This is a genomic window from Methylobacterium sp. A49B, from assembly GCF_053346215.1.
In genome coordinates, this window is the sequence record NZ_JBKFBO010000118.1 from 1 (window position 1) to 57,671 (window position 57,671).

Genomic DNA, 57,671 nt, shown 5'->3' on the forward strand with positions numbered 1-57,671 from the left:
CCGCCTGCGCGCCCTTCACAGCGCTGTAGCAGGCGGGATCTCTCGCGGGGTGGTCATCGGCGGTTGCCGGGTAGGGTCGGGTTGCGAGCACCAACCTCGAACCCGAGAGACCCCCGATGACCGACGAGATGATGGCCCTGCGCGGGCTGATGGAGAAGAGCGCCGACGCCGATCTGCTGCGCGAGATGATCGGCTTTGCGGCCGAGCGGCTAATGGAGCTGGAGGTCGGTGGCCTGACCGGCGCGGCGCACGGCGAGAAGAGCGCCGAGCGGCTGGTCCAGCGCAACGGCTACCGTGACCGGGATTGGCAGACGCGGGCCGGCACGGTCGAGCTGCGCATTCCGAAGCTGCGCAAGGGCAGCTACTTTCCGGGCTTCCTGGAGCCGCGACGCATGGCCGAGAAGGCGCTCACGGCTGTGATCCAGGAGGCCTACATCCAGGGCATCTCGACCCGATCGGTTGATGACCTCGTCCAAGCGATGGGCGGCACAGGCGTGTCGAAGAGCCAGGTCAGCCGGCTCTGCCAGGAAATCGACGAGCGCGTGGGCGCGTTCCTCGCCCGGCCCATCGAGGGCGAGTGGCCCTACCTCTGGATCGATGCGACCTACGTGAAGGTGCGCCAGGACGGCCGTATCGTCTCTGTCGCCGTAATCGTGGCGGTGGGCGTCAACGGTGACGGCCGTCGCGAGGTGCTCGGCATGGATGTCGGCCCGTCCGAGGCCGAGACGTTCTGGACGGACTTTCTCCGCAAGCTGGCGCGCCGCGGCCTGCGCGGGGTCAAGCTGGTCATCTCGGACGCCCACGAGGGCATCAAGGCGTCAGTGGCCAAGGTGATGAACGCGACCTGGCAGCGTTGCCGCGTCCACTTCATGCGCAACGTGCTCGCCCATGCCGGACGCAGCGGGCGGCGTGTCGTCTCCGCCTTCATCGCCACGGCATTTGCCCAGGACGATGCCGAGGCGGCCCGTCAGCAGTGGCGGCGCGTGGCTGATCAGCTCCGGCCGAAGGTCCCCAAGCTCGCCGCCCTGATGGACGAGGCTGAGCCGGACGTGCTGGCCTACATGGGCTTCCCCACCCAGCATCGGGTCAAGCTGCACTCCACGAACCCGCTTGAACGCCTCAACGGCGAGATCAAGCGCCGGACCGAGGTGGTCGGCATCTTCCCCAACGAGGCGGCCATCACACGCCTCGTCGGCGCGATCCTGCTGGAACAGAACGACGAGTGGGCCGTCCAGCGCTCCCGCTACATCACCCTGGAAAGCATCGCCCCGATCGGCGATGATCCCCTCGTCAGCCTGCCGACCCTGGCAGCCTGATCAATCCGGCCCCGGCCGGTGATCGTGGTGGCCACGCCGAAGCTACACCACGCCAGGGGACACAGCCCCTCCGCGCTGATCGCGGGGGGCACCGTCGACCTCTACCACGTGCAGGACCTTCTGCGCGGAACGGACGACGTCGAAGAGGTCGGCCAGAGGCGGCTGCGGACTGCGATCGGTGACGCAGTCTTGTCGACGACGTTCTCGTTCAGCCGATTCATGAGCGAGCGGCGCGCCCGGCTCGACCCAAGCTACGTGCCGGTGTGGCGACGGGCCCTCGAAGACAACCACCAGGTAAAGCCGGACTGACGTGCCTGACACTCGCTGCGCAGCTCGGTAGCAGATCCGCCTACGCCCAGTGTCTCGGAGACCGCTATGTTTCTCCGAAACGTGTACAGACCAGACAGGACGGAATGAGCCCCTGTCCACGCCACCCGCCGGCGCGCCGCTACACCTCCTCCACCCCCCGCCGCATACCAACCGGCCCACACTCTACAGGCCTCGTCCGTCCTACCAGGGTAAGCCGATGGCCGGCCTCCGCTAGGTACCAGACAAGGCAGCCTCCCGACTGGATGCCGGCCGTGTTCAACCTTTTCGTAGTTATTCCATCCCGCGGCACCCTCACCCCCACAACGGCGTTTTGCGGCACTCCGCGGCCCCGCCAAGTGTTTGAAACTTGAGAGGTCAGAATGACCCAGTTCAGCCGACAAGCGGACTACACGACGACCAGCGAGCTGTAGCTCGCCTGAGCTACAACAGTCGCCCTTCTTACAGAGCCTAAGCGTCCGGACTTGACCCTTCTCGGACTCATGGGAGGTCTGCTTGTCGGCAGTCCAAGCAGCCTCAAGCGAATTCCTTGGATAGCATTGCGCCGGGTCCACCCATGATCCACGCGAATACTAGCGTCACGCCCGACGATCCGCCGGCCACCTGACTGCCGTAATGCTGATTGCAGTTAGCCTGCGCCGCCTGAGGTTCGCTCCTTGAACAGTTCGTCAAAGAGACGATCGGCGCCCCAGCTCTGGGCGGCGGTGAATGCCATCCTGCGCTTCTCGTCGGCGGATAGCGGAACGGCACCGGGTTTGTAGCCGAGGTCATGGTTGGCCTCTGACCAGGCGTGCTGAAAGAGTGTTTTGATCTGCAACTCGAAAAAATCTGGGACGTCGGCCCGGTCCATGTTGGCCTCAATGACATCCGTTGGCATGAGCAGTATGTAGTGCTTGCCGAAGTAGCCGAACTCCCACTCCGATTCGGGGATCAGCAGGCGCGACTCTACCGGCCTAAAGTACCGCTCGATTATGCTGGACACGGCGATGACGTCCGAAAGGTAGAAGGTAATTATCCTGGCGCCCACTTGATCCTGGATCTGGCTAAGGGGATCGGAGTACTTCGCCTTCCCATCCTCGATCTTCTCACTCTTTGCAACGAACCGATCGACGGATTTTGCGCGAGCCCCAATACGGTCGATGCGCGGGACGCTTTGCAGGTGTTCGCGGATGTGCGCCTCGATGCCGTCCGCGAGGCGCGTCAGCAGCCCATCATGACGTCTCCGGTAGTCGTCCCTAACTGTCATCGAAGCGCCTTTGTCAGCTTTTGGCTCACGATCTTGCCTTGGGTCGAGTAACGGACGGTCCCTTCGGCTTGGTTGATGACCTCGCTCGCGAAGACCTGGTCAAAGTCAGTAATCTCAGCGGTGAGCATGCCACCATTGTCTAGCTCAACACTGCGGTATGCCACCTGCCGGCCGAACTCCTCCGCGCTGAACTGGAAGCCCTCGTCGAGCAAGTGGGGCTTCATCTCGGAGAAGATGGCCGTCCTCGCAGCTTCCGAAAGCCTGAGGCTGTTCGCGAAACCTCGGGCGCTGAGGCGCTGTCCGTCCTGGCCAACTGCGAGCGTCACGGCGGCGGCGATCTCGCCCTTAACTGCCAAATCCACGGCGTTCTTGGCCGCGGTGCGGCACGCAACGGCCAACCGTCTAGTGCCGGCTTCGGCTGTGGTCCGGAAGTCCGAGCGGAGGAAGTCGTTGATCCAATAGCCAGATACATTTACATCCGAGTCGTTCATCTGCTTGTCGATGGCGCTCCCCTCCCAAAAGCCTGTCACCAGGGAACGGTGGCGATACAGCACCGCCTTGTAGGATTTGGCGTTCTTCATAAAGACGCGCTCTAAAAATGCGACGTTCAGTCCCTCGCCATCCTCCTCAGCCGAGATGGCGCTGTCGGCCGGGAAGCGAGAGATGATCACCTTGTGTTCCTGGCCCTCCCGTCCCGCTATGAGGAAAAGGAGCCCCAACCGGGGCCTATGGTCGGTACACTCGGCCAGGCGCACGGCGATCGTCCTGCCCGCCTCTACGGTCGGTGCATTCGCGTATGCGACAATGAGGTCACGGCGGTCGTTTCGCTGCGCACCCGTCGGGTCCCGATTAAACGAGATAGCAACATCGCACTCCCTATCCGATCTTTCGTAGACGTCCCGTAGTATCCGGAACATCTCGCCGGTCAGCGGTAGGGCGGAGCCCCTGATCGGTAGCGGTTCTGCCTCTCCCTTGGAGGGATGGACGAGGTAGGTATGAATGTGAGTAATCGGCAACGCCGCAATCCTGTCGACGTGTTCGCAAGGAGATTATTCTCCTCGACTGGGAACCCACGATAGTTGGCGCAGCGTTCCCCAAGCAATCCAGAAAGCATCGTTGATGGCTCATTTTCAACTAAAGCAATTGCGCGTTCGCTTCGGGTCATTGCCTCGCCAGCCCGAGATCCACATGGTTGACTCGCCATCCATGGCTGACCCGGAAACCGTTGACGTAGCGATACCGTTTCGGCCGGCCGGGGCTGTGCCAGCCGAACTTGCGCCCTAAGCTCCTTGACAGTCACGAGCGCGACGGTGGCGGGCGTGGGGAAACCAAACGCAATGCTGGCCTCCTGGACTTCGGGAGCGAATGCGGGGTTCGTCCGCCGCAGATTAACCCGTCTGGCGCACCAGAACAAGACGTGAACAACCTCGACAGTGGGCCAACGATCGAGCTACGATAGAAGGTGCCGACGCTCCAAGGCTTCGAGCCACCGTACCAAGTGTCTAGTAGCGTCTGCGCAGTAGCAGTCGCTCCGAAGGGCAGCTCGGGGTCGACACCAAACGGCCAGCTACCTGAAGCTGAATGTCTGCTACCGGGCGTTGACCTGATGTCTGCTCTTGGCGCGGAGCGGGATTGTTGGCCCCGGCTACCGTCGATGTCTAACCAGCCCTGATAGTGCACCACCAGCCCAACCAGCGGTAAGGCGATGGAAACGTCGAAGCGAAACAGTCCCGCCTCATCCCACTCGCGGGCTAAGACGCGAGGCGCGAAGGCCAGCGGCAACGGCAGCCGCGCAACAGACCAGCTGTGCAGTACCATGCGCAGGCCATCGCCCTCGTTCACGAGCTTGAACCGAAACCGAAACGGGCCGAACCGCTCCACCACGCAGCCATCCTCCTCAGAGAACTCGCTCGTGAACCGCCGCCCGGAAAACGCGCGCGTCCAGCGTTCCACCCCATGCCGCTCGCTAAAGCCGACGTGCAGGACGTGCTCGCCCGCGGCCGGCAGTCCGAGGAGCGCGGCGAGGGCTCGCGCAACCGGATGACGACCACGCCTCACGACGGCGCGGCCTTGGACACCTGCATCGCCTAGCACACCGTGCAGGCCCGCCACGCTTGGGGCGAGCTTAGTAAAACAACTACCCATGATCCGCGCGTAGAGCGCATCGCCTTCGACCGCCTCTCGTACTTCGTGGCGGATCGACAGGCCCGCGAAGCTCGGCTCGAAGTCGGTGAGATCGAGCCCAGTCCCGGCGTCGCGGGCGCCGGGTGCGGTTGAACCGGATAGGATCCGCTCGGCCAGAATTGCCGCCGGCAGCACCGGGATTTCCGGGCCGTGACCGTCGGCCGCGACGAGGGTCCAGCACCGTTCGACGCGGCGCCCCTCGGACAAGCCGAACAGCCGGACGGTCATACCCGACCGATCCGACCCCCAGCGCGCGGTCAGCCGCTGTACCAGGAGAAGCCAGCGCGCGAGCCCCTGCAGCGAGGACAGCCAGCCCCAGCGCACCGGCCAGCTCACGCACCAGAGGCCGATCGTCTGCACCGCTAGCTCGGTGCCGGCCCGGAAGCTGACCGCCGGGCGGCCAGGGAGCCGAGCGGGCAGGAGATCGAGGTCCGGGACGTCTGCCAGGGCCAGCCAGCGGCGGCCAAGCGAGGAACCGTCAGACATGGCAAAGCGCTCATGCCGCAGCTCCTGCCAACCAATGCCCTCCGACCAGCGCTGCCCGCGCCATAGCCGGATCGGCTTGCCCACGTAGCTCAGAATGGCCGAGGCGACCGACGTACCGGCCGTCGCACGGTTCGAGGCGCTGATCGCGATCTCGACGGCGGTCACTGCGTCCATCCCCTGTGCCAAGCGCCGGACGACGGCACCGGACAGGGCCGGGACGCTCGAGGCACCAGCCAGGATCGTGACGCCGGCCGCGCGCGCGAAAGCGTCGAGCTCGCCGATGCCGGTCACGAACGCTCGGCCATCCGCGAGATCGAGGTAAGGGATGGCCGCGGCGATACAGGCTCGGGGCAGATCGTAGCCGCTCCCTTGGAAGGGGCCGGCGGCATCGATCACGAGGTCGGGGCGGACGCGTTCCAGCATCGACGCGACAGCTACATTGCGGTCGGCCTGGAGGGGACGGCACGGGGGATAGGCCGCGCAGAACGCCTCGGCGCTGGCGCAGCGACGGCCGGCGACGACCACGTCGTGACCGGCGGCCGCGAGCCGGCGTGACAGGCGGGCACCGAAGCCGCCGTACCCGCCGAGCACCAGGATCGTGCTCACGTCGCCCCGTCCTGCGCGGCCGGTTCGGCATCCTGGAAGATCGCTTCCTGCCGGATCAGCCGCCCGAACCAGGGGTGCTCGATGTCGAGGATGAAGCGGAAGGCGCCCGCCGTCGCGTCCGCACCAGCATCGGCGTGGGTGACTGTGAGCGCACCGGGTGTGAGCCAGCCCGGCAGGTGCAGGCGGCGCCCGAGGCAGTCGACGAAGTAGCGGTGGCTGCGGAACACCAGCGCCCCGTCGGCGACCGTGACCGTCAGGGTCATGCCGACGCCGGCACCGACATGCTCCTCCAGACCAGTAGGACCGGCGAAACGCTTGGCCGAATGGATCACCTGCGGGAAGCCGGAGGCGCGGGCGTACAGCCGCGTCCAGATCTGACCACCGCCATCCGGGTCCTCGGTGACGGTGACTACGCCGGCACGGCCGGTCTGGCGTTCCAGAGGCAGCGGGCTGCCGACGAGGCGCGTCGCCTGCGCCACGAGCCAGCCGAGTCGGCTGACCTGCATCCCGACGATGTGGCCGACATAGACCGCGCTCGCCCCCTGCGCGAGCCGCTTGCCGAATCGACAGCGTACGGCCGGCGACAGACTCGCCCAGTCGCGGTCCGGGATCAGCGCCCGGAAGCGCAGGTCGAGGAGGTCGCCCGCGACATCCAGCGGTCGCGCCGTGTGGAGGTCGCAGGATAACCCCGCATCGGCTCGACGGACGCATCCCCTCGCGGTCACCTGGGCCTCCCCAATCGATACGGCGTTTCGGACACGATCTTCGGATCGTCACTCGGTCTTGGTTGGCAGGAACTTCACGATCCGGCCGCCTAGCCGGATCAGCTTGGCCAGGGTGCCCCGGGGCACGTTGAGCATCTGGCCGTACCAGCGATCCATCGTCTCCGTGAAATCGAGCATCGCGCTCAGGCGCCGCTTGGCGACCGCCCCGAGAGCCGGGTCTGCGTCCGCCTCGGCGACGCAGGCGCGCAGCGCCGCGATGGCGGGATCGATCTCGCGTTCCTTGCGGCCGGCGGCGATGCGCGTGACCATCTCCCAGAGGTCGGTCTCGGCGACATAGTGGTCGCGGCGCTCACCCATCACCGGCACGCGGCGAATCAGGTTCCAGCCGAGCAGCTCCCGAAGCGAGGTCGAGACGTTCGAGCGTGCGATGCCGAGCGTTCCGGCGATATCCTCGGCGGTGAGCGGGCGCTCGGAGAGGTACAGGAGCGCGTGGATCTGCGCGACCGAGCGGTTGACGCCCCACTGACCGCCCAGGTCGCCCCAGTGAAGCACGAAGCGCTCGACCGCGGCGGGAAGCATATTCAATCTATCTGTAATTTCTGTCATGACAGAAATTACAGTCTGCTTTGAAGGCGCTGTCAAGTGGGATTTCTATGCGTTGCCCGGTCGATGAGATCCGAGCTGAGTCGAGACGGTCGGTTATAGCCGAGGTGACGCTTCGGGCTTCCGACCGGCATCGGCTGGACTCATGGAACGCCGTGCCTCCACGCCGCCCATGGCGATCAACTTCGGTGACGTGGCCGCACTGATACGACGTGCGTCGAGTTCATCATCCGCTCTTCGGCGCCGAGCCGGTCCACGCGCATCGCGTACAACCAAAGGTGCATGGCACGTCTATTCAGCCCCGCCTTGTTGACGCCGACATGGTTAGCGCCAAGCTGGTGAGGAATACGGTTATGGGATGCTCGATGCGCGTTTCGATCGCCACGCTACTGGCTCTCGCGACCCTGACGCCTGCTGCACGGGCCGGATCGCCACTTCCGGGTCGCATAGAGATCCACGCCGTCAAGAGCCGAACCCTCACCGGCGAGGAGTTCCTACGTGCTGACGCGCCTGCGTGCTGACGCGCCTGGGCGCGAAGTCGTCCTCGGTGGCGAACTCCGGCTTCCGGTCGGCGCCCCGCAGAAGGTGCCCGTCGTGATCCTCGTCCACGGCTCAGGCGGAATCAGCGCCGGTCCGGACGCCTGGGCGCGCACCCTCAACGAAGCTGAGGTGGGCGCGTTCATCCTCGACACGTTCACGGGTCGGGGCATCGTCAGCACCATCGAGAATCAGGAGCAGCTCAACTCTTTGGCCATGATGGTCGATGCCTACCGGGCACTCGACGTACTCGCAGCGCACCCGTGGGTCAGGGCCGATCGCATTGCGATTATGGGCTTCTCAAAAGGGGCAGTCGCGGCCGTGTACTCGGCGATGGAGCGCTTCCGCGCGACGTACGGAGGCGCGAACCGCTTCGCCGCCCATATCGGCTTCTACCCCCCCTGCAACGTGACCTATCGCGACGACACCAAGGTTGGTCCGGCACCGATCCGTCTATTCCACGGCATCAGCGACGACTACGTGAGCGTGGTGCCGTGCCGGGACTACGTGGCCCGGCTGAAGGCGGCCGGGGCGGATATCGAGCTGACGGAGTACCCGGATGCGCAGCACAGCTTCGACACGCCGACCAGCCCGCCGCTTGTCGAGGTGCCGAAGGCGCAGAGCACCCGCAATTGCAGGCTGACGGAGGGCGCCGATGGCACGATCGACAATGCCGTGACAGGCAAACCCTACAAGCTCGATGCGGATGCTTGCGTGGCGACGGGAGCCCATGTCGGGCACAACCCAACCGCGACGGCTGCGGCACGGGATGCGGTCGTCGAGTTCGTGCGTACGGTGCTGCAACCTTGAGCGGTTATTCGACACCAACGAACTGCCAGCAAGCACATTTAGAGAGCCAGAGGAAGGCCGATACGAAGCTATCAATTCCTCGACGACGAAGGTCCGCTTTCAGGCTATGAGCCGAGGTCTGGTTGTGGCGCACAGCAATTGGGAGGAATGGCCAGATCTGGTTCCGAAGGTGGCGGTCCGCTCGCAGTTTGGCGGGCAGGGGCAACGGCCTCTCGCCTCGAAGGTTTTAGAACGGGAGGAGCCGCCGAAAGCGGGCAATGTTCACGAGCGCCATGAGGGACGAGGCCACGTAGGTGAGGGCCGCGGCGCGCAATACGGTGCGTGCGCCGGGCATGTCGCCTGCGTCGAGGAAGCGACCCGTCTCCAGGATGGGCAGGGCTCGGCGGAAGCTCGCGTCGAGTTCGACGGGCAGTGTCAGGAGGTGGAACACGAGGCGAACGCCGAGGAGCGCGATGCCGACACCGACCTGTAGGGCAAGCAGCACCGGCGAATGAACGACGGCGAGCACCACGGGCGCAGTCATCATCACCACGGCCGCGGCAAACTCAAAGCCTTGCACGACCGGGGCGAACCTCACCCGCGCCGCGAAAAGCCGGTCCCCCGCCGCGTGCTGGAGCGCGTGGGAGACCTCGTGTGCCGCGACTGCGACCGCCGTGATCGAGCGGCCGTCACGGTTACCGGGCGACAGCCGCACGACGTTCGCGACCGGGTCGTAGTGATCGGCTTGCGCAATCTCGACGGGAACGTGCTCCAGCCCCGCCAAGTCGAGCAGATGGCGGGCGAGTTCACCTCCGGTCCCTGGCAGATCCGGCCGCTCGGTCGCGTGTTGCCGCATCGCCCGGCGCACCCACCACTGGGGGCCGAACACGAGGCCGAGCAGGAGGGCGCCGAGCGCTAGGAGGATGGGCACGTCAGATATGTAGCCGTGCCGCCGTATTCGTGAAAGCGCGGTGCATGCTTCTGCCTCCTACACGTCTCGGGCTACCCGCCGACGTCAGGATCGGGCAACCGGGACGCGGGCTGATCGCGGCCGGGGTGAGATGTTGATAGCTCTACAGACGGAGCTCCATCATGCACTCGACGAACGAGACCACCCGCCGCCCCTGGAACGTAGGCCGCCTCATCGGGCCCAAGCCGCCGTTCAAGCCCAAGCACATCTGGGCGATCCGTACGCGCCTACAGCATGAAGGCCGTACCCGCGATCTCGCCCTGTTCAACACGGCCATCGACAGCAAGCTGCGGGGCTGCGACCTCGTCCGCTTGCGCGTGGCCGACGTCCACCTCGGCGATGGCATTCGCCTGCGCACCACCATCATCCAGCAAAAGACCGGCCGGCCCGTCCCATTCGAGCTGACCGAGACGACCCGAGAGGCGCTGGCGGCTTGGCTGAAGCTGCGGGGGCTACGGGCAAGTGACTGGCTGTTCCCCAGCCGCAGCCGTCCCGGCGAACATCTAACGACGCGACAGTACGGGCGGCTCGTCGACGAGTGGGTGACGCTGATCGGCCTCGACCCAGCGGGCTACGGCACGCACAGCCTGCGCCGGACGAAGGTCGCGCTGATCTACCGGCGCACCGGCAACCTGCGCGCCTGCCAGCTGCTGCTCGGGCACACGCAGTTAGAGAGCACAGTGCGCTACCTCGGCATCGAGGCGGACGACGCGCTGGTGATGTCCGAGCAGACCGATATCTAACCATCACCGCGGCGGCCTCCACAGGTCGCCGCACCCAGTCTCTTCGTCTGGGAAGGGTGGTGAGCCGTCATTGGGTTGCCGCCCGAAAGCCGACATTCTGCTTGGCGCCCATTCCAGTCACCTGACGCCCCTCGTGCGCGTCTCCGAAGCGGACATCGGTCAAGCCGGCGGCCACAGTATTCTAATGTCGGGGCCGATTGTCATGGTAAGCCGCGGTTCCGGTCAGCCGCCCCGGCACGAAGCCGCACGGTGGTTTCCGGGGACAGCCCGGCCTCGGTCCCTGGCGCGCGCCATGCCGCCGGCGATCACGAGGTGTCAGGCAACAGGAGGCATTCACGCGATGATAGCGACCGCGCCGCATCCTCCTCGCTGAACCAGGAGCGCCGCGTCGAACGAAGGGCCTCCGCACGTCCGGACCGCCCATGCTCAGGTGCTACTCCTACATCCGGTTCTTGCGTCCCGAACAGATGCGCGGCGACAGCCTGCGGCGGCAGACCGAGGCCGCCGAGAAGTGGGCCGCCGACAACGGCATGGTCATCGACGAGAGCCTGACGGACCTCGGCGTCAGCGCCTACCGAGGCCTCAACAGACTGAAGGGCGCGCTCGGCAAGTTCCTCGAACTCGTCGCGAAGGGCCAGGTGCCGAAGGGCTCATTCCTGATCATCGAGAGCCTGGACCGATTCAGCCGCGAGGACGCCCTCGACGTCATCGGGGAGTTCTCCACGGTCCTGAAGGCCGGCATCACCATCGTCACGCTGCTCGATGCGGGTCCGAGGGAGCTAGGACGCGCCAGTCGGTACGGATGCGCCGGCCCTCCGCGATCCGTACCGTGAAGCCGCTTTCGTCGAAGAACTCAAGCAGTGGCATGGTGATGTTGCGGCCGATGCCGGCGGTCTCGCGGAAGCGTCCGACGGTGAGAAGGCCCTCAGGATGCTCGCGCGCCACCGCGTCCGCGATCCTCGCCAGTTCGGTGACCGCCCGCGGCAGGGCGTAGTAGTTCTTCGAGACACGCAGGAGCCAACCGAGGCGGCCGACCTTGTCGAGGAGGTGACGCAAATTATCCGGCTCGCGGCCCAGGCGCTCGGCGAGGACGGTGAGGCGGGGCTGGTCCAAGCCCGCCTCCTCCAGCACGGCGCGCACCGCATCGTAGACGACGGCGTCGGCCGGACGCAGGCGCGCCACGTGGCCGGGGAGGTGCAACAGCGGGCCGTGCCGCACCAGTCGTCCCGTTTGCAGGAGGCCATCCAGCGCCGGAGGAAGGGCCGGTCGTTCCCGGGGCGGGACGGCAGCCCCGATCTCGGCGCGCGTAAGCCCGGGATTGTCGGGCTGCGCCATGTGCGTCCGGGCCAGGTCCGACACCACGCTCGCGGCCAGCGCCGTGACCCGCGCGCCTTGGAAGGCGAGCCGCGGAGCGCCCTCCGCGACGACTGCCCCCACGTCAGCGAGGAGGGCATCCAGTGTCGCCACGGGCAGGTTACGCAAGCGGGCGAAGCCGGCGAGATCGATGCCAGGTCCCGAGGCGGCGAGAAGACTACGGACGGCGAGATCGTCATCCGGGGTGTCGAGGGCGTCGACGACCGCCCGGCGTTCTGGGTTCCAAGGGGCACGACGCGGTCCGTCCACGTCGATCACCCGACCGCCCCCGAGCGTGCGCACGGCCGAGATGTCACGCAGAATGAAGCGGTCCCCGGCGAGGGCGCCGATCTCGCGGTCGAGCGTGATCAACGCTCGGGCCGACGCGCCGGGCTCCACCGACCCACTCCCGGCGAGCAGCAACCGTCCGGTCACCGAGGCCGCGCCGAGATGGAGATGCACCGGGGTTCGGTGGCGTAGGGGGCGACCTTCGTGCGGTAGCGTGCGCACGGATACGTCGAGGCGGATCGCCGGCCCGTGCAGTTCCGGCGCCAGGACCCACGTGCCCCGGCTCACGTCGTCCAGGGACAGGCGCGGGCCGACCAGGTTAAGGGCGCAGCGCTCCCCGGCGCGCGCGGTCTCGGCTACCGCGTCGTGGACGCGCACGCCCCGAACCCGGACCTCGCGCGCCCCGGGCGAGACGAGCAGCCGGTCGCCCACCCGCACCGTGCCCGCATGTACGGCCCCGGTCACGACCAACCCGGCACCGGGCACGGTGAAGTGCCGGTCGACCGCGAGCCGGAAACCTCGCTCGGCACCTGTCGGCCAGTGGGAGCCAACTGCGGCCTCCAGCAGGCGGGCAAGGTCGTCGATGCCTGATCCCGTCAGCGCAGAGCAAGCGACGACCGGTGCCTCCCCGAGCCCGGTACCGGCGAGGAGGGCGTGGATCTCCGCGGTCACCGCCGCGATGCGGTCCGGATTGGCGCGGTCGGCCTTCGTCACGGCGACCACGCCGCGGTCGAGGCCAAGAAGGTCGAGGATGGCGGCGTGCTCGCGCGTCTGCGGCATCACCCCGTCGTCGGCGGCGACCACCAGCAGCGCGCAGGCCACGCCGGTGGCGCCCGCCACCATGGTGCGCACCAGGCGTTCGTGCCCCGGCACGTCGACGAAACCGAGCGGCACCCGCAGGCGACCGTTCCTCGGAGCGTAGGCGAAGCCGAGGTCGAGGGTGATGCCCCGGGCCTTTTCCTCGGGCAGGCGGTCGGCGTCGACCCCCGTCAGGGACTTCACCAGGGCCGTCTTGCCGTGGTCGATATGGCCGGCGGTGGCGAGGATCATGCGGCCTTCTCGTCCGCGAGAGGTGGCGGCGCGGGAGCCCCCCGCGCCGCCTTCCGCCTCAACCCTTGATCCGGGTCTCGGCGAGCTCGGACATGCAGGTGTCGTAGGGCGTGAACTCCACCCGGTCCGACACCGCGAACAGCGTGTACGGCGAGTACAGGAACAGGGCCTTGGCCTCGTCCTGCAGGTACCGCTCCACCTCGCGCACTACACCCTCAGTCCCGGTCTCCGGCGTATGCAGGAGCTTGTCGTAGAGCGCGTCGAACCTCGGATCCTCCGGACCCTGGCGCAGGGTCGCGTCCTTCCCGAAGAACTCGCGGTGCACGCAGGCCACCGGATATTGAGGCGTCCAGTCGAAGTACCATTCGAGCTTGACGTCGAACTCCTCCGGCAGGTCGCCCCGGTCGCTGACGAAGCGGCAACCCAGGCCGACCTTGGCGAGGCACTGGCCGATGGCGTCCACCACGCCCTTCCAGGCGGGCGAGGCGACGAAGACCAGTTCCCGTCCCCCGAGCCCCAGGCCGTCGAGCGTGCGCTTGGCACCCTCGGGGTCGTGCGGCATCGGCTTCAGGCCCGGGTCCGCGCCGTAGCGGCCGGGCTGGATGAAGGCCGGGATCACCGTGCCGTAGCCGTGCGCCCCGTGCTGGAGCACGAAGGCCTGGTCGATGGCAAGGTTGAGCGCTCGGCGGGCCTCCTGGTTGCGCCAGGGCGAGTCCGAAGGGTTCTCGTTGAAGACGCCCGTCAGGATCGTCTTCGCCTTCTTCGTCTGGATCCTGCCCTTGTCGCTCGCCGGGAAGGCGTGCGCCTCGTCCGGCGTCAGGTCGAACACCACGTCGACCCGGCCGTCACCGGCCGCCACCGACTTGATGCCCTCGGCCTTGCCGATGACGTTGTCGTAGACAATCCGGACCGTCGGCCTGCGGGCCGGGTTCCAGTACGTCGGGTTGGGCTCCATGACCACGCGGTCGGAGCGGCTATCGATGAGCGAGACGCCCTCGGTGAGCACGAACGGGCCAGTCCCCCACGGACCAGGCGCGTCGATGACTCACCAATGACCTTCGGCCGACCCCGTCTTCGGGTCGACGAAGCCCCACTCGTTCCAGAACCGCGTCGACGGCAGGTGCATGCCGCGCAGCTTCATCAGCGCCGCGGAGTCCCCGCCGGGGAAGCGCATCCGGATGGTGCGGTCGTCCACCGCCTCGCAGGTCACGTCACGTGCGAAGTTCAGGAAGGCGCCCGGCGGGTGCGGGTTGGTCCATTCCTGGACCTTGTCGAAGCCGAGCTTGAACATCGCCGCGTTGAAGGGTTCGCCGTCCTGGTAGACCGCGTCCCGCATCTTGAGTTCGAGGGTCTCCCCGTCGACCCAGCGCCAGCTCTCCGCGAGGCTCGGCTGGCCGATCCCGTCGTGGTCGACGCGGTTGGCTTCCTCCATCGTGTTCCAGGTGATGGAGAGCCAGTTGACCGGCGACGGGTCGACCACCGTCACCGTGTTGTGGGATCCCCAGGGCTGGCCGCCCCCCGGATCCCCGGTCGCTCGCGCGTCCATGTCTCCTCCTCGTATTCTGCCCGCATGGCGTGCGGGCACCGTCCGGCCCTTAGCGAGCCGACAAGTTGGAGGGCGCCTGCCGGTTCGCAGGGCCCTCGATTGGTTCGCCCGGGTCGCCGGTCAAGCCGCCGTCCGACCCACGCAAGATAAGGTCGCCTTCGCAGGGGGTATCGCCGCGTGCGTGCGGCACATCCTCAGTCGGGCTCGCCTCCCCGGGCGATGCCCGCCGCGGCGACGCGGTCAGCGAGATCCTTCAGCTCCTGGCGCAGATCGGCGAGGTCGCGTTCGCCGAGGCCGGTGCGGCAGACGACGGCCTGCTGAGCCTCCGAGACCCTGTCCTCCAACGACCGACCCGCCTCCGTTAGGGAGACGAGGACGACGCGCCGGTCCTCGGCTCGGGCGCGAATGACGAAACCCGCCGCCTCCAACCGGTCGACCAGGGGCGTGATCGCGCTGGATGTGAGTTGCAGCCGGGCGGCCAGGTCGTGCACCGCCGTGACGCCGTCCTGCCAGAGCGCCAGCATGACGAGGTACTGCGGGTAGGTCAGCCCGACCTCGCCCAGCAGCGGCCGGTAGGCGCGCACGACTGCGTTCGTCGCTGCGTAGAGTGCGAAGCAGAGCTGGTCGTCCAGCCGTAGCCCGTGTCGCTTCGTAGACGTCGCCATGGACCGGCGCTCCGTTCAGACCTTAATCATTCACGCGTGAGCGAAGCTGTCAACCGGCGGTCTCAGCGCATCGCCTTGAGGGTGGGTAACGCGGGCCTGACCCGGTTCACGCTGAAACCTTTCGAACCTGACCTCCGTACAGGTCAACGTATGCCCGGCCAGGGCGCGGCGCGGGCCCTGCTCCGGCGCCCGACAAGCTGTGCCCAATCGCCAGCGTTCAAGGATATTTCATTCGGAAAAACAGGAACTTACGACGCAATCGCCATCTTGCCCCACTGTGCGAAGGGGATTCCTTCCCCGTACAGGAGACATCGAATGAAGATCACCACCCTCGCGCTCGCCGCCTCGGTCCTCGGCAGCCTCACGCTCAGCATCGGCGCCGCCTCGGCCGCCCCGATGGGCCCGAACGGTCTTCAGGCCGGCCCGGCGGGCGTCACCCAGGTCCGCATGACCCACGGTGACCGGATGATGATGAAGAAGCGCATGATGCATCGGAAGATGATGCGCCGGCACATGATGAAGAAGCGCATGATGAACCGCATGTAAGCGGCCACAAGAAACGCGGCGTACCGGCCACGGGTCGGGCGCCGCCCTCCCTCGCCAAACCATGAGGGTTCCAGACAGGAAGCAATCGGTGGACGCCGCATTCCGGACCCCGCACATGGAAAGCACCGGGAACGGGACGGGTACGCAATGCGCCCTCAGTCACGGAGGACAGCATCAAGGGTACGGCTCGGCAGCCGGGCCTACCGCTCGGCGATGAGGTCCTTGATGCGGGTGGCGAGCGTCTCCAGCACGAATGGCTTGGTCAGGACCTGCATCCCGGGGCGCAGGTAGCCGTTCCCCAGCACCGCGTTTTCGGCGTAGCCGGTGATGAACAGCACCTTCAGGTCGGGACGACGCTCGCGGCCGGCATCCGCCATCTGCCGTCCGTTCATGCCTCCCGGCAGACCGACGTCGGTCACCAGCAGGTCGATGCGCACGTCCGACTGCAGGACCTTCAGCCCGGCGACGCTGTCGGCGGCCTCGATGGCGGTGTAGCCGAGGTCCTCCAGAACCTCGGTGACCAGCATGCGCACCGAGGGCTCGTCGTCGACGATTAGCACCGTCTCGCCCTGGCGAGCCTGCCCGACCTCCTCAAGCCTGCGTGCGACCTCGTCCTCGTCCGCCTCGCCGTAGTGGCGCGGCAGGTACAGGCAGACGGTCGTGCCCTCGCCGACCTCGGAGTAGATCCTGACCTGCCCGCCGGACTGCTTGGCGAAGCCGTAGACCATGGACAGCCCGAGGCCGGTGCCCTCGCCGGTCGGCTTGGTCGTGAAGAACGGCTCGAACACCTTCTCGATCAGGTCCGGCGCCATGCCGGTGCCGGTGTCGCTCACGCAGACGCCGAGGTACTGGCCGGGGGCGAGGTCGTGCAGGCGGCCGCCGGCCTCGTCGATCCACCGATTGGCGGTCTCGATGGTGATGCGCCCGCCGTCCGGCATCGCGTCCCGGGCATTGATGCACAGGTTGAGCAGCGCGTTCTCCAATTGCCCCGGGTCGATCAGCGCCGGCCACAGCCCCGCGAGGCCGACGACCTCCAGGTGGACGGCTGGACCGACGGTGCGCCGGACCAACTCCTCCATGTCGTTGACGAGGCGGTTCACGTTGGTGGGCTTCGGGTCCAGGGTCTGGCGGCGGGAGAAGGCCAGCAGGCGGTGCGTCAGCGCGGCGGCGCGCTTGGCCGCGCCCTGGGCGACCGTCATGTAGCGGTCGAGGTCGCCCAGCCGCCCCTGGCCCATCCGGGTCTGCATCAGTTCGAGCGAGCCGGAGATGCCCGCGAGCAGGTTGTTGAAGTCATGCGCGAGGCCGCCGGTGAGCTGGCCGACCGCCTCCATCTTCTGGGACTGGCGCAGGGCCTCTTCCGTCTTCGCGAGGGCCTCGGCCTGCCGCTTGATCTCCGTCACGTCGCGCACGCAGGCGTAGATCAGGCCGTCGCGCGGGACCGCGTTCCACGACAGCCAGACGTAGCTGCCGTCCCTGTGGCGATAGCGGTTCTCGAAGGTGAGTTGCGCCTTCCCGTGCGCCAGGCCGCCCGCCGCCGATACGGTCGCCTCGACGTCGTCGGGGTGGACGAAGTCGAGGAACGGGCGCGCCTTCATCTCCGCGTCGGTCCACCCGAGGGTCCGGGGCCAAGACGGGTTGAGGCTGACGAAGTAGCCGTCGAAGTTGGCCACGCAGAGCAGATCGGACGAGGCCTGCCAGATCTGGTCGCGCTCGGCGGTCCGGGCGGCGACCTGGCGGGCGAGGTCGGCCTCGGTCTGCACCCGGACGGTCACGTCCTGCACGAAGACGTGGAACCCGTCGATGCGGCCGCCGGCGTCCCGGCGCGGCAGGTAGCGGATCTCCGCGACGCGGTGGCGCCCGTCGCGATGCGGCCAGTCCATCTCGAAGGTGACCGGATCGCCGCCGAGCGCCCGGTCGATGAAGGGCCGGCGCGCCGCGTAGGCCTCCGGCCCGACCAGGTCGCGGACGTCGCGGCCGACGATCTCGCTTGCGGGCACGAAGAACCAGTCGTCGTAGGCCTCGTTGGCGAACCGGTAGACGAGGTCGTCGCCGATGAAGGCGATGAGCACCGGCAGGGCGTCCGCGATCAGGCGGAGCTCCCGCTCGCCGGCCTCGGCGCGCTGCTCGACCCGCCGCCGCTCGGTGATGTCCGAGAAGAAGACCGCGACCCGGTTGGCGCCGGGCGCGCCGGTCCGCAGGGCCCGCACGTCGAACCAGCGCCCGAACACGTCGGCGTAGTGCTCGAAGTGGGCCGGCTCGCCGGTCAGCGCGACGCGCCCGTAGGTGTCGAACTAGTGGCGCTCCAGGCTCGGCGCGAACTCGCTGACCCACTTGCCCGCGACGTCGGCCCCCGTCTGCGCGACGAAGGCGGGGTTGGCCTCGACGATGCGGTAGTCGACGGCGCGCCCGCCCTCGAACCTCATCTCGATGATGCAGAACCCGACCTCGATGCTCTCGAACAGGGTGCGGTAACGGGCGTCGCTTTCCCGCAGGGCGGCATCGGCGAGGGTGCGTTCGGTGACGTCGTGGCCTTCCACGAAGATGCCCTCGACCCGACCGTCCGCGCCCGCGACCGGCTGGTAGACGAAGTCGAGGTAGCGCTCCGTGACCGGTCCGCCCGGGCCGTCCGGCAGGGCGAGCCTCGCGCCGGTCGCCCGATGGGGCCGGCCGGTCCGGAAGACCTCGTCGAGCAGGTCGACGTAGCCCTGGGCGGCGGCCTCGGGCAACGCCTCGGCCACGGTGCGTCCGACCACGTAGCGCCCGCCCACGGCGCGTTGGTAGGCGGCGTTCGTCAGGGTGAAGCGGTGCTCGGCCCCGCCGAGCAGGGCGATGAAGCTCGGGGCCTGCTCGAACATCTGCGCGAGGGATGCCGAGTGCCCTCGCAGGAGGCGGACCTCCGCTTCGAGTTGCTCGCGGGACATCGTCCCAGGGTCCGGTCGCGTTGCATTCATAAGGGCTGGCTTGGTGTCGGCCGACGGCAAGGGGGGCCGAGGGCGGATATGGAATCGGCTTCCGGCTGAACCGTTCGGCGGCTTGTCGGATGCGCGGATCGTCCCGTACCGCGGCGTCGCTACCGGAACGCCGCGGTACGGGGATCCTCGTCAGGACGCGCTGATCGGGCCGGGCGGCTGCGGTGCCGGCGGCTCCGACGGGGAATCCCCCTCGGGCGGGGCCGGGTCCGGCGGTGGGTCGCCGATGGGCGGCAACGGCTCCTCCCCAGGGCGCGGCGTATCGGATTGCATGCTTGTCCCCCCTCGTCGGCCGGTATGGCGACGGTCAACAACGCGCGTAGGCCGCCGTGGGTGCGCCCCTGGCCGACGCTTTCCACGGTTCGGTGGCGGCTCAGCCGAAGGTCAGCGCCAACCGCTCCCTCAGGGCCTTGCGCAGCGCCCGGCTGAGGTCGGCGACCGAGTACGGCTTGCCCAGCAGGGGGAAGCCGTCGGTGCCCTCGGAGGCCAGGACGTGGCTGTACCCGGAGGTCAGCACGACCGGCAGGTAGGGCCAGCGCCGCCGGATCTCCCGGGCGAGGTCGACCCCGTTCATGCCGGGCATCACCACGTCCGAGAAGACCACCTCGAACCGCTGGCCGGACGCCTCGATCTCGGCCAGGGCCGCCTGCGCCTCCTTCACCCACACGGCCTGGTAGCCGAGCTCGACGAGCGCCTGCGTCGCGAAGGAACCGACCTCCACGTTGTCCTCGACCACCAGGACCGGCGTCCCGTGTCCTTCCGCCAACGGTCCCGGATCGTCCGGCACGGCTTCGCATGCCTCGGTGTCGGCGGCGCGCGGCAGGTACAGGGTGAAGGTCGTCCCGACGCCGACATCGCTGTCGACCGCGACGTCACCGCCCGACTGCTTGGCGAAGCCGAACACCTGGCTGAGGCCGAGGCCGGTGCCGTGCCCGACGCCCTTCGTCGTGAAGAACGGCTCGAAGATGCGCTCCAGCAGGTCCGCATCGATGCCCGCGCCGGTGTCCGAAACCGACACCGCCACGAAGTCGCCCGGCACGGCCGCGTGCGCCCGCAGGGCCGGGATGCGGTCGGCCCGCCGGACCGCGATGCGCAGACGCCCCTCGCCCTGCATCGCGTCGCGGGCGTTCACGACGAGGTTCACCAGCGCCGTGTCGAACTGGCTCGGGTCGGCGTCGACGTGGCAGGGAAGCGGCCGGCCGAGCCCGTCCGAGCCGGCACCGGTGTCCGTCTGGACGCGGATGCGCGCGCCGGTCAGCGTGCGGACCATGTCGGCGATGGCGGCCACCGACTGCGAGGCATCGAAGACGGTCGGGCGCAACGCCTGCCGACGCGCGAAGGACAGCAACTGGCTGGTCAGCCTGGCGGCCCGGTCGACCGTGTCGGAGATGGCGTCGACGTAGCGGACCCGGCGCTCGTCCGCGAGGTTCGGTCGCTTGAGTAGGTCGGTCGAGGACTTGATGACGGTCAGCAGGTTGTTGAAATCATGCGCCACGCCGCCGGTGAGCTGCCCGACCGCCTCCATCTTCTGCGATTGCCGCAACTGCTCCTCAAGCGCCCTGCGCTCGGTCACGTCCCGGCCGGTGGCGTGGAAGCGGTTCCCCTGCGGGATGGCGTTCCACGAGATCCAGCGATGCCCGCCGTCCGCGGTCCCGAACCGGACGTCGAGGTCGGAGACGTGCCGGCCCGCCCGCAGCGCCTCGAAGGCATGCGTCGCGGCCTCCCAGTCTTCGGCGTGCACGAGGGTGTCGATCCGGACGCCGACCAGGCCGCCGGCCGGCCAACCGAGCAGGTCGGTCCAGGCCGGGTTGACGGCGCGGCAGGTGCCGTCGAGGTCGCACACCACGAGGAGGTCGCGGCTCGTCCGCCAGACCAGGTCGCGCTCGACCGTCCTGTCCCGGTCCCGCGCCTCGCGCCGTGCCTCGCCCTCCTGCCGGGCGGCGGCGTCCTCAAACAGCACCGCGACGCGGCGCTGCGCCTCGTCGCCGACGCGGACCGCGTGGACGTCGAACTCGCGTCCCTGCGGCGAGGCGGCGCCCCGGAACCGGGCGTCGCGCCCGGTCCGTACGACGTCGCCGAACGCGTCCAGCCAGTGATGCCCGTGCCCGGGCTCAAGCTCGCTCATCCACCGGCCCGTCGCGGCCGCGAGGCCGGATTGGCGTTCGAAGGCGGCGTTGATCTCGACGAAGCGGTAGTCCTCGGCCCGGCCCTCCGCGCCGAAGCGCAACTCGACGATGCAGAAGCCGGCCTCGCCGTCCTCCAGCAGGCTGTGGAACGAGGCGCCCTGCTGGACGGCGCGCCCCTCCGGCTCGCGGAACCGGGTCAGGTCGAGCTGGCTGCCGAAGAAGAACAGGAGTTCTCCGTGAGGCCCGAAGACCGGGCTGACGTAGAGCTCGTTGACGAAGGTGCTGCCGTCGCGCCGGTAGTTCAGCAACTCCACCACCACGTCCCGGCGGGCGGCGACCGCTTGCCGGATGCGGTCGACGTGGGCCGGGTCGGTCTCCGGACCCTGGAGGAAGCGGCAGTTCCGCCCGATCAGCTCCTCGGCCGCGTAGCCGGAGAGTTCCAGGAAGGCGCGGTTGGCGAAGACGATGGGGTTGTCCGGCAGGTTCGGGTCGGTGACGATCATCGCCATCCGCGTCTTGTCGGCGGCGGTGAACAGCAGGTCGGACCTGAGGGTCCCGACGCCGGCCCCGCTCGCCGTGGAGGGGGCATCCGGTTCGCGGCCTGCGCGCAGGCGGGAGTTCTCCGCCAGCAACTCGCTCTCGCGCCCGCGCAGCCGCGCGACCTCCCCCCGAAGATCCTCGTCGCTCATGCCCCGGTCTCTAACCACCGTTCGTGCGGAGGCCAACGCCATCGGGGGCGCCGGGCCGGAAGTCGGGTGCGTCCTTTGGTCTGGCCGAGGCCGGAGCGGCCGAGAATTTCGTCGGCATCATCGTCCCCCGGCCCTGGCCGCCTCGGCCCGGTCGACGGCGTCGCGGAAGCGGCTCTCCAGGAACGGCCGCTCGACAAAGGGCACGTGGCTGGGCAGGTCCCCGGGCCGCGGTGTTACCTGCGCCGACACGACGACGACGGCCACGTCCGGCCGGCGACGGATGACCTCGCGCGCCAGCGCCAGGCCGTCCATCCGCCCCGGCATGCGCACGTCGGTCACCACCAGCGCGACCCCGTCGTCGAGCCGTTCCAGGGCCTGGGCGGCGTTGTGCGCCTCGACCACGGCGTAGCCCTCCGCCTCCAGGAGATCGCGGACCTCCAGGCGGAACAGCATCTCGTCCTCGACCACCAGGGCCGTCTTCGCGTTCGGGGCATCGGTCATGGCAGGCGGCAACGGCCCGCCCGGCCCTTCGTTGCGCCGCACCGTCAAGCGACCGCCTGGAAATCGGCCAACGACGCCTCGACGACACACACGACCCCCTCCGGCCGGTAGTCGAGGGAGAGGCTGGCGTTGACCTGCGCCGTCAGCCCGCGCTCGATCAGCCGCGACCCGAACCCCTTTCGCGATGGCGGCACGACCGGCGGGCCGCCGCGCTCGGTCCAGGCGATGCGCAGGCGCGGCGCCTCCTCCGGCCCGACCAGCGAGGCCGTCACGGCCACCGTCCCGCCGGGCACCGACAGGGCCCCGTACTTGACCGCGTTCGTCGTCAGCTCGTGCAGCGTCAGGGCGAGGGACAGCGCGGCCTTGCCGCCGATCTCGACGTCCGGCCCCTCGAACGCGACGCGCCGACCGGCCGATTCCTGAACGCCCACGCCCTCCCGGACCACCGCGGCCAGGGATGCGCTCTCGGCGGCGCCCCCGAGGAGCACGTCGTGAGCCTTGCCCAGCGCGACCAGCCGGCTTCCCAGGACCTCCCGCGCCGCGTCCATGTCGGTGGCGCCGCGCAGGGTCGAGGCGGCGATGGCCTGCACCATCGCCAGCAGGTTCTTCATCCGGTGCGAGAGCTCCTGGTTGAGGAGGTCCTGCCGTTCCTCGGCCCGGCGGCGGGCATCGATGTCGGCGACCGCGACGACCGCGCCGACGACCGTGCCCGCCTCGTCGCGCATCGGTACGCCGACGATCTCGACCCACAATCGCGTGCCGTCGCCACGCTGGTACGCGCAGCGCATCTCGTCGTGTTCGATGCCTTCTCGGATGATGCGGCTGAGCGGGTACTCGGCGGCCTCGACCGGCCGGCCGTCCTCATGGAAGGCGACCCACTCGCCGTAGCTCTCGGCGTCGGCCGAGGGCAGGACGGGATGGCGGAAGATCTCCTCCAGCCGGCGGTTGCCGGCGACGATCCGGCCCGACGGCGCCTCCGCGAACAGGATGCCAACGGGCACGGTGTCCAGCACGGCGCGCAGCGTCGCCTCGCTCGCCTGCAGGGCCTGACGGGCGCGGTGCTGGTCCGTGAGATCGCGCGTGACGGTGCCGTAGCCGAGCTTGCGCCCGTTGGCGTCGCGCACGGGAAAGAGGTTGTACAGGACCGGGACCGCAGCCCCGGTGACCACGTGGCGGAAGTGCAGTTCGCCTTCCCAGAAGCCGTCCCGCTCGACCGCCGGCAGCACCTCGTCGAGGACACGCGTGCGCTCCTCCGGCACGAAGTAGTCCACGATGGGCATCGCCCGGGCCGCGGCGAGGTCGGGCAGGCCGATGAGGCGCCGACCGGCCTCGTTGACGAAGTCGACGCTCCCGTCGGGGGCGGCCAGGCCGATGAAGTCCTGGCTCTGCTCGACCAGGGCGGCGAGGCGGCGCGTCTCGGCATCGGCCCGGCGCTGGTCGCCGACGTCGGCCACCACGGTCACCGCGGCCTGGATCGCGCCGTCGGCGTCGCGCACCGGACCGCTCGACACCTCCAGGAGGCGCACCTCGCCCGTCGCGGCGTTGCGGTAGCGCATCTCCTCGCCGCGCACCGTCTCGCCCTTCCGCAGGGCGCGCAGGGTCGGGTACTCGGCCGGCTCGTACCTTTGACCGTCCGGGTGCAGGGCGCCGTAGGAGACGTAACGGGCGTCGCCCTCCGTCCCAAGCCCATGGCCGAGGATCTCCTCGGCCTTGGCGTTCAACGATGACGGCATGCCGGCCTCGACCCCGGCGATGGAGATGCCGACGGGGGCCTGTCGAAAGATCGCCTCCAGCAAGCCGCGCTCAAGCCCTAGGCGGCGCTCGCTCTCCCGCATGGCGTCCTCGGCCCGCTTGCGCTCGGTCAGGTCGAGCATCGCGCCGATCATTCGGCAAGCCCGGCCCTCCGCGTCGCGCATGACGTGGCCGCGGTCGAGAACGTTGGCGTAGGACCCGTCCGCCCGCCGGAATCGGTACTCGTCCGTCCAGGTCGTACCGACGCCATCGATGACCGCGTGGATGGAGGCATCGATGCGGGAACGATCCTCGGGATGGATCTGCGCGATCCACCAGTCGCCGGTCGGCTCGACCGTCGCGGGCGCATGGCCGTACGCCTCGGTCAGGGCCTCGTTCCACAGGACGTGCCCGGTGGCGAGGTTCCAGTCCCAGATCGCGTCGTTCGTGGCCCGGGCCGCCAGCCGGTAACGGTCCTGGCTTTCCTGGAGGCGTGCGGCGGCCTCCTTCTGCTCCGTCCGGTCGCGCAGCATCTTCACGAAGCCGATGGCGGCGCCGGCCTCGTCGCGCAGCACCATCATCTCGCCGTTGGCCCAGAAGCGCTCGCCGTCGCGGCGCAGGTGCCAGCGCTCGTCGATGCCGGTGCCCTTCTCCAGGGCCGACTGCATCTCCATGGCCGGGATGCCGTCGCGCCGGTCCTCCGGCGTGAAGAAGGCGTCGGCGGTCTCGCCGCACATCTCCTCGGGGCGCCACCCGAGGATACGGGTCGCGCCGGCGTTCCAGTCGGTGACCTTGCCGTCGAGGTCGAGCAGGATGATGGCGTAGTCCTGCGCGCTGTCGAACACGGCGCGGCGCCGGTACTCGGTCAGGGCTGCCGCCCGGTTGGCGGCACGCTCGCCGGCCTCGGCAAGGCCGGAGGCGACGGAACCGGCAAGGACGCCGAGAACCTGCAGGTCCTCCCCGGCGAAGGCGTCCGGGCGGCTCGATTGCAGCTTCAGGACCCCGACCACGACACCGCCGCGGCGGACGGGCACCAGCATGCACGAGCGCTGTCGTAGCCGCTCGGCCAGTTCAGGCTCGACCCGGTCATCGCACAGGACGTCGGGGACGAGGAGCGGGACGCCTTCACGGTAGCAGGCACCCGCGAGGCTTCCCCGGAGCGGGACGCGAAGCCCGAGGTGCGTCGCGAGGCTCTCCGTCACGGCGCGATAGACGAGGGAATCCCCCTCGCGGATCTCGACCGTGCCGGCCTCGGCGGCGGGGACGGCGCGCATCGCGCCCGCGAGCACCGCCCGGAAGCTCTCGTCGAGGTCGCCGCCCGCCGCCGCGACGCCGGCCAGGGTCACCGCGACAGCCTCGCCCTGGCGCCCGGCGCGGTCCCGGTCCGACAGGGAGCGGCGCAGCAGGAGCTGGTCCATGACCTGCCGGGCGAGCGCCTCAAGGTCCCCGACCTGTTCCGGCGAGAGGCCCGCCGGGCGCGGGGCGTGGTCGATCACGCACAGGCTGCCGAGCACCTGCCCCTCGGGCGTGCGCAGGGGTGCGCCGGCGTAGAAGCGCAGGCGTGGCTCGCCGGTCACCAGCGGGTTGGCGCGGGTGCGCGGGTCGCGGGTCAGGTCGGGGATCTGCAGGACGCCCGGTTCCGTGAGGACGAACTTGCACACCGAGCGGTCTAGGTCGGTCTCGCAGGGCGGGAAGCCCACGCGCGCCTTGAACCACTGGCGGTCGCGGTCGACCAGGCTGACCAGCGCCACCGGCGCGCCGCAGAGGCGGCGTGCGAGATGGACGATGTCGTCGAACCCGCGCTCGGGGGGGGTGTCGAGGATGTCGAACGCGGCGAGCGCGGCCAGCCGCGCGTCCTCCTCGACCCGGGCGGGACGCAAGACCTGGTTCACGGGGTCGCGTCCTTCACGAGCGCGGACGGGGGGCGCAGCCGTTCCGGGTCGCCGATGTCGACGGCGATGATGCGGCCGCCCGGGGCATAGACCGCTCCCATCACTTCCTCGAAATGCCGCCGGACCGCGGCGTGGCACTCGCACGAGCCAGCCTCGGCGCGCTCCCGGTCCGGGAGGGTGATACGTCCGTGGCCGATGACGATGAGGCCGTCGCGCTGCATGCGCCCGAGCACCTCGGTCAGGTAGGCGCGACGCACCCCGAGCATGTCGGCCAGGAGTTCGTGGGTGACCGGCAGTTCGGGCGTGCCGACCCGGTCCTGCAGGGTCAGGAGCCAGCGCAGGCAGCGGCGCTCGATGGTGTGGGCGGCGTTGCAGGCGACCGACTGCAGCACCTGCGCCAACAGGCAGTCGGCGTAGCGGACGAACAGGTCGCGGATGCCCTTCGATGCCTGCTTGGCCTCGGACAGGCGAGCGGCGTCGATCCGGATGACCGGTCCGCCGACCTGGACGACCGCCTGCCCGAACGCCGGCAGGTACCCGTGACTGACGACGCCTCCCATGGCGCCCTCGCGGCCGACCGTGGCGGTCTCGACCGACTTCCCGTCCATGAGCGGCACCACCAAGGTGACGACGCATCGCTGGGCGGGGAAGGTGACGTGGCTGACGTCGTCCCCAGCGCGGAACAGGACGTCGCCACGTCGGACCTCGCGGCGCTCGGCGTGGGGCGCGAGCAGGGCGCGGTCGCCCGCGTCGAGGGCTTCGAGCAGCAGGTTGCCGTCGATGGCGGGCGAAGGTCGTAGGGTCACGGGGGATGGTCGCGGCGTTAGCGGTCGGGTTGTCCACTAGCGGACTTCCTGGCGCAAAGATGTCCGATACCTGACAACCGGAAGGAAGTTTTGTCCTTTCGCCCACGGTCGTGGTGAAGGAGGGATCATACCGGTACGAAATGACCCTGGCGGCGTTAGGGAGGGCATGCCGGTCGTTGCCCGGCGGCAGGGAGTTCAGCGTATGCCGACGGACGTGACGGACGCCGCGAAGCCACCGGCCCAGGTGCCACCGCCCCTCGTGCCCGGCCTGCGTGGCCTCCTGACCCTTGCGGTCGGTGTCGTGCTCGTGGAGGCCCTGTACTACGGGCGGGAGGTGTTCATCCCCCTCGTACTGGCGGTGCTCCTCAGCTTCGTCCTGGGTCCGGTGGTCAACCTGCTGCGAAAGGCGAGGCTAGGCCGCGTGCCCTCCGTCATCGTCGCGGTCCTCCTGGCCCTCGGGGTCATCGGCGGGATCGGGGCCGTCATCGGCACACAGGTCGCGGGCCTCGCGGGCAACCTGCCGCAGTACCAAGCGACCGTGCAGAAGAAGTTCGCCGGGTTGCAGGAGGGCTGGCTGGGCGAGGCCAACCGGGTCATCGCGAAGTTCAGTCACCAGGTCGAGACCGCGACGCAGAAGGCCGACGCTTCCGGCACCGCAGCGGCGACGGGTCCCGCCGGGGACACGCCCAAGGCGCAGTTGGTGCGCATCCAGGAGCCCGAGATCTCGCCCCTGGAACTCGCCAGGAAGGTGCTCGGCCCGGTCTTCGAGCCGTTGACGACGGTCGGCATTGTGCTGGTCGTCGTCGTGTTCCTGCTCCTGCAGCGCGAGGACCTGCGCAACCGCATGATCCGGCTGTTCGGGTCGAGCGACCTCCACCGCACCACGGTCGCCATGGACGACGCGGCGAAGCGGCTGGGGACCTACTTCCTGGCGCAATTGGGCATGAACGCCGCCTTCGGCGTCATCGTCGGAATAGGCCTCTGGTTCATCGGCGTGCCCAACCCGCTCCTGTGGGGCGTCTTCTCGGCGCTGATGCGGTTCATCCCCTACATCGGCGCCTTCGTCTCCGGGATCTTCCCGGTCGCCCTCGCAGCGGCGGTCGATCCGGGGTGGTCGATGGTCATCGCGACCGCCGCCCTTTTCATGGTCGCCGAGCCCCTGTTCGGTCAGGTTGTGGAGCCGCTGCTCTACGGGCACTCCACTGGTCTCTCGCCCTTCGCGGTCATCGTCTCGACCCTGTTCTGGGGCTTCCTGTGGGGACCCATCGGCCTGATCCTGGCCACGCCGTTCACGGTCTGCCTCGTCGTGCTCGGCCGCCACGTCGACAGCCTGGAGTTCCTCGACATCCTGCTCGGCGACCGGGCGGCCCTGACCCCGGTGGAGAACTTCTACCAGCGCATGCTGGCCGGCGACCCCGACGAGGTGCGCGACCTCGCCGAGGGCATGCTCAAGGACCGGTCGCTGTCGTCCTACTACGACGAGGTCGCGCTCAAGGGCCTGCAACTCGCCGCCAACGACTACGCCCGGGGCGTCGTGACGCCGACGCAGCTTGAGAACATCCGCTCGTCGTCGCGCTCCCTCGTCGAGGACTTCGAGGACCACGAGGACGCCGAGCCCAGCATCGACGGCAAGGCCGCGAGCCCGGCAGACACCCCGACGCTGGCCGAGCGGAGCCATCCGAAGACCGAGGCCGTGCCCGGCCAAGCGCCCCGGCGCGAGGAACTTCCCGAGGCGTGGCGGAGCGAGGCCCCCGTCCTTTGCCTCGCCGGCCGCGGCCCCCTGGACGAGGCGTCGTCGGCGATGCTGGCGCAACTGCTGCGCAAGCACGGGCTCGGCGCCCGCGTCGTGCCCCATGCCGCGGCGTCCCGCGAGGGCATCCGCGAGCTCGACGTCACCGGCGTGGCGATGATCTGCGTGTCCTACCTCGACATCGCCGGCAACCCCTCGCACCTGCGCTACCTGCTGGAGCGGTTGAGGCGCCGCGCCCCGGGCGTCCCGGTCCTGGTGGGCCTTTGGCCGGTCGGCGAGAAGGTCCTTACCGACGCCGCCGTGGGACGCGAGGTCGGCGCCGACGCCTACGTGTCCTCGCTGCGGGATGCGGTCGAGGCCTGCCTCAGGACCGCCGAGGGGAAAGGAAACCCGGACCGGGAAGCCGCCTGACCGAATCTTGAAGTCGGTTCGAGGCTCCCCGGCATAGTTGCGGCAGAGGCATGCCCCATCGTCGAGGTCATCGTCTGGGGACGGGCTTCGGACTTCACTTCCACGGGACCGGGCCCGGAGCCGCCGTAATCGCGTGGCAACCGGGCCGGGGCGAGGATTTGGTAACCATTATCCCGTCCTGCCTCATCCAGGTTCGTCGCGGGGAAGCCGGTGTTCGGGACGTTCGTGGGGAAACGTGGGATCGCCGCCGCCGCGGCCCTCTCGCTCATGGCCGGTTGCGCCGGGCGCCCGACCGGCGTGCTGCTTCCCGTCGCGGCCGTGGAGACCGTCCCCGGCACGTCGCGCGTCGACATGCTGGTCGCGACCACGCGCAAATCCGCCGCCGACCGGGGCGTGCTGTTCTCGGGCGAGCGCGGCGACGCCGTGACCTACACGGACCTTTCCGTTTCCATCCCGCCCGACGGCACCCGCCAGCCCGGCTCGGTGCAGTGGCCCAAGACCCTCCCCGGGAACCCGGCGACCGACTTCGTCGCCCTCCGGGTCGAGCCGGTCGAGCGCGCCAAGGTCCCCAGCTGGACCGGCCGGGCCGTCCGGCGCGGGGCCAAGCGCCACGTGCTGGTCTTCGTGCACGGCTACAACAACAAGTTCGAGGACGCCGTCTTCCGCTTCGCGCAGATCGTCCACGATTCCGGGGCGGAGGTCGCCCCGGTGCTGTTCACGTGGCCCTCCAAGGGCTCGGTCCTCGCCTACGGGTATGACCGGGAGAGCACCAACTTCTCCCGCAACGGCCTGGAGACGCTGCTGCGCGACCTCGCCCGCGACCCGAACGTCGGCGAGGTCACGGTTCTGGCCCACTCCATGGGGAACTGGCTGACCCTGGAGAGCCTGCGCCAGATGGCCATCCGCGACCGGCGCGTGGCGCCCAAGATCCGCAACGTCATCCTCGCCGCCCCGGACGTCGACATGGATCTCGCCCGCGAGGCGTTTCGCGACATGGGTCCGAACCGGCCGCGGCTGACCCTGATGGTGTCCGGCGACGACCAGGCCCTGGCGGTGTCGCGGCTGGTCTGGGGCGACAGCGTGCGGCTGGGCGCCATCGACCCGAACGTCGAGCCCTACCGGTCCGAGCTTGAGCGCCAGAACATCGGCGTCCTGAACCTCTCGACGGTAAAGGGCGACGACCCGCTGAACCACGGCAAGTTCGCCTCCGGGGACGTCGTCGCCCTGTTAGGCAAGCGTCTCGCGGACGGTCAGCCGATCTCCGATGGGCAGGTCGGCTTCGGGGACAAGCTGGTGAGCACGGCGGCCGGGGCCGCCTCGACTGTGGCGACCGGCGCGGCCTTGGCGGTTGCGGCCCCGGTCGCCCTCGTCGATCCGCAGACGCGCGAGACTTACGGTGAGCACCTGTCAAACGTCGGATCCGGCCTCCGGGACACGGTCGGCTCAACGGTCGATTTGGCCGGCGCGCCGGTGAGGGCCATGACCGGCGGCCGCTAAGCCGGCAAAGCCACGGGCAACGTTGAAGCCGGGGTTCCGGCACGGGGGAATGGACGATGGCGCGTCGGGTCGGGTTGGCCGTTTTGGTCGGGATTTCGGCATGGTCGGGCGCCGCCCAGGCCCAGGGGCTGGAACGCGGGGCGCAGGAAGGCGCCAACCGCGGCGAGATGATCGCCGGTCCCCTGGGCGCCGTCGTCGGCGGTGCGGTCGGTGCGGCGGTCGGCACGGCCAACGGCATCCTCGGCATCGACCGGCGTGAGCGCTTCCGCGTCTACGCCACGGGCGAGCGACGTCCGTCCTTCGCCTATCCGGGCACCCTGAAGGTCGGGACCGTCCTCCCCGAGGACGGGGTCGTCTATTACGACGTACCCCCCGAGTTCGCCCTGCCGAACTACAACTACACTGTGGTGAACGACCACCCGGTGCTGGTGGACCCGCGCACGCGCCGGGTCGTCGAGGTCATCGACTAGGGTGCCGGCCGGCGCGGCGAGCCGGCTCGCCCGGTACCCCGCTCCTCATGATGGCCGAGCGCCCTAGCCCACGGCTGGGACGGCGAGGGATAGTCAGCCGGAGGCATTTCGGGGTGCCGACCGTTCCAGGCATTGGGCGCTCGGGGTCCTCACCGAACCCTCAGGAACCGCGCCGTTCAGCCGGGGCTTTCCCCTCAACCCTGGGGCGGGCCCGGGCGAAAAAGGAACGCCATGTCCACGGATACCGAAAAGCACCGCGAGTTGCTGGGCGCGCTGCGGGATGCCCAGGGCAAGGGCGACGGCAGCTTCGAAAAGGCCGTGACCGCTGCCTTCGAGCATGTCTTCGAACACCTCGGGCGCCTCAACGACCACGTCGCTCTCGGCGGCCCTGATGGCGGCGACCCCCATCTTAAGCCCGGCGAATCCCCAACCCTTCGATAAGGGCCGGGCCCCGCATAGCAGGTGCGATCCGGCCCGAAGGCTCAAGGTCTCATCGAGGCACCTTCGCCCGGCGTCGGTTCGGCGCCTGCCGCGCCCGGCTCGGGTCCCTGGGCGGAGGAAGGGGGGCTGGCCCTGTTGATGTCCACGAGCGCGCCGATCATGCCCAGCAGCGCCCGACGCTCTGGCGCCCCGTGCCCGGTCGAGAGGAACGTCATTAGGTCGCTCCGGGACGGCGTACCGCCCGAGGGGCCGTTAGGTTCGTGTTAGACGAACACATCCTCTGCGTTTTCCCCACGACAGAGGAACCGGCGGTCGCCGTTGGACGAGGCGTATATTTGGGTTCGGAGGACGGTCATGATCTCGGGCCTGGGACAAAGCCCATGTCGTGTCGGGGGACGCGTACCGGCGGTTCAATTTCTTCCGGCCCGCCGTGCTCCCGTGCCCGGCATGCGTGAACGGAGCGACGTCGGGGTCTTACCGGAAAACCTCGCGCGACCGACGACGCGCCGGTGCGCGGACGCGGACGCGGACGCCCTCGACTTGCCTCGCGCACCCGTACGCCCGCGATGCGCGAGCCGTTAACGCTTGGGTGGGCGCTCCCTTCCAGGCGAAGCGCCCGGCAGAGCGGGTGGCCGGCGGTATGGTGATGGGCCGGACCGCCATAGGGGGCGCTTAATGGGCCACACCATGCTGATGTCACGGCCACCGCATTCAAGGCCACTTCGCCTTCCAAGCGGATTTCACCATCCAAGCAAACAGTGGAATCTGCAGGGTGGATGATCCGAAACGAGGCACACTGAGATGAGGCCCCGGGCCGCAACAAAGGTCTGCTTCCTCGTTTCTACTGCTGAAAGCGGTCGTTCCGCTCTCGGCCAGCCCTGGTCGTTCATGGCTGATCAGACCGCCGGTAAGCAGACCTTCCGAAGGTCCAAGGAGGGTCGAGACCGGACGGATGGCTTCGCGCGGTTGAACGTCCGCTACCGGGCGTCCAGCCAACTTCTGCTCATGGCGCGTTCCGGACCGGGGCAACCGGACGGCGCTTTGACGCACGGCCGTGCGTGTCGAGGGACTGTCAGGCCGGCTACATTCCGAACAACCCCTTCTACCTGTGCCTAGCCCCAGGTGCAGACAACGACCGCTCCGCCACCCACGCCGCCTACCCTCCCGACCGTAGGCCACCGCCGGCCCCTTCCGGCCGCCGACCGCGGTCCGGATAGCCGGCGCTGCCCAACGCCGCTCTCACCCAGCCACCGTTCATCCATCCGCCCCGCCCGGGAACCCCGTCTCGGCCGCACCCCCGCGGCTGCTACGAGGCCCCCGACCATGGACGTCACCATCCCCCTGCCGCCGCCCGCCACCGGCGGCCTTCATGCCCCCCGCGGCATCCCCGCCGCCCTCGCCGACACCGCCCGCGCCGTCCTCGACCCCTCCGGCCTCGGCGCACCCCCGCTCCACCTGCCCCTCATCCCGGAGACCACACGCCGCCGTCACCACGTGTTCGTTCCCGCCGATCACCGCTTCAAGGCCGCTGCCCGCTTCCTCCAAGCCCTCTGGCGCGAGGACCGCGGCCTGCCGATCGGCACCCATCTCGACCGCGCCAACCCGCACCGCGTCCGCCGCCTCGGCTCGCGCATCTCCCTTGCCACTGGACGTACCGGCGGTAACTTCATGACGCCCAACATCGCCGCCACCGCCGCCCGCGCGCTGGCCTACCGCGAGCCGGGCGCCGCCTACGACATCAGCCGCCTGCGCACGAACCTACTGTCCTCGCAGCCGCTCGCATTCAACCTGTTCGCACCCCTTGCCACTGACCCAGCGCTCGCCACCCGGCTCATCGCCGAACTCGTACCCACCGCGCAGCTCGCCACCGTCACCGACATCCTGTTCGAGCACAGCCCCGGCCGCGGCGACCCACGCTTCACCGCCGATCGCACCGCCTTCGACGTCGTCATTCGCGGCACCACTGCGACCGGTGCCCGGGCACTGATCTGCGTCGAGGTAAAGTACAGCGAGGCTGGCCACGACGCGGCGCCCCCGCCCCACCCGCGGCACGCCGAGATTGCGCGGACGACGCCCGGCCTCTTCACTGCCCCTGACGACCCGACGCTGACCGGCCCCACCTGCCAGCAGCTCTACCGCCAGCACTGCCTCGCGAGCGCCATGCTCACCGCCGGCCTCGCCGACACGGCCACGCTGGCCTTCATCGCCCCGGCGCACAACCACCTCGCACACGCATCGGCCGCGACTTACAACCGCCAGCTCACAAACCCAGGCGCAGGCCCAATTCCGTTCGTCCCACTAAAGCTTGAGCACGCATTTACTGCGCTGGCCGCCGCCGGTCTCCCAGACCACGCCCGCGCCCTCCACTCCCGCTACACCGACTGGTGGCTTCTCGACGGTGAGCTCGAGCTCGCGATGACGGCCACTTCGGCAGACGCGCCGATGCCGAACATCGCAACGGTGCCACCCGCACAAACCGACGCCCCCCTCGTTGCCAACCCTGCCACCCGCAAACGGCGGCAGCGCTCCAGATCCGCAACTCGCACACGCACGGCCGCCTGACGCACACCGTGGAGTTTGACACGAGACAGCCCAGTCCGGCAGCAACACCATGCCGCCGGCCTGGGCGCTTCTGGTCCACATCCGCGCGACACTGGAAGCACGCGCGGCAGCGACCCACCGACATCCGCAAATCCCCCGGTTCTGCCCAGTTCGCACCCCGAGCAAGTGTTTGAAAGTTGAGAGCCATAGCCCCGTCGGTTCCGCGCACAAACGGGCTAATACGCGACTGGCGAGCTGCAGCTCGCCTAACGCACTATAGGCGCCTTTCACTGCAGCGCCGTCGCTGCCTACAGCCTGCAGAGCGCCTGTTCATATGGCCGCTTTAGTGCTTTTAAGATCGCGACGGATGACCAGATCTGGCCGGAAGCGGCTGGTCCGTTTCGGAGAAGATTTGTGAGAAAGGCGGACCGACCCCTACCGACCCATGGCAATCATCCCGGCGTGAGTGGTGTTAGCCTGAAGGCGGTCGGCGGCACGGCGCAGCCACCCATCGGCCAAGGTCCTTCGCGCCGAACTTCAACCTGTCACGTGAGGCGAGGCGCGGTCCCGCTCGCGTAGCCCGACAGGTCAGGTTGCACGGGGGACGGGTCGAACAGCTTGGTCGACAGCCTCTGAACCACAGGAGTGTTCGCCGCCCGCAGCACCCGGTGGAGGAGCCAGATGCCCGCGCGGCTGCGCGGATGCATCAGCCGCGGGACGATCCTCGGGATGCGGTGGACCTGTTCGGCCATCGGACGCATCGTTCGCTCGTAGGCCGCGAACGCCGCGGCCACGTCGTCCGCATGCGCCAACTCGCCGGCCAGGACGTAGGCGCCCGTGACGGCGAGCGTCGTGCCGATGCCACCGATGGGCGTCGCGCACCATGCGGCATCGCCGGTGAGGACGACGCGGCCCCGCGACAGGCGGGGCATCCGCACCTGTCGGAGCACCTCGAAGTAGAAGTCGTCGGTGTCCGCCATCGCGGCGAGGATGCGAGGCGTCTCCCAGCCCGCGTCCGCGAACCGCTCGCGCAGGTAGGCCTTCTGCCGGGCGGCGTCCCATGTCTGCTCGCCGCCCGGCGGCTGGTGGAGCATCAGCATCGCCCGCGTCGTGCCGTGCCGGTCGGGGCGCAGGGAGACGCTGCGGCCGCCGGGCGCATTGTACCAGCGCCACATCCGGTCGTCGGTCGCCGTGCGCGGGATGGTGAAGTAGGCGATGGCGAGATTCATCCAGCGCGGCGCGTTCTCGCCCGGGAAGACCAGATCGCGGGTCGACGCGCCCACCCCTTCGGCCACGACTACGGCATCGAAGCGCTCGGAGCGGCCAGAGGCGAAGTGGACGGTCGCGGCCCTCTCATCCTGCTCGACGCGCTCCACGTGGTCGCCGAAGCGGAAATCGGCGTGCTGGCGGGCGGGTTCGTAGAGGAGACGGGCGAGGTCGCCGCGCAGGATCTCCATCTCGGCGGTCGGCCCGTCGCCCCCGAGTTCCGCGGTGACGGCCTTGGCGGCGACGCGGCCGTGCCGGTCGACCCAGGCGGTGCCCTCCTCGCCGGTGCCGTGCTCCAGCGCGGCCCGCTCCAAGCCCATGCGGCGCAGAACCTCGCGCCCGACGCCCCGGACGTCGACGTTCTGGCCTCCGTCGCGGAAGGCAGGCGCGCGTTCGACCACGGTGACGTCGAACCCCTGTCGGCCCAGCAGGCCGGCCACGGCGTTGCCGGCGACGCTCGCGCCGGTGATCAAGATGCGACGGGCCAAGGCATATCCTCTCTCGCGTGACACCCACGGAGTACGTCGCCGGGCGTCATAGGTTCATGCCAGTCCCTGAACGTTTCTCTGGGTGCCCCCGTGGGCGATTAGCCCGCGTTCGCGTTGTCCCGGACGACAGCCGCGGACCGAAAACGATGACCACGCCCAAGCCCCGCCTCGTCGGCCTAAACCACATCGCGCTCGAAGTCGGCGACATCGAGGAGGCTTTGCGCTTCTACGGCGCCGTGTTTTCGTTCGCGCTAAGGGGCACGCACGAGGACGATGCGGGCCGCACGGTCATGGCCTTCCTCGACATGGGCGACCAGTTCATTGCCCTGATCACCGGGAGAGAACAGTCGGCGGATAAAAACAGGCATTTCGGGCTTGTCGTCGACGATAGGAGCCAAGTCATGGCCCTCGCCGAGGCGGCCGGAGCCAAGGTCCTTGATCGGCCTTTCAACTTCTCCGACCCGTGGGGCAATCACATCGAGATCGTCGCCTACGCCGACGTCCAGTTCTCCAAGACGGCTGAGGTCCTTCACGGCATGGGACTCTACCTCGACAAGAGCGACGAAGCTCGCGAGGAGCTTCGCCGTAAATTGTCTCAGGCCAAGGCGCCCGGTGGTGCCGGTTGAGAAGGCTCGCCATCCGCGCTTTGCCCTCGCGGCAAGTAATGAATATGGCCCCCTGAAGCGGAAGGCATAGCGAGTTTCGATAGCCGCTATCTGGTGCTTTCAGGTCACGTGCGACCGGCGGCTACTGAGATTCACGTGTCGAGCAGGTAGGGAACGAAGATCTCGTCCGCCGTAAAATGGTGATAGGTGAGACCCTGCTCATGGTGGTAGCGCAGCACGGCATCAATGGCAGCCCGGTTCGCGGCCATGCCGTAGGGCCACCAGTCGCCGCCGAGGAGTTCCCGGTCGCGCGCGAGCAACCCTGTCAGCCACGGCACCATCACGGCCATGTTGTTGAAGGTCATGCCGTGCGCCAGTTCCTCGGCCGCGACGGCCTTGGCCTCGCAGAAGCCGTGGTAGACCGCCTTCACCAACTCCGGCTCCCGCTCGGCCAGTTCGCGCGTGACGACCACGGCGTGCATGATCGGGAAGATGCCGGTGCGCCGGTAATAGTCGCGCTCGACGACCGCGTGGTCGGAAAAGAGGCGCCGGACCTTCGGCGAGCCTTCGAGGATGCAACTCGGGATGTCGGCCGAGATCAACACGTCGATCTCGCCCTGCTCCAGCAGGGCGCCAAGGTCGGTGCCCCTCGGCGCCCTCGTCACCTCGACGTCGGCCGGATGCGGCCATGGCACGAAGTCGATGGGATCCATCGGAAAGTCGATGCCGCCCACGATCCAGCGGTTGCACTCGGGTCGGAAGCCGTGCTCGTCCGAGAGGATGCCCTTCGGCGTCACACCCGCATCGTGGCCGTAGAGCGCAAGCTCCCCGATGGTGCGACCGACGAGGTCCTCCGGCCGTTCGACGCCGCTCGCCGCATTCACGTAGATGGCCGAGTGGCGGAAGCAGCGGTTTGGGAAGACAGGTAGCGCGAGGAAAGGCGAGGGTCCGGCTGCGAAGGTGCGGAGGAAGTAGGTCAGGCCGAGCTCGGACACGTCGTAGGCGCGCCGACGGATCATGTCTTTGAAGATCTCGGTGACGATCCGGGACGTATGGAAGCGCGGCCGCACGCCTTCCATGGCGATCCGGCCGTCGACGAGGGCGCGGGTGCGGTCGTAGTTCCAGAAAGCGATGTCGAGGGTTCTGTCGCTCATGGGGAGCCCCCTTTCCAATAGCCATACCCAACATAGTAAATGTGTTTACTAATGGGAAGGATGCGGCCTTCGAAGGGCTTTGCCGGTCACCGGGAATGCGTCAGGAACAGGCATGCTCGCCGACGCTCGAACCCTCCGCGACCTCTTCGAGAACGAGACCCTCGGGGCGCCCGAGAATGCCGTCGGCTTCGTGCTGTGGCGGGTCGTGCATCGCTACGTGCGCGAAATCGACCGTACCCTCGAACCGGCCGGTCTGACCCACCTGCAGTTCACGGTGCTGGCCATGGCTGCCTGGATGCGGCGCAACGGTGAGCCCGTCACCCAGGTGGCGCTGTCGCGGTTCGGCGACATCCACCCGATGCAGGTCTCGCAAGTCCTGAAGACGCTTCAGGCCAAGGACCTCGTGGCGCGACCGCGCAGCCCTCAGGATACGCGCGCCAGGCTGGTCGAGGTGACGGCGGCAGGCGTCGCGGCCCTCAAGCAGGCCATGCCGGTCGCGATCGCCGTGCAGGAACGCCTGTTCGGAGCGGAGGGTCGGCCGGGCGGCCGGCTTCTGGCCGCCCTGCTGCCCATCGACAGCCGGGACGATGACCGAGATCCGCCGCCCAAGTGAACCAGGGCAACGCCATCGCAGCAGCCGAATTCGCTCAGGGCTCAGGGTGCTGTTGTCGCCGCTTCGCGCATGCAAGCCCTTGTCGGACAGGGCGCAATGCGGCCAGCCTCGATCTGGCCAGAAGCCACTGGTCGGCTTGGGAGGGCAGGTCGGTCGCAAAGGCGGACAGACCTTCTGATGAGCCTGTGTGTCTCAACGCGCCGGCGATCACCCGGCATCCGCGGAGGAGCGCTTCTTCTTTTTGCGCTTGCCAACCCGCAGCACCACGTCCGCGTTCTCTTCGGCGACGCGCTCAGCCAGAGCGAAGTCATGCAACTCGGATGTCGCTTCCTGGCTCGCCGCCGACTCCGCCACGGCGAAGAAGGCGGCGCGGACAATCTCCTTCTTGCTCGCGTCCGGGTGTCTTTCCCGGATTGCGGCGCGGATCGCTTTCGGCTTCATGCCCGGCGTCGCGATGGTGCGCAGCGTCGCCGCGAGTTCCTCGGTAGAGGTCATGCCATCTCCTCGGCTCACATAGGTTTGAGCCGCCGGTCCAAACGCATGTGACGCCTCGATGACACGGCCACACGCCGGGTTTGTCGGCAGGACCCACCTTGTTCACGGCTGCGTGAGGTCATATCGAACTTCGCGTTCCTTCCCGAGACCGGAACGTACTCGGGGCGCACCTCACAGCGAGGGGCGCCCATTTTTTCTTGCCTCGCCAATCGCCCAGCGTGAGTGAAGTCGCAATTGGCCATCGAGGATCGGCACCGCGGAACGACCCGCTGAGACGTCCAGCAGATGCAACGCATCGGAGATTGTGGGTCGTCACTTTGTCGTTGAGGCGCACCTATATGGCCGCCATGACAAGGCGGCCCATGACCCTCGACTTGTTCGCCACGCTCGACATCATCGACGATGACGTCTCGGCGGTCGTGGACGCTTATCTGGCCGATCCCACATTCAGAACGGTGACGTTCGGAGAGGGCTACCGCATCAATCCCGCGGCCGCCGTCGCCTCGCATCCATTCGCCCGCACGATGATGGGTCAACCCTGGGCTGACGAGGCGCTTCGACGTGCGGCTGTGCGGGCCGCCATCCTGCTCGCCGAGCCAGAACGGACGTGAACGTCGCTGCGGCTCCGGGCATTGTCGGCGACCGTTCAATTGAAGAGGCCAACTTTTCGACGCATTTTTTCGGCGCGAAGCAGCTCACACGGAGGTTTATCGTGACGAAAGACGCGAAGAGTGCCTTCCCCAAGCTCGTGCGCGGCAAAACTGACGCTGCTAAAGATGAGGGCGAGAAGGTCAATGCTAAGATTGAGGCGGCCTTCGAGAAGATGGCCAAGAAGATGCGGGATCGAGCCGACAAGGCCAAGGGAAAGCTCGACGGCGTGACGAAGGCCGACAAGCGCGCGGTGCTGCTGAGGCGATTCGAACTTTATGCGGACGCCGCGACCTACCTCGAAGAACGCCTCCTGCATGGCGATGAGCGATCCGAGTGATGATCGATCCGGTCGGAGGCTTGACGGTGCTCGCCATCACCGATCGCGAGGGCCAGACATGTTCGACGTGACGAAGATGCTCGCCGATTCGCTGGGCGAGCATCTCGCGCTGACCTACCAGCGGACCTTCGGCAGCCGGGAGCCGCGCTACGCCGAGGTGATCGAGGCCTCGGCGCGCCTGACGATCGAGCGGATCGTCGGCAGCGACGCGCTGTACCACGACAGCGACCACACCACGCTCGTCACGCTCGTCGCGCAGGACATCCTACGCGGCCGCTTCCTCCAGCAGGGCGTCACGCCGGAGGACTGGCTGCACATGATCCTGGCCGCCCTCTACCACGACATCGGTTACGTGCGCGGCGTCTGCTCGGGCGACCGGGCGAACGCCTTCGTTGTCGACGCGCAGGGCACCACCATCGGTCTGCCACGAGGCGCCTCAGACGCGGCTCTGGCGCCCTACCACATCGAACGTTCGAAACTGGCGGTGCGGGAGCGTTTCGGCACGCACGACCTGGTCGATGCGGATCGTATCGTGCGGGCAATCGAGCTGACCCGCTTTCCGGTGCCGGAGGATGACGAACATCGCGAGACGGGCACCGAGGCCGGTCTGACGCGGGCCGCCGACCTGATCGGGCAGCTTGGCGATCCGCTCTACCCGCGCAAGCTGAACGCACTCTTCCAAGAATTCGCCGAGGTCGGCCTCAACGCGCAACTCGGATACGACAGCCCGGCCGACCTCGCGGAGCGCTACCCGACCTTCTTCTGGTCGCGAGTCGAGCCGGTGATCGGTGACGCCGTGCGCTTCCTGGACCTGACGGTCGAGGGAAGGGGCTGGGTCGCCAACCTCTACGCGCATGTCTTCGCGATCGAGCACGATCGCCGCCGCATGGGTCCCCATGCGGGGCCGAACTCGGCCTGACGGCACGTTGACCGGGTGCAGTCGCGACGCGTGCGATCGCCGCGCCGCGCATCCAGTCCGGACCGCGCCCCTCGACGATCATCGTAGAGGCTCGATCCCGGCACCCTGCGGCGCGCGGACGCGGCTTCGCGCCGTCCCGATCCGACGTCAGTATGCTGCCGGGACGTACATCTCGGATGGAACAGGACCCCGGACGTAATCGGCGTGGCGCACCCGATTCGGTAGCTGGACGGGCGGGTGTTCAACCGTGTCGTACGGGATCTGGGCCAGCAAGTGGCTGATGCAGTTCAGGCGCGCCCGCCTCTTGTCCACCGCCTCGACCACCCACCAGCGTGCCTCCGGGATGTGCGTGCGCGCCAGCATGTCTTCCTTGGCCTTGGTGTAGTCCTCCCAGCGCCGGCGCGACTCGACGTCCATTGGCGAGAGCTTCCACTGCTTCAGCGGATCCTGGATGCGCATCTGGAAGCGGAACTCCTGCTCCTCGTCGGTGATCGAGAACCAGTACTTCACGAGCACGATGCCGGACCGCACCAGCATGCGCTCGAACTCAGGGACCGATCAGAAGAACTCCTCGACATCCGGTTCCGTACAGAAGCCCATTACCCGCTCGACACCGGCACGGTTGTACCAAGAGCGGTCGAACAGCACGATCTCACCGGCGGCCGGCAAGTGAGCGACATAGCGCTGGAAGTACCACTGCGTGCGCTCACGCTCGCTCGGGGCAGGCAGCGCGGCGACGCGGCAGATACGGGGGTTGAGGCGCTGCGTGATGCGCTTGATCACGCCGCCCTTTCCGGCCGAGTCGCGCCCCTCGAACAGGACGACGACGCGCAGCTTTCGGTTCTGCACCCAGTCCTGCAGGCGCACCAGCTCGTGCTGGAGCCGCAGCAGCTCACGGAAGTAGATCTTGCGATCCAGGTGAGCGTGACCAGATTGTCCCGCGATATGCTCCAGCCGATCGTCTTCGAGGCCTAGCTCGAGTTCTTCTTCGTAGCTGTCGACGAGTTCCTGCCGAAACGCCTCGAGGGCGCGGTTCTGCGCCGAGTTCTTATCGTGCATCATCTCCGAACCTCAATCATGTCCTGAGCCGCTGGCATATGCGCAGGCTTCCATGACGAGTCTGAGAAGCCGGCTTGAGATTTTCCACGATGGAGCGGCTATCGAACGCCTGTCTTTGCCGGCGAATAGCGTATTCCCCTCGTGTGCCTCCCTCGAGATGTGCCCGATCTCAGGACAATGACATCTGAACAGATCGGCTTCTGCAGCGAATGTCACCAATCCGTCATGGAGCCGATCTACGCCCGGGGCCAACGACAGGTCCGCCGAGGCTCTCATGTCCGATGCTATCGTAGCTCCTTCGGGTTCCCTCGGACACGCGCCAAGTGGCAAGCCCGCGCTCGACCGCGGGATGCACCCCGGCGGCATCATCGCCTTCCTGCTCGTGCTGGTGGCGGGGCTCGGCTACGCCGTAGTCAGCCTGATCGCCGACATGAATGCCGTGCACCAGGAGCCGCTGGCGATCGGGGCCTTCGTGCTCCTGGGGCTCGCCCTGCTGATCGCGCTGGCCTTCGAGTTCGTGAACGGCTTCCACGACACCGCCAACGCGGTCGCCACGGTGATCTACACGCACTCGATGCCGCCGCTCGTGGCGGTGGTGTGGTCGGGCGCCTTCAACTTCCTCGGCGTGATGCTGTCCTCCGGCGCGGTGGCCTACGCCATCGTGACGCTGCTGCCGGTGGAGCTGATCCTGCAGGTCGGCTCGGGCGCCGGCTACGCGATGATCTTCGCGCTTCTCCTGGCCGCCATCATCTGGAACCTCGGAACCTGGGCGCTCGGCCTACCGAACTCCTCGTCCCACGCGCTGATCGGCTCGGTGCTCGGCGTCGGCCTCGCCAATCAGTTCATGGGCGGTCAGGACGGTACCTCGGGCGTCGACTGGAACCAGGCTCTCGGCGTGTTCAAGGCGCTGGCCTTCAGCCCGATCTGCGGCTTCGTGCTCGCGGCCCTGCTGCTGCTCGCCCTGAAGTTCACCGTGCGCCGGAAGGATCTCTACGAGGCGCCCAAGGGTGATGCGCCCCCGCCGCTCTGGATCCGCGGCCTGCTGATTCTCACCTGCACGCTGGTCTCGTTCTTCCACGGCGGCAACGACGGGCAGAAGGGCATGGGCCTGATCATGCTGATCCTGATCGGCGCCGCCCCCACCGCCTACGCGCTCAACCGCACCATGAACGCCGACGCCACCCCCGCCTTCGTGCAGACCTCGCAAGCCGCGAGCGGCGTGTTCGCTGGCCGGTCCAACGGCGCGGCGCAACCCGATGCGGCCCAGGCCCGCAAGACGGTGAGCGATGCGCTGAAGGCCAAGGACCTCAACAAGCCGGACGTCTACGGCGCCCTAGCCGCGCTCTCGACCGACATCGCGACGTCGGTGAAGAACTACGGCTCGCTCCAGCAGGTCCCGGCCGGGGCGACCTCGAACGTCCGCAACGACATGTACCTCGCCGCCGACGCCATCCGGCTCCTGCCGAAATCCGGCGCGACCTTCTCCGAGGCGGAGACGAAGACCCTCAAGGGGTACACCGACCTCTTGAACGCCGGCACCCGCTACATCCCGGGCTGGGTGAAGGTCTGCGTGGCGCTGGCGCTCGGGCTCGGCACCATGGTCGGGTGGAAGCGCATCGTCGTGACAGTGGGCGAGAAGATCGGCAAGACCCATCTCACCTACGCTCAGGGCGCCTCGGCCGAGATCGTGGCCGCCGGCACGATCGGGCTGGCCGAACTCTACGGCCTGCCGGTCTCGACCACCCATATCCTGTCGTCGGGCGTCGCCGGGACGATGGCGGCCAACGGCTCGGGCCTGCAACTCGCCACCGTCCGCAACATGGCGCTGGCCTGGATCCTCACCCTGCCGGCCGCCATCCTGATCGCCGGCACGTTGTTCTTCATCCTCCGCCACGTGTTCTGAGCCGGATGCGGCCCAGTTCCACAGCGCCGGCTCGTCTTCTCTGTGACGAGCCGGCGCTTCCTGGTCTGCTCTGGGCCATGCGCTTCGACGCGAGCGGTCGCGGTCACCTCGTCGAACGCGGTGAACCTCTCCCTGCTCCGGGGAGCTTCGGCGAGGGCTTCACTTGGCTTCACTTCAACCTGAACGATGCGCGCCTTCCGGCTCTGGTCTCTGAAGGGCGGCTCGGCCCGCCGCATCTGACCGGGATGGCCTTTGCGAGCGACCCTCACCAGCGACTGATCGTCGAGGCGGGTCATATCGGCGGCGTCGTGGCCGATCTCGTCCGTGAGTCCGATGCGAGCCCCAAAGTCGATGCGGGCGGACGCCTGCACTTCGTCATGGGTCCGCGCCTGCTCGTCAGCGGCCGGCGCCACCCCGTCCTCGGACCGGACCGCGCTCGCGACACGGCGGTGGAGGGTCGCGGTATCCTGGCCCCGATCCAGCTGCTCGACGTCATCGTCGATCAGGTCGTGACCTCTATGACTGAGACCGGCGCACGCCTGGCCGATGAGCTTGACGAGATCGAGGATCACATCCTCGACGAGCGCGTACGCGGCGAGAGGCGGCGCCTCGGGCCGATCCGCCGGGACGCGGTCCGCCTGCACCGTCAACTCCTCGGCCTGCGCGCCGTCTTCCGTCGCCTTGAGACGGCGGCGACCGACGAGCAGATCCCCGATTTAGCTATCACCGCCGCCGCCCGGATCGCGCAGAGGCTCGACGCGCTCGATCGGGACATGATCCTGCTCGCCGACCGCAGCCGACTGATGCAGGAGGAACTGGCCTCCTACCTCGCGCAAGCGTCCAACCGCCAGCTCTACACGCTGTCGGTGCTGACTGCGCTGTTCCTGCCGCCGACGCTCGTGACCGGGTTGTTCGGCATGAACACCAAGGGCCTGCCGCTCACGGAGAACGATGGCGGCTCCTACGTAGCCATGGCCATCGCATGCATCTCCGCGCTCGTCGCCTTCGTGCTGATCCGAGGCCTCGGCATTCGCCCGCCGCGGGATTGAGCCGGCAGGCCACGCCCGGCTCAGTAGCGCGTGATGGCACGCAAGCCGAACACCGTGGCGTTGCGAATACGTTGGCCGTCGGGATCGCGGGGATTGGTGATGCCGCCCCCCGGATGCGCGACATACTGCACGGTCGGCTGTAGGGCGATGCCGGGTGCGAGCACGGCTTGGTAGGTCGCCTCCAGCAGGATCTCGGCACTGCGGCGGGGCGATGGTGACGAGCTCTGAAGCGCGGCGATCGCATCGAGCCGCCGCGCCGCAGGAGAGATGTGGGTGATGCCGACGCCGAAACCGAGCGTGTCGTCCGAGCGGCCGGGGAACAGGCCCCGATAGGCGATGCCGGCATCGAGGTAGAGGTTCACGAGGTTGCGGTCGCCGGGCGACGCCGAGGCTCGCAGGAACACGCTGGCGCCATCGTTGGGATCGTCCGGCTCCTGATAGATCGTCTGGTCGATCACGCCGTAGAGGCCATAATCACCGCTGACCCGTCGACCGAGGCCGGTCAACGGGTCGGGCGTGAGCGCATCGACTCGGCCGAAACGGTGCCAGCCTCCCAGCGTCACGGTGCCTGGTCGGCCTGCGTCTCCGGGGCGGGCATTGTAGGCGTACGAGACCTCCGCGATGGCGAGCGGCGGGTCGGAAACGGGAAAGCGGGTGCCGTTCGGGTTGCGTCGCTGTGGGTCGATCCCCGAGCGCGGATTGCCGCCGCCGGGCGTGCCGTCGATCAGGCTGGCCTGGAACGAGAACTCGCGGGTTGGCACGTATTTCAGCCGGACGGTCGGTGCCGAGAGCGGATAGGCCGGTCCGCCATCGGTCATGTTGGCGGCGAAGATCGCCGGCCAGCCGAAGGTGCCGTTGGTGAACAGGATGCTGGTCTGGCTCACCATGTACTCGGTGTCGGCCGAGAGCTGGCCGACGCGGAGGAACAGCCGGTCGTCGAACAGGCTCTGCTCCAGCCACAGTTCCGAGAGACGCGAGGCCGGCAGGGCCTCGATCTCGCTGATGGTCATGAGGTTGCCCACCCGGCTACGGGAGGTCCCGCTCCCCTGGATCTGGTAGACCGTGGCGTGGGCCGCAGCCCCTTTCCAACCGGCCAGGGTGTCGAGATCGACGTCGACGTCGAGATCGAGGAGCGTCAGGCCCGTGGAACCCCGACGCAGGCCGCCGCGCAGGTTGCGGTAGGTCTCGGCCACCGTGATGAGGCCGAAGGTGATCCCGTGCCGCTCGAGGAAGGCGCGGTAGCCGCCGGGATCACCAGCAGCCCCCAGCAGGGGCTGGAACGAGGTCGTCACCTCCGCGGCCCGGCCTGCCGAGAAGACCGGCTGCGCGACCGAAGTCTGCGGATCGCCGCCCGCACCGGTGGGCGAGCCGATGGCAAGCCCTTCGGCCGCGACCCGGTCGACCGTGGCCTGCACCTCGGCCGGCTCGGTCTGGGCTTCGGCGAGGTTCGGCTGCAGCCAGAGGCCGAGCGCGGCCAGAGTTCCGAGGATGGTGCGGGAGGCGGAACGCACCTCGGCCTCCAAGACCAGTGAAGCACCGAGCATCGGCACAGCTTTATCACCGTTCGACGACACCTTGCCGCGGCCGGCCGATCCAGCTTGGGATGGCGCCGAAAAGGCTGCAATCCGCCGAAACGCATCGCACGAGTTCGCCGGGATCCGGGACCGGGGCCGAAGACTGTCATCGAATCGTCATCGATCGCCACATCATCGTGCCGACGCCGCCAGCTGCCCAGGACCCGGGCGGTTCGCCGGCGTCGTGGACATGCCCTCACGAGGCGCGGGCGGCCGATGCAACTGGCCTTGCTGCTGATCCCGGGGTTTGAAAAAAGGTGGCCGGCCGATGCGTCAATCGGAGGAAGGCACGGGCAGCGCCGTCTCGTCCAGCGCCGCTGCGGCACTTGGGAACGCCGCTGATCCCGACCTCGTCCAGCGCATCCGCCAGGAGATCCGGCTCGACGATCGCTCGGCGCTGACGACTTACGGCGATCAGGCCCAGCGCGGCGTCGCCACCTTCGCCGACACGATCCTGCGCGATACCCTGAACAAGGATTCAGGCCCGGTCGGCGCGTTGCTCTCCGATCTGATCGCGAAGGTGAACAGCCTCGATCCGGCCTCGCTCGGCAAGGCGGGTTTGCTGGAGCGGCTTTGGGGCGGCGCGAAGGTCCGGGTGCTGCGCTTCCGGGAGAGGTTCTCCTCCCTCGCCGCGCAGGTCGATCGCATCGCCCTGGACCTCGAACGCCGCAGCGACGCCCTCCGTCGCGACATCGCGATGCTCGACGGCCTGTTCGAGCGGAATCTCGCGCAGATGCGCGAGCTCGAAGCCTATATCGTCGCCGGCACCCAGATCATCGAGGAGGTCCGCCGGGAGCGGCTACCCGCCCTGGAGGCGCAGGCACGCGCGGCCGGGGACGGCGTCGAAGGTCAACTCGCCGCGCAGAAGGCCTCCGACCTCGCGCAGAGCGTCGAGCGCCTGGAACGGAAGGTCCACGATCTCAAGCTCAGCCGTATGATCGCCCTGCAGACCATGCCGCAGATCCGGCTGGTCCAGAACGGCGACGCTGCCCTGGTGGAGAAACTGCAATCCTCCATCGCGACCACGATCCCGACCTGGAAGAACGGCATGACGATCGCGCTGGCCCTGCACCGGCAGGACGCAGCGCTGAAGCTCCAGCGGGAGGTCTCCGACACGACGAACGCGCTCCTGAAGGCCAATGCCGAGCGGCTGCGGCAGGGCACCGCCGGGATCAAGCGGGAGGTTCAGCGCGGCATCGTCGACATCGAGACCCTGAGCCACGTCAACCGGCAATTCGTCGAGACCGTCAACGAGGTTCTGGCGATCCAGCGCGATGGACAAGCCAAGCGGCGCGCCGCCGAGGCGGAGCTGACCCGCATCGAGGACGAGCTGAAGCGCACACTGCTGGGGCAGTCCGCGTGAGAGGCCGCCTCCGCTGCGTTTCGGCCGCGATCCTCCTGGCCGTCCTCGGAGCCTGCAGCGGCAGCCCGCCCCTGGACTTCGTGATCGCCTCCGGCTCCGAGAACCGCACGCTGGAACCCATCGTCCAGGACTTCTGTCGCGCGAGGGGCGCAGCCTGCCGCTTCGACTATCAGGGCTCCCTCGATATCGGCCTCGCGCTGGCCGATGCGGCGCCGGCCTTCGACGCGGTCTGGCCGGCCAACGCCATCTGGATCGAGATGTTCGACCGCGACAAGCGGGTGCGCGACCTGACGCCGGTCGCCCGTTCCCCGGTGATCCTGGGCCTGCGCCGGAGCAAGGCCGAAGCCCTCGGCTGGGTCGGGCGGCCGGTCTCGACCGGCGACATCGTCGCGGCGGTGAAGGCTGGCTCGCTGACCTACCTCGCCAGTTCGGCGACCCAATCGAATTCGGGGGCGGGCGCCTACCTGGCGATGCTCTCGGCGGCGCTCGGCTCGCCAGACGCGATCACGCTCGCTGACCTCAAGAAGCCGGGCGTCCAGGACACCGTGAAGACCCTGCTCGCCGGGACCGCCCGCACGGCCGGATCGAGCGCGTGGCTCTCCGATCTCTACCTGAAGAGCCAGGAACGCGGCGTCGCCTACGACGGCATGTGGAACTACGAGGCCGTGCTCGCCGAGACCAATGCCGAACTGAAGCGCCGGGGCGCGGAGCTGCTCTACGCGATCTATCCGACGGACGGCGTCGCGGCGGCGAATTCCCCGATCGGATTCGTCGACCGGGGCAAGGGCGCCGCGGCACGCGACTTCTTCGACGCCCTCCGGAAGCACCTGCTCGCCCCCGACACGCAGCTCAGGCTCGTCGCCCTCGGCCGGCGCCCCGCCGTCGGCGAGGCGACCGGCCCCGAGCCCGACCCCGCCTGGAACTTCGATCCGGGCCGGCTGGCGCCGCTGATCCGGATGCCGGAGCCCGCCGTCGTCAGGGCGGCCCTGGACCTCTACCAGGAGGCGTTGCGGCGCCCCTCCCTCACGGTCTACTGCCTCGATTTCTCGGGCAGCATGGGGGGTGCCGGGGAGGACGCGCTGAAGAAGGCCATGCGCTTCGTGCTCTCGCATGACGAGGCCGCCCGCGTCCTCGTCCAGAACGGCGCGGCCGACCGCATCGCGGTGATCCCCTTCGACAGCCGGGTCCGGCATGTGACCCGGGGCAGCGGGTCGACGGCCGATTCCGCGTCGCTGATCGAGGCCGTGGACGGCAACACCGCCGCCGGAGGGACCGATATCTACGCCTGTGCCCGGGCCGGGCTCCAAGAGATCCGCGGCACGCCCGACCTCGGCCGCTACCTGCCGGCCATCGTGCTGATGACCGACGGGCGCAGCGAGGATCACCAGCAGGATTTCCTGGACGCGTGGCGCCGGACCGGAGCCGATATCCCGATCTTCGGCATCACGTTCGGCGATGCCGACCGGCGGCAGCTCGACGCCCTCGCCGATGCCACCCGCGCGCGGGTGTTCGACGGGCGCACCTCGCTGCGCGAGGCGTTCCGGGCGGTACGGGGGTACAATTGAGGCTGCCTTCCCTCTCGGACACCAGCTCCCGGGCGGATCTCTGGGCCGGTCTCGCGGGCGGCCTGTTCGCGCCGGTGGCGACCTTCGGCCTCGGTCTGCCGCTCTGGGCCTCCCTGCCGGGCGCGATCCTGATCTTCATCGGCGGACGCCTCGCCCTCGCGCCGCGCGACGTGTTCGAGGGGCTCGACGCTGCAGCCCTCGAAGGCGCCGCCCTCGACCTGGCCCGGGACGTGATCGCCGCGGCGCAGAGCGACCTCGCCCGGCTGCGGGACGCGGCGCGCGGCGTGCGCGATCCCGCGGTTCGGCAACATCTCGATCACCTGCACGGCGTCGCGGAACGGGTCGCCGCCGCCGTGTCGCGGAGGCCGGCGCGACTGTCGCGGGTGCAGCGACTCCTGACCTACTACCTCCCGGCCTCCGTGCGGCTCGGCGAGGGCTTCCGGATCCTCGAAGGCGCGAGCCGCCCCGACGCGGCCCGGCTCCAGGCCACGGCCAGGATGATCGGGCAGCTCGACACCGTCTTCGCGCGCCACGCCGACCGCCTGAGCGCTCCAGAGATCGAAGGGCTCGACGTCGAGCTCAAGCTCCTCGCCGACGCGATCCGCGCGGAGGGGCCTGGATCCGCGCCCGCGCCCACCGCGACGCGACCCGCCTCGGAGCCCGCGCCATGGCGCTGAGCCGCCGCCATCTCGGGCTCGGGCTCCTGGCCACGGGTGTCGTTGGCACGTCGGGCGTCGCCCTGGTCGGGCCTCGGACCATCGAGCGCCTCGTCACCGGCACGCATCCGGACCAAGTCTCCGTCTGGGGCTTCATCGGCGGCGAGAAGCTCGACTTCGTTCGCAATCCGAAGGTCCGCGACCTCCTCGCCGGCCGCTACGGCCTCACGCTCGACGCGCGCCGAGCCGGTTCGGTCGAGATGGTCAGCGAAGCCGCCCTGACGCGGCAGCAGCCGCAATGGCTCTGGCCGGCGAGTTCGGTCCTGGCTCAGCTCGCCCGGCGCAACGGCCTGCCGGTGCGGCGCGACGACATCGTCTTCAACTCGCCTCTCGTGCTCTACAGCTGGTCGCCGGTGGCCGAGGCGCTCGAGAAGGCCGGCTATGTCGCGCGGCGCGACAACGCCTTCTACGTCGTCCGGATGGCCGAGCTGATGGAGGCCGTCGTTCGGCGGCTCACCTGGAAGGATCTCGGTGTTCCGGATCTCTATGGGCGGGTCATCATCACGACGACCGACCCGGTCAAATCGAATTCGGGCTTCAGCTTCGCAGCGCTCCTCGCCAACCTGTTTGCGGGCGATATCGCGACTGTCGACACCGTGGCCCGCGACGGCGACAGGATCGCCGGCATCTTCGAGCGCATGGGCTACAAGGAGGCGTCGAGCGGCACTCACTGGAACAGCTACCTGACCGAGGGGATGGGCGGCAAACCCCTGGTCGCGGCTTACGAGAGCCAGCTCGTCGAGTTCATCCTCTCGAACCCGGAGCGCTGGGCCGCCCTGAAGAGCGCCCGGATCCGACCGGTCATGCTCTATCCGACGCCGACCGTCACCTCCGCCCACCCGATCATCAGCCTCACCGCCGCCGCCGACCCGCTTGTCTCCGCGCTAACCGATCCAGATCTCCAGGAACTCGCCTGGAGCGAGCACGGCTTCAGGGGCAAGCTCGGCGGCATCGGTCGCGGCGGTCCGCAGGTCGAAGGTTTGGCTCAGACCATCACGAGCCTCGCGCCGATGCCGGATGCGACGACGATGTTGGCGCTGATGCAACGGCTCGGCACACCCGGCTGACTGGGATGACCTAACTGGGACGGGCGGCCGTCGATCGAAGCCCACTGTCCTGTTCGGCATTACACCGATGTCCGCTTTCGAGCGGCCCGCCTCGTCCGGCCAATGGCTGCAACGGGCGCGAAGCCGAATGTCCGGTCCCGTAAGTTTAGGCAACCTAGCGCGACGTGGTCTGGCCGAAAGCTGACGGTCTGCTTCCAAACCGCAATCGCGGTGAAGCGGACATGCCTCAGCCATCTCAACCGACTTGTTGGGCGGGCTGCGAGCCGACCGAGATCACTCTTTCACCGCTATCGCACGACGGGGGAAACTTACGGCCGCGCTTTCGGTTGGCCCTCAGCCAAGGAGAGAAGCCATGACCGAACTGACCTCACTCGATGCCGGCCACGGTGGTGAGACACATCAAACCGCCGACGCGGACCACCCCGTGCTGACCACCAATCACGGCACGCCGGTCTCCGACAACCAGAACCAGCTCAAGGCCGGTCCCCGGGGCCCTGTCTTGCTCGAGGACGAGGTCTACCGCGAAAAGATCAACCACTTCGACCACGAGCGCATCCCGGAGCGGATCGTCCACGCCCGCGGGTCCGCCGCGCACGGCTACTTCGAGTGCACTGAAAGCCTCGCAGACATCACCGTCGCCGACCTGTTTCAGAAAAAGGGCCAGCGCACCGATGTGTTCACCCGCTTCTCGACCGTGGCGGGCGGAGCGGGATCGATCGACACGCCCCGTGACGTGCGCGGCTTCGCCGTCAAGTTCTACACCCGCGAGGGCAACTGGGACCTCGTCGGCAACAACATCCCGGTGTTCTTCATCCAGGACGCGATCAAGTTCCCAGACCTGATCCACGCTGCCAAGATGGAGGCCGACCGCGGCTATCCGCAAGCGGCGACCGCCCACGACACCTTCTGGGACTTCATCAGCCTGATGCCGGAGTCGACTCACATGATCATGTGGGCGATGTCAGACCGGACACTGCCGCGCACCTTCGCAAACATGGAGGGCTTCGGCGTCCACACCTTCCGGTTCATCAACAAGGCGGGCAAGAGCACATTCGTTAAGTTCCACTGGAAGCCGAAGGCCGGCCTCGCCTCGACGATCTGGGACGAGACGGTCAAGGTCGCCGGCGCCGACCCGGACTTCCAGCGTCGCGACCTGTTCGAGCGGATCGAGCGTGGCGATTACCCCGAGTGGGAGCTCGGCTTGCAGCTGTTCGACGAGGAGTTCGCCAACAGCCAGCCCTATGACGTGCTGGACGCGACCAAGATCATCCCCGAGGAGGCGCTGCCCGTCCGGATCGTCGGCAAGATGGTCCTCAACCGCTACCCGGACAACTACTTCGCGGAGACCGAGCAGGCGGCCTTCGTGCCGAGCCACGTCGTGCCGGGCATCGGCTTCTCGAACGATCCGCTGCTCCAGGGCCGGCTGTTCAGCTACACCGACACGCAGCTCTCGCGGCTGGGCTCGGTCAACTTCCACCAGCTGCCCATCAACTCCGCCAAGGGTCGCGCTGAGGCGGCCGGCTGCCCGTTCATGAACCAGCAGCGGGACGGCCACATGCAGATGGCGGTGCCGAAGGGCCGCGCCAACTACGAGCCGAACAGCCTTGCCAAAGCGGGCGAGCCGGGCGGTGCGCGAGAAGACGCCAAGGGTGGCTACAAGACCTTCCCCTCGGACGAGGAGGGGCCAAAGCTCCGGGTCCGGCCGGAGAGCTTCGCCGACCACTACAGCCAGGCGCGGTTGTTTTTCCGTTCGATGGACCCGGCCGAGCAGGCACATATCGCGTCCGCACTCGTGTTCGAGCTGTCCAAGGTCAGCCTGGAGCACATCCGCCTGCAGATGCTCGCCAACCTGCGCAATGTCGACGAGAGTCTAGCTACGCGTGTTGCCGACGGGTTGGCGATGGACCTGCCGCCTGCTTCGCCGACCGCGGTCCCGGTCCTAGACATGGCGCCGTCGCCTGCTCTGCGCATCATCCGTGGCCCACTGGAGCGGCACACGCTGGAAGGCCGCAACGTCGGCATCCTGATCGCGGACGGAACAGATGCGGACGAGCTGAACGCCCTGAAGAAGGCGATCAAGGCGGCGGGTGGCCATGCGATGACGATTGCCCCGAAGGTCGGCAAGGTGCCGCTCTCGGACGGTTCGGCCATAGCCGCCGATGCGCAACTGTTCGGCCAGCCCTCGGTGACGGTCGATGCCTGCGCGGTGATCCTGTCTGAGAAGGCTGCGGGGAAGCTCGTGAAAGAGGGTGCCGCGGTGCAGTGGGTGATGGATGCCTTCGGCCACTTGAAGGCGATCGGCGCCAACGCCGCTGCTAAGCCCTTGCTTGATAAGGCAGGTGTCGAGGCCGACGAGGGCGTGACCGACCTCGGCGGCTTCGTCGAGGCGGCAAAGAAGCGCTATTGGGACCGCGAACCGAACGTCCGCACGCTAGCCTAAAACAGATGAAAGGCACGATCGCTTGGGCGTAATAATCAACCTCTAGCGATCGTCCTTTTCTGATCGAATCGAGATGCCGGGTAGCCTGTCGGCCTCAGCAGGTTCTGGCCGAATGCCGCCCGTCTGCTTGCAAGAGGGGCCACGGAAAAGTGGACGAGCACCGACCGGGCACAGATCACACCGGATGAAGAGGCCAGACAAACGCGATGGCAGGAAGGCCGATCGCGATCACGATGACTGACAGGGGCAACCCAAGTCGCGTGTAATCACCGAAGCGGTAGCCGCCTGGGCCCATCACGAGGGTATTGCACTGGTGGCCGATCGGCGTGAGGAAATCGCATGCGGCACCGAGGGCGACCGCCATCAGGAACGGATCCAGGCTGAGTCCGAGCCCAGTCGCCAGTTTTGCGGCGATCGGGCCCATTACGAGGACTGTGGCCGCGTTGTTCAGAAATGGCGTGACGGCCATCGCGAGGATCAGGACGGCGCCCAAGGCCATAATCGGCGAGAGACCCTGGACCAGCGTCGTGAGGTGGCCGGCGATGAGATCGGCGCCGCCCGTGGTGCTGACTGTCTCGGAGATCGGGATCAAGGCGCCCAGGAGGACGAGCACCGGCCACTCGACAGCTTGGTAAGCCTCGTGCGGCGTCAAGCTTCTTAGAAGCAGCACGGCGACGACCGCACCGAAAAAGGCGACAGCGACGGGCACGACGTGGAGGGCGACGAGACCCATCGCCGCGAACAGGATCGCGGATGGCAGCCAACTCCGGTCGTTCCGGCCCAGCGCGATCTCACGGGAGGCGAGAGGGAGCACCTTGAAGGTGCCGAGCGCCGATGCCAGCGCCGCAGTGTGCCCGCGGACCACCACGACGTCCCCCGCTCGGAACCGGACGGAGGAGAGCCTCTGCTCAATGCGCCGGCCGCGCCGGCTGACCGCAAGGATGCTCAGGCCTGAACTGTGTTCCAAATCGAGCTGTGCGGCGGTACGCCCCACGAGCTCGGACTCCGCCGTCACCACGCCCTCCATCACCACGGCCTCCACCCCGGGCGCGGCACCGGCCAGGGCGAGCCCGGTGCGTGCCACGAAGCGCTCCAGGGCGTCCGGCTCGCCGTTGAGCAGAAGCACGTCATCGGTCCTCAGCCGGAAGTCCGGACTGGCCGGGTAGCGCCGAAAGCGCTCGCGCAGGATGGTCGCAACGCTGACATCGCCGTCGCCCTGGGCCTCCAGGAAGGCGACCGTACGGTCGACTACGGGATGCTCTGGCGGAAGGCGAGCCTCCGTTGTGTAACGCTCCAGCGTGAACGCCGCTTCCATTGAGCGCGTGCCCCCGTCGCGCCGGGGCAACAGGCGCCAGCCCAGACACAGGAAGGCGAAGCCAGCCGCCGCCACGCAGAGACCCACGGGGGCGTAATCGAACATGCCGAAGGGCTTGCCGGTCAGGTCGGCGCGGACTTTCGAGACGATCACGTTCGGCGAGGTGCCGACCAGGGTGACGATGCCGCCGATGAGCGAAGCCGAAGCCATCGGCATGAGCAGCGCCGACGGGGATGTCCCGCTGCGGCGAGCGACCTGCAGCGCGATCGGCATGAAGATGGCGAGCGCACCGACGTTCTTCGTGACCATGGATAGGAGCAGGACCCCGGCCACGAGGATCGGCGCCTGGCGCACCGGACTAGTCATGTACGGCATGAGCGGACGCATCAGGGTCTCGACCGCGCCGGAGCGAGCGATGGCCACCGAAAGCACGAGGGCCGACCCAACGATGATGACGATATCGTCCGAGAAGCCCGAAAAGGCCTTGTCGGCAGGCACCAGCCCCGCCGCGATGCCGACGGCGAGGGCGGTGAGGGCCACGAGATCATAAGGGAGGCGATCCCACACGAAGGCTGCCACCGTCACGCCGATCAGGCTGAAGGCGAGCACTTGATCGACGGTCATTCGGAAACACCTGTTCGGGACGTCGCCACAGTGGCGCAGGCTGAGAGGGTTAGGCGTTGGAGCGAGCGGGGGAACGACAGGATCACCGGGTGAGGAGAGGTGAACCTGAAGCGGTCGATCGCCGTCACCGCAACATCCCCCCTGGTCAACGACAGATCCTGGAGGTTGTCGGGCAGAAAGTCCTTCATGGCTTCTTGCAGAACCGCCACCAGACCGTAATGCCCCTGAGCGTCAATCTGGCACGCCTTTCCGGCGCCGAACGCGGGGCGCTGGCTCGCTTCGCGGCGGTGGTCGCCCGGTCGAGCGGTCCAATGATGGTGCTCGATCCGATCCGGGCTTGGCTGGCAGCCTCGGGGGCCGACCAGGAGGTTCTCGCGACGTTCGATGATGCCCTGACGTCGCCACCGCCGCTCGATAGGGCGTTGGCCGGCTTGACGGGAGCTGAAACCAGCCTGATCGCCTTCATCCTCTGCCTGATCGCTGCCCGGGCAGCGGGGCCGACTGGGTGGGCCTTCGCGGATTACGTCGCCTTGCATCGTGGCCTGCCCACGACAGCCGTGCGCGCCGCGGAGCGTCGGTATCGGGTCTGATCAGGCGTCCGTCGCCCCTTCTGTGAGCGCCTGCAGGGAGACCTGCATCGCGTCGTCATTCACGAGGAGGTGGCGCGAGATATCGGCGAGGGTCAGCCAGCCTACGACCTTGCGGCTCCCGTCGATGACCGGCAGGCGCCGAACGTAGTTCGTGCCCATGATATCCAGTGCCATTCGAAGTGAGTCGCCGGGATCGCAGGAGAGGACGGGACGCGAGGCGACCTCCTGCACAGTAACGGCGGTGGGATCGCGCCCGCGGGCTACGACCCGGTACAGCAGATCCCGGTCCGTGACGATGCCGACGAGGTGATCCGCCGAGCCGACCGGGAGCGCCCCGACCTCGATCTCGCCCATCAGGATGGCCGCGGCCTGCGTGCTCGATTGCGGCTCGATGAACTCGACGTCGCGTGCCATCACATCGGCGACGCGGATGTGCTCGGCGGAGAGATTCGACATTGCTGCCTCTGCAAGCTGCGGTGATGGGCGCCCGGCGACGCGAGTCATCGGCACTTTCCCCCGCTGGGAGTTCGAGGTGCGAAACTTAGCGACCTAATTCGAGGGCGGAACTCGATGCCGGGCGCCGCCCCGCTTCCGAACGGTTCGAAGGCCGGACGATTTGTCGGACAGGGCCGAGGGGTGGCAAGGCGGCAGGCAGTCATCGCAAGCTGGTCGCCTTGATTCATACCCTGGGGCCGTCTGGCAGACCATGGCGCCGCACCCGGATCCGAAGGCCCCGCCCATACAGTTACCCTTTCGGCGACGGCTGAAGTGGCCTCGTCCATCGAGCCCGACAGCGAAGCTGCGGTGACGACCGTCCCGTTGTCTTTGACACGCACGACCGCCTTGCGACCGCGAACAGCCCGCTCCCTCAGCTAGAGGTCTATGCCCCATGGCCCAGACGCTCGCCCCGCTTCGTTTCGACCCCGCCTACGAGACCATCGCCGAGGACGAGGCGGACACGCAGCGCGGCCTCACCGAGACGATGCTGGCGATCCAGCGAAAAACCCATGCCGATACCGGCCACGCCTATCGCTCCGTCCATACCAAGGCGCATGGCTACCTGCGGGCGCGCTTCTAGGTCCTGCCGGGACTCTCGCCGCAGCTCGCGCAGGGGCTGTTCGCGACGCCGGCCGGCTACGATGCGATCCTCCGCTTCAGTACGACACCGGGCGACATCCTGGACGACAAGGTGTCCACCCCGCGTGGGGTCGCCCTCAAAGTGCTGAATGTACCCGGCGCTCGGTTGCCCGGAAGCGAGGACGAGACCACGCAGAACTATGTGTTCGGCAACTCCCCCTCGTTTCAGATCGGCGACGCCCGGGGGTTCCTGCGTCAGTTGCGGCCCCTGGCCGCCACCACGGGCCGCGCCGAGCCCGTCAAGATCGGACTATCGGCCGTGTCACGCGCGGCCGAGGCGGCGCTGGAGAAGGTCGGACTGAAGTCGGCGACGCTGACGACGCTCGCGGGGCAAGCCGAGACGCATCTGCTCGGCGACAGTTTCTACTCGCAGGCCGCGCTTCTCCACGGCGAGTATTTCGCCAAGCTGGCGATCTCGCCCGTCTCGCCCGAACTCGTTGCCCTATCGGAGCAGGCCATCGACCTCGCCGGCCGACCCGACGGCATCCGCGAGTGCGTCGCGGCCCATTTCAGGGTTCACCCGGCCGTCTGGGAGTTCCGCGTACAGCTGGCGACGAGCCTGGACTCCATGCCGATCGAGGACGCCGCCGCGATGTGGCCGGAGGACGAGAGCCCCTTTCGCCCGGTCGCGCACATCACCGCGCTCCCCCAGGAGACACGGTCCGATGCTCTACGGCAGCAGGTGGAGGACCGTCTGGCATTCAACCCCTGGACGGGCTTGGCCGCGCATCGGCCGCTCGGCTCGATCATGCCGTCGCGTCGCCCCGCCTACGCCGCCGCCCGTGCTTACCGTGCCGAGAACAACGCCGTGACGATCGAAGAGCCGACGCGTCTCCCTGCGGGGTAAGGCCCGGCCAATCGGAGGTACGAGACGGCTCGGCGTGGCGGGGACGCCGAGGGGAACCGGGATCCAGCACCGAAATTGTCGCTATCGCAC

45 protein-coding genes and 3 pseudogenes are annotated in these 57,671 nt (G+C 68.4%); 26 read left to right on the forward strand and 22 right to left on the reverse strand.

What is annotated here, in order from left to right:
* The first annotated feature begins 116 nt into the window (after nt 1-116).
* Together ACLBX9_RS23620 and ACLBX9_RS23625 are read left to right on the forward strand one after the other, a co-directional pair.
* Entirely contained in the window at nt 117-1,316 is a 1,200-nt protein-coding gene (locus ACLBX9_RS23620; RefSeq protein ID WP_042675019.1) for an IS256 family transposase, read from the forward strand.
* 27 nt (nt 1,317-1,343) lie between these two features.
* Nucleotides 1,344-1,625, forward strand: a complete 282-nt coding sequence (locus tag ACLBX9_RS23625) for a hypothetical protein (RefSeq protein ID WP_447720643.1) — start codon at nt 1,344-1,346, stop codon at nt 1,623-1,625.
* A gap of 646 nt (nt 1,626-2,271) precedes the next feature.
* On the opposite strand, the gene ACLBX9_RS23630 is transcribed toward ACLBX9_RS23625, so the two are convergent.
* From ACLBX9_RS23630 to ACLBX9_RS23650, 5 genes are all read right to left on the reverse strand, one after another.
* Nucleotides 2,272-2,889 (reverse strand): GTP pyrophosphokinase, encoded by a 618-nt coding sequence (locus ACLBX9_RS23630; protein WP_447720644.1) that lies wholly within the window; start codon nt 2,887-2,889, stop codon nt 2,272-2,274.
* On the reverse strand, nt 2,886-3,560 hold the full coding sequence (locus tag ACLBX9_RS23635) for a hypothetical protein (RefSeq protein ID WP_447720645.1): 675 nt from the start codon (nt 3,558-3,560) through the stop codon (nt 2,886-2,888). The genes ACLBX9_RS23630 and ACLBX9_RS23635 overlap by 4 nt, the downstream gene beginning before the upstream one ends.
* A gap of 625 nt (nt 3,561-4,185) precedes the next feature.
* On the reverse strand, nt 4,186-6,165 hold the full coding sequence (locus ACLBX9_RS23640; RefSeq protein ID WP_447720646.1) for a DUF4166 domain-containing protein: 1,980 nt from the start codon (nt 6,163-6,165) through the stop codon (nt 4,186-4,188).
* Nucleotides 6,162-6,821 carry a DUF4166 domain-containing protein gene (locus ACLBX9_RS23645; protein WP_447720686.1) on the reverse strand — a complete coding sequence of 220 codons (660 nt, stop codon included), beginning with the start codon at nt 6,819-6,821 and terminating at the stop codon, nt 6,162-6,164. The genes ACLBX9_RS23640 and ACLBX9_RS23645 overlap by 4 nt, the downstream gene beginning before the upstream one ends.
* Before the next feature lie 117 nt (nt 6,822-6,938).
* Entirely contained in the window at nt 6,939-7,496 is a 558-nt protein-coding gene (locus ACLBX9_RS23650) for a GbsR/MarR family transcriptional regulator (RefSeq protein ID WP_447720647.1), read from the reverse strand.
* Between the two features lie 591 nt (nt 7,497-8,087).
* Between ACLBX9_RS23650 and ACLBX9_RS23655 the strand changes: the two genes are divergently transcribed.
* On the forward strand, nt 8,088-8,840 hold the full coding sequence (locus tag ACLBX9_RS23655) for a dienelactone hydrolase family protein (protein ID WP_447720687.1): 753 nt from the start codon (nt 8,088-8,090) through the stop codon (nt 8,838-8,840).
* Between the two features lie 226 nt (nt 8,841-9,066).
* Here the strand turns inward: ACLBX9_RS23655 and ACLBX9_RS23660 are convergent, their stop codons facing one another.
* Nucleotides 9,067-9,750 (reverse strand): zinc metallopeptidase, encoded by a 684-nt coding sequence (locus tag ACLBX9_RS23660; protein WP_447720648.1) that lies wholly within the window; start codon nt 9,748-9,750, stop codon nt 9,067-9,069.
* Between the two features lie 161 nt (nt 9,751-9,911).
* Here ACLBX9_RS23660 and ACLBX9_RS23665 point away from each other — a divergent pair, with 161 nt between their 5' ends.
* Nucleotides 9,912-10,532, forward strand: coding sequence for a tyrosine-type recombinase/integrase (locus ACLBX9_RS23665; RefSeq protein ID WP_447720649.1), 621 nt, complete (start codon nt 9,912-9,914; stop codon nt 10,530-10,532).
* A gap of 422 nt (nt 10,533-10,954) precedes the next feature.
* Nucleotides 10,955-11,365 carry a recombinase family protein gene (locus ACLBX9_RS23670; protein ID WP_447715356.1) on the forward strand — a complete coding sequence of 137 codons (411 nt, stop codon included), beginning with the start codon at nt 10,955-10,957 and terminating at the stop codon, nt 11,363-11,365.
* Here ACLBX9_RS23670 and selB read toward each other — a convergent pair.
* From selB to ACLBX9_RS23685, 3 genes and pseudogenes are all read right to left on the reverse strand, one after another.
* Nucleotides 11,283-13,223: a selenocysteine-specific translation elongation factor gene (selB, locus tag ACLBX9_RS23675; protein ID WP_447720650.1), complete on the reverse strand. Its 1,941-nt coding sequence runs from the start codon at nt 13,221-13,223 to the stop codon at nt 11,283-11,285. The genes ACLBX9_RS23670 and selB overlap by 83 nt on opposite strands.
* A gap of 58 nt (nt 13,224-13,281) precedes the next feature.
* Nucleotides 13,282-14,769: pseudogene (locus ACLBX9_RS23680) on the reverse strand (ABC transporter substrate-binding protein).
* Between the two features lie 194 nt (nt 14,770-14,963).
* Nucleotides 14,964-15,434 carry a MarR family winged helix-turn-helix transcriptional regulator gene (locus ACLBX9_RS23685; protein ID WP_447720651.1) on the reverse strand — a complete coding sequence of 157 codons (471 nt, stop codon included), beginning with the start codon at nt 15,432-15,434 and terminating at the stop codon, nt 14,964-14,966.
* Between the two features lie 315 nt (nt 15,435-15,749).
* On the opposite strand from ACLBX9_RS23685, the gene ACLBX9_RS23690 reads away from it, so the two are divergent.
* On the forward strand, nt 15,750-15,980 hold the full coding sequence (locus ACLBX9_RS23690; RefSeq protein ID WP_447715359.1) for a hypothetical protein: 231 nt from the start codon (nt 15,750-15,752) through the stop codon (nt 15,978-15,980).
* A gap of 200 nt (nt 15,981-16,180) precedes the next feature.
* On the opposite strand, the pseudogene ACLBX9_RS23695 reads toward ACLBX9_RS23690, so the two are convergent.
* The 6 genes and pseudogenes from ACLBX9_RS23695 to ACLBX9_RS23720 form a co-directional block, all read right to left on the reverse strand.
* A pseudogene (locus ACLBX9_RS23695) lies at nt 16,181-18,130 on the reverse strand (PAS domain-containing protein); the annotation flags it as partial.
* Between the two features lie 141 nt (nt 18,131-18,271).
* Nucleotides 18,272-18,901: a PAS domain-containing protein gene (locus ACLBX9_RS23700; protein WP_447720652.1), complete on the reverse strand. Its 630-nt coding sequence runs from the start codon at nt 18,899-18,901 to the stop codon at nt 18,272-18,274.
* A 421-nt stretch (nt 18,902-19,322) separates the two neighbouring features.
* On the reverse strand, nt 19,323-21,764 hold the full coding sequence (locus ACLBX9_RS23705; RefSeq protein ID WP_447720653.1) for a PAS domain S-box protein: 2,442 nt from the start codon (nt 21,762-21,764) through the stop codon (nt 19,323-19,325).
* A gap of 117 nt (nt 21,765-21,881) precedes the next feature.
* Complete coding sequence (locus ACLBX9_RS23710; protein ID WP_447715362.1) at nt 21,882-22,265, reverse strand: response regulator; 384 nt, start codon at nt 22,263-22,265, stop codon at nt 21,882-21,884.
* A gap of 44 nt (nt 22,266-22,309) precedes the next feature.
* On the reverse strand, nt 22,310-25,888 hold the full coding sequence (locus tag ACLBX9_RS23715; RefSeq protein ID WP_447720654.1) for a PAS domain S-box protein: 3,579 nt from the start codon (nt 25,886-25,888) through the stop codon (nt 22,310-22,312).
* Complete coding sequence (locus ACLBX9_RS23720) at nt 25,885-26,694, reverse strand: Crp/Fnr family transcriptional regulator (RefSeq protein WP_447720655.1); 810 nt, start codon at nt 26,692-26,694, stop codon at nt 25,885-25,887. The genes ACLBX9_RS23715 and ACLBX9_RS23720 overlap by 4 nt, the downstream gene beginning before the upstream one ends.
* A gap of 202 nt (nt 26,695-26,896) precedes the next feature.
* Here ACLBX9_RS23720 and ACLBX9_RS23725 point away from each other — a divergent pair, with 202 nt between their 5' ends.
* The 5 genes from ACLBX9_RS23725 to ACLBX9_RS23745 all read left to right on the forward strand — a co-directional run bounded on the left by ACLBX9_RS23725 (nt 26,897) and on the right by ACLBX9_RS23745 (nt 33,825).
* Nucleotides 26,897-28,855, forward strand: a complete 1,959-nt coding sequence (locus ACLBX9_RS23725) for an AI-2E family transporter (RefSeq protein WP_447720656.1) — start codon at nt 26,897-26,899, stop codon at nt 28,853-28,855.
* A 267-nt stretch (nt 28,856-29,122) separates the two neighbouring features.
* Nucleotides 29,123-30,352, forward strand: a complete 1,230-nt coding sequence (locus tag ACLBX9_RS23730) for an alpha/beta hydrolase (RefSeq protein WP_447720688.1) — start codon at nt 29,123-29,125, stop codon at nt 30,350-30,352.
* Between the two features lie 56 nt (nt 30,353-30,408).
* Nucleotides 30,409-30,822, forward strand: coding sequence for a DUF1236 domain-containing protein (locus tag ACLBX9_RS23735; RefSeq protein WP_447715365.1), 414 nt, complete (start codon nt 30,409-30,411; stop codon nt 30,820-30,822).
* 231 nt (nt 30,823-31,053) lie between these two features.
* Nucleotides 31,054-31,263 (forward strand): hypothetical protein, encoded by a 210-nt coding sequence (locus ACLBX9_RS23740; RefSeq protein ID WP_447715366.1) that lies wholly within the window; start codon nt 31,054-31,056, stop codon nt 31,261-31,263.
* A 1,323-nt stretch (nt 31,264-32,586) separates the two neighbouring features.
* Nucleotides 32,587-33,825 (forward strand): PGN_0703 family putative restriction endonuclease, encoded by a 1,239-nt coding sequence (locus tag ACLBX9_RS23745; protein ID WP_447720657.1) that lies wholly within the window; start codon nt 32,587-32,589, stop codon nt 33,823-33,825.
* Between the two features lie 524 nt (nt 33,826-34,349).
* Here the strand turns inward: ACLBX9_RS23745 and ACLBX9_RS23750 are convergent.
* Nucleotides 34,350-35,558: an FAD-dependent monooxygenase gene (locus ACLBX9_RS23750; protein WP_447720658.1), complete on the reverse strand. Its 1,209-nt coding sequence runs from the start codon at nt 35,556-35,558 to the stop codon at nt 34,350-34,352.
* Nucleotides 35,559-35,704: 146 nt separating this feature from the next.
* On the opposite strand from ACLBX9_RS23750, the gene ACLBX9_RS23755 reads away from it, so the two are divergent.
* The gene (locus ACLBX9_RS23755) at nt 35,705-36,184 is read left to right on the forward strand and encodes a VOC family protein (RefSeq protein WP_447720659.1); all 480 of its coding nucleotides are present in this window, start codon (nt 35,705-35,707) and stop codon (nt 36,182-36,184) included.
* A gap of 131 nt (nt 36,185-36,315) precedes the next feature.
* On the opposite strand, the gene ACLBX9_RS23760 is transcribed toward ACLBX9_RS23755, so the two are convergent.
* Nucleotides 36,316-37,317: a hypothetical protein gene (locus ACLBX9_RS23760; protein WP_447720660.1), complete on the reverse strand. Its 1,002-nt coding sequence runs from the start codon at nt 37,315-37,317 to the stop codon at nt 36,316-36,318.
* A gap of 112 nt (nt 37,318-37,429) precedes the next feature.
* Between ACLBX9_RS23760 and ACLBX9_RS23765 the strand changes: the two genes are divergently transcribed.
* On the forward strand, nt 37,430-37,930 hold the full coding sequence (locus ACLBX9_RS23765; RefSeq protein WP_447720661.1) for a MarR family winged helix-turn-helix transcriptional regulator: 501 nt from the start codon (nt 37,430-37,432) through the stop codon (nt 37,928-37,930).
* A 207-nt stretch (nt 37,931-38,137) separates the two neighbouring features.
* Here ACLBX9_RS23765 and ACLBX9_RS23770 read toward each other — a convergent pair whose 3' ends face one another.
* Nucleotides 38,138-38,425, reverse strand: coding sequence for a hypothetical protein (locus ACLBX9_RS23770; RefSeq protein ID WP_447720662.1), 288 nt, complete (start codon nt 38,423-38,425; stop codon nt 38,138-38,140).
* A 338-nt stretch (nt 38,426-38,763) separates the two neighbouring features.
* On the opposite strand from ACLBX9_RS23770, the gene ACLBX9_RS23775 reads away from it, so the two are divergent.
* From ACLBX9_RS23775 to ACLBX9_RS23785, 3 genes are read left to right on the forward strand one after another with little or no spacing between them, the layout of a single operon-like run.
* The gene (locus ACLBX9_RS23775; RefSeq protein WP_447720663.1) at nt 38,764-39,036 is read left to right on the forward strand and encodes a hypothetical protein; all 273 of its coding nucleotides are present in this window, start codon (nt 38,764-38,766) and stop codon (nt 39,034-39,036) included.
* A complete protein-coding gene (locus tag ACLBX9_RS23780) occupies nt 39,033-39,413 on the forward strand; it encodes a hypothetical protein (protein WP_447720664.1) in 381 nt (126 codons plus the stop codon). Before ACLBX9_RS23775 ends, ACLBX9_RS23780 begins: the two co-directional genes overlap by 4 nt.
* Nucleotides 39,414-39,471: 58 nt before the next feature.
* On the forward strand, nt 39,472-40,332 hold the full coding sequence (locus tag ACLBX9_RS23785; protein ID WP_447720665.1) for a metal-dependent phosphohydrolase: 861 nt from the start codon (nt 39,472-39,474) through the stop codon (nt 40,330-40,332).
* 147 nt (nt 40,333-40,479) lie between these two features.
* Here ACLBX9_RS23785 and ppk2 read toward each other — a convergent pair.
* Nucleotides 40,480-41,394: pseudogene (ppk2, locus tag ACLBX9_RS23790) on the reverse strand (polyphosphate kinase 2).
* Between the two features lie 271 nt (nt 41,395-41,665).
* On the opposite strand from ppk2, the gene ACLBX9_RS23795 reads away from it, so the two are divergent.
* Nucleotides 41,666-43,294 carry an inorganic phosphate transporter gene (locus tag ACLBX9_RS23795; RefSeq protein ID WP_447720666.1) on the forward strand — a complete coding sequence of 543 codons (1,629 nt, stop codon included), beginning with the start codon at nt 41,666-41,668 and terminating at the stop codon, nt 43,292-43,294.
* A gap of 77 nt (nt 43,295-43,371) precedes the next feature.
* Nucleotides 43,372-44,343, forward strand: a complete 972-nt coding sequence (locus ACLBX9_RS23800; protein WP_447720667.1) for a transporter — start codon at nt 43,372-43,374, stop codon at nt 44,341-44,343.
* Between the two features lie 20 nt (nt 44,344-44,363).
* Here ACLBX9_RS23800 and ACLBX9_RS23805 read toward each other — a convergent pair whose 3' ends face one another.
* Entirely contained in the window at nt 44,364-45,887 is a 1,524-nt protein-coding gene (locus tag ACLBX9_RS23805) for a carbohydrate porin (protein ID WP_447720668.1), read from the reverse strand.
* Nucleotides 45,888-46,185: 298 nt separating this feature from the next.
* Here ACLBX9_RS23805 and ACLBX9_RS23810 point away from each other — a divergent pair, with 298 nt between their 5' ends.
* From ACLBX9_RS23810 to ACLBX9_RS23830, 5 genes are all read left to right on the forward strand, one after another.
* Complete coding sequence (locus ACLBX9_RS23810; RefSeq protein ID WP_447720669.1) at nt 46,186-47,280, forward strand: toxic anion resistance protein; 1,095 nt, start codon at nt 46,186-46,188, stop codon at nt 47,278-47,280.
* Nucleotides 47,277-48,845: a vWA domain-containing protein gene (locus ACLBX9_RS23815; protein ID WP_447720670.1), complete on the forward strand. Its 1,569-nt coding sequence runs from the start codon at nt 47,277-47,279 to the stop codon at nt 48,843-48,845. The genes ACLBX9_RS23810 and ACLBX9_RS23815 overlap by 4 nt, the downstream gene beginning before the upstream one ends.
* The gene (locus ACLBX9_RS23820) at nt 48,842-49,522 is read left to right on the forward strand and encodes a 5-bromo-4-chloroindolyl phosphate hydrolysis family protein (RefSeq protein ID WP_447720671.1); all 681 of its coding nucleotides are present in this window, start codon (nt 48,842-48,844) and stop codon (nt 49,520-49,522) included. The genes ACLBX9_RS23815 and ACLBX9_RS23820 overlap by 4 nt, the downstream gene beginning before the upstream one ends.
* Complete coding sequence (locus ACLBX9_RS23825) at nt 49,513-50,628, forward strand: hypothetical protein (protein ID WP_447720672.1); 1,116 nt, start codon at nt 49,513-49,515, stop codon at nt 50,626-50,628. Before ACLBX9_RS23820 ends, ACLBX9_RS23825 begins: the two co-directional genes overlap by 10 nt.
* A 352-nt stretch (nt 50,629-50,980) precedes the next feature.
* Nucleotides 50,981-53,068: a catalase gene (locus ACLBX9_RS23830; RefSeq protein ID WP_447720689.1), complete on the forward strand. Its 2,088-nt coding sequence runs from the start codon at nt 50,981-50,983 to the stop codon at nt 53,066-53,068.
* Nucleotides 53,069-53,243: 175 nt separating this feature from the next.
* On the opposite strand, the gene ACLBX9_RS23835 is transcribed toward ACLBX9_RS23830, so the two are convergent.
* Entirely contained in the window at nt 53,244-55,007 is a 1,764-nt protein-coding gene (locus ACLBX9_RS23835; RefSeq protein ID WP_447720673.1) for an SLC13 family permease, read from the reverse strand.
* Nucleotides 55,008-55,096: 89 nt separating this feature from the next.
* On the opposite strand from ACLBX9_RS23835, the gene ACLBX9_RS23840 reads away from it, so the two are divergent.
* Complete coding sequence (locus ACLBX9_RS23840) at nt 55,097-55,597, forward strand: hypothetical protein (RefSeq protein WP_447720674.1); 501 nt, start codon at nt 55,097-55,099, stop codon at nt 55,595-55,597.
* Here the strand turns inward: ACLBX9_RS23840 and ACLBX9_RS23845 are convergent, their stop codons facing one another.
* Nucleotides 55,598-56,053, reverse strand: coding sequence for a CBS domain-containing protein (locus tag ACLBX9_RS23845; protein ID WP_447720675.1), 456 nt, complete (start codon nt 56,051-56,053; stop codon nt 55,598-55,600). It abuts the gene before it with no gap.
* 433 nt (nt 56,054-56,486) lie between these two features.
* Between ACLBX9_RS23845 and ACLBX9_RS23850 the strand changes: the two genes are divergently transcribed.
* Both ACLBX9_RS23850 and ACLBX9_RS23855 read left to right on the forward strand, forming a co-directional pair.
* The gene (locus tag ACLBX9_RS23850) at nt 56,487-56,675 is read left to right on the forward strand and encodes a hypothetical protein (RefSeq protein ID WP_447720676.1); all 189 of its coding nucleotides are present in this window, start codon (nt 56,487-56,489) and stop codon (nt 56,673-56,675) included.
* Nucleotides 56,676-56,786: 111 nt separating this feature from the next.
* On the forward strand, nt 56,787-57,581 hold the full coding sequence (locus ACLBX9_RS23855) for a catalase (RefSeq protein WP_447720677.1): 795 nt from the start codon (nt 56,787-56,789) through the stop codon (nt 57,579-57,581).
* Nucleotides 57,582-57,671: the final 90 nt, after the last annotated feature.

Excerpts from the sequence above, each read along its gene's own strand:
- ACLBX9_RS23620 (WP_042675019.1), top strand. The coding sequence starts at position 117 with ATGACCGACGAGATGATGGCCCTGCGCGGGCTGATGGAGAAGAGCGCC.
- ACLBX9_RS23630 (WP_447720644.1), bottom strand. The coding sequence starts at position 2,889 with ATGACAGTTAGGGACGACTACCGGAGACGTCATGATGGGCTGCTGACG.
- ACLBX9_RS23650 (WP_447720647.1), bottom strand. The coding sequence starts at position 7,496 with ATGACAGAAATTACAGATAGATTGAATATGCTTCCCGCCGCGGTCGAG.
- ACLBX9_RS23665 (WP_447720649.1), top strand. The coding sequence starts at position 9,912 with ATGCACTCGACGAACGAGACCACCCGCCGCCCCTGGAACGTAGGCCGC.
- ACLBX9_RS23670 (WP_447715356.1), top strand. The coding sequence starts at position 10,955 with ATGCTCAGGTGCTACTCCTACATCCGGTTCTTGCGTCCCGAACAGATG.
- selB (WP_447720650.1), bottom strand. The coding sequence starts at position 13,223 with ATGATCCTCGCCACCGCCGGCCATATCGACCACGGCAAGACGGCCCTG.
- ACLBX9_RS23685 (WP_447720651.1), bottom strand. The coding sequence starts at position 15,434 with ATGGCGACGTCTACGAAGCGACACGGGCTACGGCTGGACGACCAGCTC.
- ACLBX9_RS23690 (WP_447715359.1), top strand. The coding sequence starts at position 15,750 with ATGAAGATCACCACCCTCGCGCTCGCCGCCTCGGTCCTCGGCAGCCTC.
- ACLBX9_RS23700 (WP_447720652.1), bottom strand. The coding sequence starts at position 18,901 with ATGTCCCGCGAGCAACTCGAAGCGGAGGTCCGCCTCCTGCGAGGGCAC.
- ACLBX9_RS23705 (WP_447720653.1), bottom strand. The coding sequence starts at position 21,764 with ATGAGCGACGAGGATCTTCGGGGGGAGGTCGCGCGGCTGCGCGGGCGC.
- ACLBX9_RS23710 (WP_447715362.1), bottom strand. The coding sequence starts at position 22,265 with ATGACCGATGCCCCGAACGCGAAGACGGCCCTGGTGGTCGAGGACGAG.
- ACLBX9_RS23725 (WP_447720656.1), top strand. The coding sequence starts at position 26,897 with ATGCCGACGGACGTGACGGACGCCGCGAAGCCACCGGCCCAGGTGCCA.
- ACLBX9_RS23730 (WP_447720688.1), top strand. The coding sequence starts at position 29,123 with ATGGCCGGTTGCGCCGGGCGCCCGACCGGCGTGCTGCTTCCCGTCGCG.
- ACLBX9_RS23735 (WP_447715365.1), top strand. The coding sequence starts at position 30,409 with ATGGCGCGTCGGGTCGGGTTGGCCGTTTTGGTCGGGATTTCGGCATGG.
- ACLBX9_RS23740 (WP_447715366.1), top strand. The coding sequence starts at position 31,054 with ATGTCCACGGATACCGAAAAGCACCGCGAGTTGCTGGGCGCGCTGCGG.
- ACLBX9_RS23745 (WP_447720657.1), top strand. The coding sequence starts at position 32,587 with ATGGACGTCACCATCCCCCTGCCGCCGCCCGCCACCGGCGGCCTTCAT.
- ACLBX9_RS23755 (WP_447720659.1), top strand. The coding sequence starts at position 35,705 with ATGACCACGCCCAAGCCCCGCCTCGTCGGCCTAAACCACATCGCGCTC.
- ACLBX9_RS23760 (WP_447720660.1), bottom strand. The coding sequence starts at position 37,317 with ATGAGCGACAGAACCCTCGACATCGCTTTCTGGAACTACGACCGCACC.
- ACLBX9_RS23765 (WP_447720661.1), top strand. The coding sequence starts at position 37,430 with ATGCTCGCCGACGCTCGAACCCTCCGCGACCTCTTCGAGAACGAGACC.
- ACLBX9_RS23770 (WP_447720662.1), bottom strand. The coding sequence starts at position 38,425 with ATGACCTCTACCGAGGAACTCGCGGCGACGCTGCGCACCATCGCGACG.
- ACLBX9_RS23775 (WP_447720663.1), top strand. The coding sequence starts at position 38,764 with ATGGCCGCCATGACAAGGCGGCCCATGACCCTCGACTTGTTCGCCACG.
- ACLBX9_RS23785 (WP_447720665.1), top strand. The coding sequence starts at position 39,472 with ATGTTCGACGTGACGAAGATGCTCGCCGATTCGCTGGGCGAGCATCTC.
- ACLBX9_RS23795 (WP_447720666.1), top strand. The coding sequence starts at position 41,666 with ATGTCCGATGCTATCGTAGCTCCTTCGGGTTCCCTCGGACACGCGCCA.
- ACLBX9_RS23800 (WP_447720667.1), top strand. The coding sequence starts at position 43,372 with ATGCGCTTCGACGCGAGCGGTCGCGGTCACCTCGTCGAACGCGGTGAA.
- ACLBX9_RS23805 (WP_447720668.1), bottom strand. The coding sequence starts at position 45,887 with ATGCTCGGTGCTTCACTGGTCTTGGAGGCCGAGGTGCGTTCCGCCTCC.
- ACLBX9_RS23810 (WP_447720669.1), top strand. The coding sequence starts at position 46,186 with ATGCGTCAATCGGAGGAAGGCACGGGCAGCGCCGTCTCGTCCAGCGCC.
- ACLBX9_RS23825 (WP_447720672.1), top strand. The coding sequence starts at position 49,513 with ATGGCGCTGAGCCGCCGCCATCTCGGGCTCGGGCTCCTGGCCACGGGT.
- ACLBX9_RS23830 (WP_447720689.1), top strand. The coding sequence starts at position 50,981 with ATGACCGAACTGACCTCACTCGATGCCGGCCACGGTGGTGAGACACAT.
- ACLBX9_RS23835 (WP_447720673.1), bottom strand. The coding sequence starts at position 55,007 with ATGACCGTCGATCAAGTGCTCGCCTTCAGCCTGATCGGCGTGACGGTG.
- ACLBX9_RS23845 (WP_447720675.1), bottom strand. The coding sequence starts at position 56,053 with ATGTCGAATCTCTCCGCCGAGCACATCCGCGTCGCCGATGTGATGGCA.
- ACLBX9_RS23850 (WP_447720676.1), top strand. The coding sequence starts at position 56,487 with ATGGCCCAGACGCTCGCCCCGCTTCGTTTCGACCCCGCCTACGAGACC.